We start from the raw sequence: 57,671 nt of genomic DNA on the forward strand, positions 1-57,671 counted from the left end.
TGCAAATTGTGGTTCAAGCACTCATCAGAAGGGTGTTTGCTCACAAGCCACGTCCTTTAGGGCGTGGTGGTTGACTAACAGCCGGCTGATGGGGATGCTCTTGGACGAAAGCGAGCGCGTCGACCTTCAGCCCCGTGAGCTCGGTCAAGCAGGAGTTGAGTTGCTGTTCAATTCGCGTAAGCACCACCAGCTGGTGGACTTCAAGATATACGATTGATGGGGACGCAAATACCCATAAGATAGGGAGCACGGTGAAGGCCGCGCTCCCTTTTTATCTTCCCGGGGCTTTTCCTTGCTTAACCCGGTGTAAATCGCTACACTAGTTGAGTCATGAACAAGTAAGAGATGGGGGAATCAATTCATGGAAAAAGTTTACATTGTGGCGGCGCAGCGGACACCGATCGGCAAGTTCAACGGGTCATTGGCGACCCTGACGGCCGTTCAGCTGGGCACGACGGTAATTAAGGACGTGCTGGCTAAATCCGGCTTAGCAGCGGGCCAGGTTGACCAGGTCCTGATGGGAAACGTCATCCAGGCCGGCAGCGGGCAGAACCCGGCGCGCCAGGCGTCCATGGCGGCTGGCTTGGGGCAGGCCGTTCCCGCCATCACAATTAATGATGTCTGTGCTTCTGGCCTCTCAAGCATCAACCTGGCCGCTAGTTTGATTCAGTCCGGTCAGGCTCAAGTAATCATTGCCGGGGGGATGGAGAGCATGACCAACGCCCCTTATGTTCTGAAGAAGGCCCGTGGCGGCTACCGCTTTGGCGACGGCACCCTGATCGATGCCATGCAGGAGGATGCCCTAAAAGATGTTTACGGCGGCTACCCGATGGGAATCACCGCGGAAAACATCAACGAACGCTACCATGTTACCCGCCAGCAGCAGGATGATTTTGCCCTGGCCAGTCACCAAAAGGCGGTTCGGGCACAAGAGACAGCGGCCTTTGATCCTGAAATCACGCCGGTGCCGGTGATTGATCGGCACGGCAGTCACGTGGTCGATCAGGATGAGGCCCCGCGTCCCGACACCTCCATGGCGGCCCTGGCTAAGCTGAAGCCGGTCTTCAAGCAGGACGGCACCGTCACGGCCGGCAATGCCTCAGGGATCAACGACGGGGCCGCCGCAGTGGCTCTGGCTTCCGCAACGGCCGTTGAAGAGTACGGCCTGACCCCGCTAGCTGAGTGGGCCGGCGCTTCTTTGGTCGGGATCGATCCGGCGGTGATGGGGCTGGGTCCGTACTATGCCATCAAGAAGCTCTTTGAGACGACTGGGCTGAGCACCGCCGACGTGGACCTCTATGAAATCAACGAAGCCTTTGCCACCCAAGCCCTGGTTTGCCAGGACTGGCTTCACCTTGACCCCGCCAAGGTCAATACACGCGGGGGCGCGATCGCCCTGGGCCACCCGGTTGGCTGTTCCGGGGCCCGGATTCTGGTAACCCTGGTTCATGAGATGCAAGACCTAGATCGGCAAACGGGGATTGCGTCTCTGTGTGTCGGCGGCGGCATGGGAATTGCTGCATTGGTCCGGCGGGATGAATAGTTTTAAAAATTAATTAAAGTTTTTTGGCCGTGATAAATCCCGTTATCACGGCCTTTTCATTATTTTTCACTGCAACCGTTTGCATAAAATTTGCGCAAACGGTTGCACAATTAGCCCAATTCTGGTATATTATTAACGTGAAAGTTATGAAGCGCTTACAAACGTGTTTCATAAGAGAGCAATTATTGTTGTATAAATTAAGGAGTTGTTTGTAATGAGTCAAGAAAAGTCCGCCGGTGCCGGATTACCAGCGCTCTCGAAGTCAACCATTTGGATGATCAACTTCGGGTTCCTCGGTGTCCAAACCGCCTTTACCTTGCAAAGTTCACAAATGAGCCGGATCTTCCAAACCATTGGGGCCGACCCAAACAACCTGGGATGGTTCTTCATTCTGCCACCACTGGCTGGTTTAATTGTTCAACCAATTATTGGTTATTACTCAGACCGTACCTGGGCACCAAAGCTCGGTGGTCGCCGTCTGCCATACCTGTTACTCGGGATGATCGTGGCGGTTATTGTTATGCTGCTGCTGCCTAACTCTGGTAGTTTCGGCTTCGGCTATGGTTCACTGGCCGCCCTGTGGTTCGGTGCCATCACCGTTGCCCTCCTGGACCTGTCATCTAACGTCGCCATGCAGCCATTCAAGATGATGGTCGGTGACATGGTCAACGATGACCAGAAGAGTTACGCTTACGGGATTCAGAGTTTCTTATCAAACACTGGTGCCGTCCTGGCTGCCATCTTCCCATTCGTTCTGACCTGGTTCGGGGTTGCCAACATCGCCAAGAAGGGGGTCGTTCCAGACTCAGTTATTATTTCCTTCTACGTTGGTGCTGCCCTGTTGATTGTTACTAGTCTGTTCACGGTTTTCCGTGTTCACGAATACGACCCAGCAACCTACGCTATGTACCACGGTATTTCCGAAGAGGATAACACCGAGGGTGGTAACTGGTTCGAACTCCTGAAGCACGCGCCAAAGGCCTTCTGGACCGTTACCCTGGTTCAATTCTTCTGCTGGTTCGCCTTCCAATACCTGTGGACTTACTCCGCTGGTGCGATCGCCAAGAACGTTTGGAACACGACCAACGCTACTTCCGCTGGTTACCAGGCCGCTGGTAACTGGTACGGGGTTCTGGCTGCCGTTCAGTCAATCGCCGCTGTTGTATGGTCATACGTTCTGGCCAAGGTTCCTAACAAGTACCACAAGGCTGGTTATGCCGGCAGTCTGCTGCTCGGTGCTATCGGGTTCCTGTCAGTATTCTTCATCCACTCCCAAGGCGCTCTGATCTTCTCTTACATCCTGGTCGGAATCGCTTGGGCTGGTATGAACACTTACCCACTGACCATTGTTACGAACGCCCTTTCTGGTAAGCACATGGGTACTTACCTGGGTCTATTCAACGGTTCAATTTGTCTTCCACAAATCGTGGCTTCCCTGCTGAGTTTCGCACTGTTCCCACTGCTTGGTAGTTCCCAAGTTAACATGTTCATCGTTGCCGGGATCGTTATGGCCTGCGGTGCATTGTCAGTCGGTGCAATCAAGGAAACTTACGCTGAATAATTTAATTTAACTGATAAGAAGATTTATAATAAGGGCGTAGTTGATACACCCTTATTTCGTATGAAAGGAATTGAGAAAGCAATGAAACGGACATTTGATATCGCTCCATGGCATGTCGCTACCAAGACATGGGATCCTGAAGACAAGCGTCTCCAAGAATCAATGACTAGTTTGGCAAACGAAAACCTCGGGATGCGGGGCTTCTTTGAAGAAGGCTACTCCGGTGACCATATGCAGGGCCTCTACCTCGGTGGTGTTTGGTTCCCTGACAAGACCCGTGTTGGTTGGTGGAAGAATGGTTACCCGAAGTACTTCGGTAAGATGATCAACGCCGTCAACTTCATGAAGCTGGTCATCAAGGTCAACGGCGAACAGCTGGACCTGGCTAAGCAAACGCCAAAGGACTTCAAGCTGGACCTCGACATGAAGCGTGGGGTACTGGAACGTGAATTCACCGTTGAAATCGGTGGAACGACGATGTACTTCAACTTCGAACGGTTCGTCAGCGCTACCCAAAAGGAATTAGTTGGCCAACGCCTTCACATCAAAAACCGCGGCAACAGCGATGCCAAGGTTGAAATCACCAGCATGATCGATGCCGATGTTTACAACGAAGACTCCAACTACGACGAACAATTCTGGAACGTCCTCAACAAGAGCGCTGAGGGTGAACACGCCGAATTGACTTCCATGACCAAGAAGAACGACTTCGGGACGCCACAATTTATTGTTGGCATGAAGACCACCACCAAGACCAACTTGGACCACACTGGTGACGGCACTAGCGACAAGACCGCCTACAACACCTTTGCAGGCACGGTTGCTGCTGGTAAGGAAGTTGACTTCGAAAAGCGGAGTCTGACGGTTACTTCCCGGGACTTCGACACTGAAGAAGCAATTGAAAAGCACCTCGATGAATTAAGCGCTAAGCTCGACAACGAGAGCTTCGACGACTTACTAGACCCACACGTTCAAGAATGGGCTGAACGTTGGAACAAGTCCGATGTTGAAATCGATGGTGACGAAGGGGCTCAACAAGGGATTCGTTTCAACCTCTTCCAACTCTTCTCAACTTACTACGGTAACGATTACCGGCTGAATATTTCACCAAAGGGCTTCACTGGTGAAAAGTACGGTGGTGCTACTTACTGGGACACCGAAGCTTACTGTATCCCAGTTTACCTCGGGGTTGCTAACCCAGAGATTGCTCGTAACCTGCTGATGTACCGTTACAAGCAACTCGACGGGGCCTTCATCAACGCCAAGGAACAGGGCCTGAAGGGTGCATTGTTCCCAATGGTTACCTTCAACGGGATTGAATGCCACAACGAATGGGAAATCACCTTCGAAGAAATTCACCGTAACGGGGATATTGCTTACGCTATCTACCTCTACACGAAGTACACCGGCGACAAGTCTTATGTTCTGAACGAAGGGGCCGAAGTCTTGACCGAAATTTCACGGTTCTGGGCTGACCGGGTTCACTACTCACAACGTAAGAACAAGTACATGCTGCACGGCGTAACTGGTCCTGATGAATACGACAACAACGTTAACAACGACTGGTACACTAACCTGCTCTGCCGTTGGACGCTGAAGTACACCCTTGAAATTCTCAAGGAAGTTGACGACAAGGTTGCCAAGAAGCTCAACGTCTCCGAAGACGAAAAGCGGCAATGGCAAGCAATCGTGGACAACATGTACTTGCCATACGACAAGGAACGTGACATCTTCCCAGAAAACGATGGCTTCATGGACAAGGATCTCAAGCCAGTTGCTGATATTCCAAGTGACCAACTGCCAATCAACCAACACTGGTCATGGGATAAGATCCTGCGGTCACCATACGTTAAGCAGGGTGACGTTATCCAGGGTCTCTGGGACTTCATCGACGACTTTACGAAGGAACAGAAGAAGCACAACTTCGACTTCTACGAACAATACACTGTTCACGAATCAAGTCTTTCTGCTTCTGTTTACTCCATCATCGCCGCTGACCTCGGTTACGAAGATAAGGCCGTTGAAATGTACGAACGGTCCGCTCGGCTTGACTTGGACAACTACAACAACGATACCGTCGATGGTCTGCACATCACTTCCATGACTGGTTCATGGCTGGATATCGTTCAAGGGTTCGCTGGCATGCGGGTTCGTGATGGTCAACTCCACTACGCACCATTCCTGCCAAAAAAGTGGGACTCCTACCAATTCCGTCAGATGTTCCGTGGCCGGATCCTGAAGGTTAAGGTTGACAAGCACGGTACGAAGATCGACTTGGTATCCGGTGACCCAATCACCATCGACCTTGCCGGTAAGAAGCTCGAATTAAAGTAATTACGGGGGCAGACAGAGAATGAAGTTTGAAGATCTTAAAGGTTTTGCTTTTGACCTTGACGGTGTGATTGCCGACACGGCGCGTTTCCACGGCCAGGCATGGCACCAACTTGCCGATAAGGTGGGTACTGAATGGACGCCTGAATTGGCGGACAGCTTGAAAGGGGTCAGCCGGATGGACTCCCTGGAGCTGATCCTGAAGGCTGGCGGTCACGAAAATGACTATAGCCAAGATGAAAAGGTCGCTCTGGCAACAGAGAAGAATGACAACTACATCAAGCTGGTTGAAACCCTGACGCCAGCAGACATCCTGCCCGGGATGAAGAACCTGCTGGATGAATTGAAGGCCAACAATTACCACATTGTGCTGGCTTCCGCTTCCAAGAACGCACCAAAGGTTCTCAAGTACCTGCAAATCACGGACTACTTCGAAGGGATCGTTGACCCGGCTAAGCTGACGCACGGTAAGCCGGATCCAGAGATCTACAGTGAAGCAGCTAAACTGATGAACCTGCCTGCTAACCAGGTTGCTGGTCTGGAAGATGCCCAGGCCGGGATCGAATCGATCAACCGGGCCGGTGAAACATCAATCGGCTTTGGCTCATCACTGCAGGATGCCGATGTAAAGTTCGCTCACACTGGTGACGTTTCATTGGCAGCCATTAAGGAACAAATGGACAACTAACAATAACAAGTGACTCTCATACTACAACCGATCAATCTTTGGTCATTTGTTTCTTAAATAGAAAACGCTCACGGCAGAAGATACTGTGGGCGTTTTTTTTACTAATCACTGGCGCGGCTGGTGAAATTATTGCTGATTAAGACTACAATTGAGGTATCATCAAAAGGAGTGAGGCTTTTATGGTTGAATTAAAGAATATTAACTCGCTGATGCGGTTAAACAACGGGGTCACGATCCCTTGCGTCGGTTACGGTACCTTCAAGACCCCAGCCGACGTGGCCGAACAGGCGGTGACTGATGCCATCGAGGTTGGCTACCGGCTGATCGATACAGCGGCGGTCTATGGCAACGAGGAGGCCGTTGGGAAGGGGATTCGCAATTCCGGAATCGACCGGCACCGGCTCTTCGTCACCAGCAAGCTCTGGAATACGGAGCGGGGCTATGAATCGACCAAGAAGGCGTTGGACGAGACCCTGCAGAAGATGCAACTGGACTACCTGGACCTTTACCTGATCCACTGGCCAGCCAACCAGAAGCAGTTTGGCGACCGGGCCGCTGAGATCAACGCCGAAACCTGGCGGGCCATGGAAGAAGCCTACCATGAGGGCAAGATCCGGGCACTGGGTCTGAGCAACTTCATGCCGCACCACGTCATCGACTTGATGAAGACGGCGGAGATTGCCCCGGCGGTTGACCAGATTGAGATTCACCCCGGCTGGCCGCATGCTCAAGAGATTAAGTACCTGCAAGCCCACAACATTCTGGTGGAAGCCTGGGGACCACTGGGCGGCCAGGGGGCTAAGGTCCTGACCAATCCAACGATGAAGAAGCTGGCCAAAAAGTATGACAAGACGACGGCCCAGATCAGTCTGCGGTGGATCCTGCAACAGGGTGTCCTGCCGTTGCCAAAGTCGGTTCATCCTGACCGGATGGTGGCGAACACGAAGCTGTTTGACTTTGAACTGAGCGACGAGGACATGAAGACAATCAGTGAACTGCCAAACCTCGGCGGCCAGTGCAAGGACCCGGACGAGGTTGACTTCTAACCTAAACAGAAAAAGGGACTGCGGTCGAGTGCAGTCCCTTATTTTGTTTCCAGCATTTTTTTCATCCCAGGGAAACAAGTATAATGTCCTTATATACTCTATCTATTGGAAAGAAGCAAGCTCATGAAACAGATCCTAGCGACAATCAAACGGGAAACCCGGCACTTCAATCAGTACTGGTGGGTCTACCTGACTCTTTTCTTCAGTGTGGACCTGGTGATTCAGCTGGTGGTTATTCCGGCCTTCCGCCTGGTAACCACCTATGTCCTCCAGGCTGGTGCGATCCCATTTGTCTCCTACCAAAACATTGTGACCATCATCACCCAGCACCCGCTGGTTGTTGTGGCCCTCCTGCTGGAACTGGCGCTCCTCCTCCTGGTAATTTACTGGCAGTTTGCCGTCATTCTCCTCGGGGTGCGGGACATCCAGGCGGGGACGATCAGTGTGCGGCATTTGCTGCGTGAGAGCGGGCAGGCCCTGCGTCAGTTGCGGCCGGCATCGTTGCTGGTCCTGTTGGGCTACTTTGTCCTGGTGATCCCGTTTGCCAACCTGGTCTTTCGGACGCCGCTGCTGTCCAAAATCCAGATTCCGGCTTTTATTCTCGACTTCATGCCCCGGAACGCCTTCCTGCTGACGGGCCTGCTCGTCTTCTACACCCTGTTGATTGTGCTGGGGGTGCGTTACCTGCTCGCTCTGCCATTGATGGTGTACCGAGGGCAGCGGCCGCAAGTTGCCCTGGTTAATAGCTGGCACCAGACCAGCCACGGACAGTGGTGGCCGCTCGTGGCCCGGATCCTGGTGATCAGCCTGGTTGCGGGCCTGGTCATGGTTATCTTCTATGGCTTGCTGGTGGGGCTGCAATTTGTCCTGGATTTATTACCCGGGAAATTATCGCTGGTAATGGCGGTGGTCAATTTAACCCTGGTCCAGCTAGGCAGTGAATGCCTGGCCATCTGGATCGGGGTGGTGACCATCATGACCCTGGTCCGGCCCCTTGGTGATGCGATTCCGGCCACCCCGGCAGCCTTTCGGGTCAGTCGGGGGATCAAACGCACGCTGGTAGTTGCGGGCAGCCTGATCGTCCTGGTGACGGCAGTCAGTGGCGGCTTCTACCTGACGGGGAACAACCGTCGTCCCGTGACGATTTCCCACCGGGGAGTGGCCGAAAAGAATGGGGTCCAGAATACAATTCCGGCGCTGGAAGGAACCCACCGCCTTTATCCGGACTACGTTGAAATGGACGTTCACGAGACGAAGGACCATCAGTTTGTCGTTATGCACGATGAGAACCTCAAAGAACTGGCGGGGGTCAACAAAGCGCCGTATCAGCTGACCCTCAGCCAACTGACCCACCTGACGGTTCACGAGAACGGCTACCGGGCCAAAATTGCCAGCTTTGATGACTACCTGAAGGTGGCTGACCGCCTCCACCAAAAACTCCTGGTGGAAGTCAAGACCACCCCGCATGATTCCAAGGGGATGCTGACCCGGTTTAGCAACCGCTATGCGAAGACGCTGGAACGCCATGGCGATCAGGTCCAGTCCCTGGATTACCGGGTGGTGACTGGAATGCGCAGGCGGGCGTCGCACCTGCCGGTGATCTACATCCAGCCCTATAACTTCACCTACCCGAATATTGCGGCGGACGGCTACTCGATGGAGTATTCAACCCTGACGGACGACTTCATCAGCCTGGCTCACCTTCAGCACAAGCTGGTCTATTCCTGGACGGTGGACGAGCGGCCTGTGATGATGCAGGCAATGTATGACAACGTTGACGGGGTCATCACTAATAATCTACAGGACCTCAACGCGGCAATCCGCTCCTATGACAGTCGGCGGTCCTACGCGCGCCGGCTCCTCAACTACATCATGGTTGTTCCGGGGAGCCAGGAATTTGAACCATAGTCGAACATAAAAGGGAGCGAGGCAGAAGTCGTTTACGACTTCGTTTTCGAGCCCCCGCGAGCACAAATAGAGGTCCAGAGTTCGGCTTTTGCCGGGCTTTGGACCTCATTTGTGTACCGCGCTGTTCGCTTTTGACTATATAGAAGGACTTATGTCACAGGCCCTTTGCTATTAGTAGTCACCGTTTAGAATTGAGTTTTTAACAATCACGTAGTCAACCCGGCGGATGGCCTCGAGGTCGCGGCCCCCGGCATAGGAGATGGAGGATTGCAGGTCTTCCTGCATCTCACGAAGGGTGTCCTTGATCGAACCCCGGAATGGCACCAGCATCTGCTTGCCTTCAACGTTTCGGTAGGCCCCCTTCTGGACTTCGGAAGCGGAACCCCAGTACTGCTTGTAGCGCTTGCCGTCGATTGTGATGATATGGCCCGGTGATTCCAGGTGGCCGGCCAGCATTGACCCGATCATGACCATCGAGGCGCCAAAGCGGACGGATTTAGCGATATCACCGTTGTGGCGGATCCCGCCGTCAGCGATGATTGGCTTCCGTGCGGCCTTGGCACACAGGCGGATGGCGGCCAGTTGCCAGCCCCCGGTTCCGAAGCCGGTCTTGAGTTTGGTAATGCAGGCCTTGCCAGGGCCCACCCCGACCTTGGTAGCATCGGCCCCGGCGTTCTCAAGATCCCGGACCGCCTCGGGGGTGGCGACGTTACCCGCCGTGACAAAACTCATCGGCAGGTTCTTCTTGATGTATTGGATCATCTTGATAACAAAATCCGAATGACCATGAGCAACATCGATTGTGATGTACTCTGGATCCAAATGTTCGGCTTTTAGTTGATCGATGAAGTCGTATTCGGCATCCTTGATCCCCACCGAAATGGAGGCAAACAGGCCACGCTCGTGCATCCGCTTGACGAAGCCGGCCCGGTCTTCCGGCTCGAACCGGTGCATTACGTAGTAGTAGCCGTTTTGCGCCAGCCATACGGCCAGATCTTCGTTGATGACGCTCTCCATGTTGGCGGGAACGACCGGAATCTTGAACGTCCGGGGGCCGAATTTCACACTGGTATCGGCTTCCCGGCGACTCTTGATCACACACTTGTTAGGGATTAGTTGAATATCATCATAATCGAACGTTTCCACAAGAATAGCTCCTTTTTGTCATAAAATTACCGTATGTTATTATGCGCTTCTCCCCAGCCCGCGTCAACTAAAAGGTGGATCATTGTTTGTAATCGTCAAAAAATAGTTCGGAAAAGTTGTTGACGGCCGGGCTGATTTCCGGTAGGATAAATAAGTAAAAGCGTTTTTTACGAAAATAAACGATGAGGTGAATAAGAAATGTCATCAGTTGTAATTGTTGGTAGTCAATGGGGCGATGAAGGAAAGGGGAAGATGACCGATTACCTCAGCCAGGACGCGGACGTTGTCGTTCGTTCCCAGGGTGGTAACAATGCCGGTCACACCATTGCCTTCGACGGCAAGAAGTTTGCTCTGCGCCTGGTTCCTTCGGGGATTTTTGGCAAGGACAAGCTGGCCGTTATTGGGAACGGTGTGGTTATCAACCCGCCGGCCCTCTTGAAGGAGCTCCACTATCTACAAGACAATGGCATCGACGTTTCTGGTCTCCGGATTTCCAGCCGGTCTCACGTGACCTTCCCATACCACATTCTGCTTGACAAGTGCCAAGAAGAAGCCAAGGGTGATCACAAGGTTGGTACTACCAAGAACGGAATCGGCCCAACCTACATGGACAAGGTTTCCCGGGTCGGAATTCGGATGTGCGACCTTTTGGAAAAGGACACCTTCAAGGTTAAATTGCAACGCAACCTGGCCGAGAAGAACGAACTGTTTACCAAGCTCTACCATGTTGATCCGATTAACTTCGATGACATTTTCGAAAGCTACTATGAATATGGTCAGGAATTGAAGAAGTACGTTACCGACACGTCCCGGATCGTCAACGATGCCTTAGACCAGGGTAAGAAGGTCCTCTTTGAAGGGGCTCAAGGGGTCATGCTGGACGTTGACCAGGGAACTTACCCATACGTTACGGCATCTAACCCAATTGCCGGGGGTGTCTGCACCGGGGTCGGTGTGGGTCCTAACAAGATCAACACCGTTGTCGGGATCTGCAAGGCCTACTCCACCCGTGTCGGTGCTGGTCCATTCCCAACGGAACTGACTGACGAGATCGGTGACCAGATTCGGGAAACCGGTCACGAATACGGGACCGTTACCGGGCGGCCACGCCGGGTTGGCTGGTTCGACAGTGTTGCTATGCGACACGCTCGCCGGGTTTCCGGTCTGTCCTGCCTCAGCTTGAACCTGTTGGACGTTCTGACGGGCTTGAAGACCGTTAAGATCTGTACTTCCTACAAGCTTGACGGCAAGCAGATTGACTACTACCCAGCAAGTCTGAAGGAACTGGACCGTTGCGAACCAGTTTACGAAGAATTGCCGGGCTGGGATGAAGACATCACCGGGGTCAAGAAGTTTGAAGACCTGCCAATCAATGCCCAGAACTATCTGAAGCGGGTCAGTGAATTATCTGATACGCCGCTGTCAACAGTTTCTGTCGGTGCGGACCGGATTCAGACGATTATCATCAAGAACCCATGGGAACTCTAATTAAATAAAGACCGATATAAAAAGGCGGGGTGTCTGTGACACCCCGCCTTTTTGGCGGTACAATTAAGGAAAACGGAAGTAGGGTGAATGATATGGCATTAACGATAACCACGGTGCGGCAGTACCTTGACTGGCCGCTGGGGCAGACAATCAACCAAGAGGACCTTAAGCAGCAGCTGGGGGTCCACGCGACGGGCAACGATGGTGCGGACCTGACGGATAAGGTTCTCTTCAACCTCACCCAGGTCAACATCGACCAGCAGGGGGAGTACCCGGTGGTCCTGAGCGTGATGGATGCCACCGGTCAGACTGCCCAGACAAGCGTGACGCTGGATGTGCGGCCGTTGCGGTCCCAGTCGGCCGCCCAAGTCCAACAGCCAAGTCAGACGACAAATCCAGCAGTCCCAAGGAAGCGGCGCGGCTGGCTTTGGGGCCTGATCGCGGTGATCGTGATCATCTGCCTGTTGTGGGGGTGGTCTAGTCACCGGCACCAGCAGCAGAACCAGGCGGCCAATAACGCCCAGCAGAGCAGTCAGATCGCTGACAACTCAAGTAGCGTGGCTAAACTGAGCGGTGATAACCGGAAGCTGGCAAACCAAGTGGCCGAACTCCGGGGTGCCGTCAAGCAGTACCAGCACGATAAGGACCAGGAGGCCTTGAACCAGCGGCTGGATAAGATTGAGAACCAGAACCAGCAATTGAACAGCCAGGTGGGCGACAATACCAAGAACCGGCTGAACCAGGTTACCAACGTGGTTGAACAGGTTCGTCAGGATCCGGATAACGGGGTGCAGATTGTCAATGACCTGAAGAACGAGAGCGGCTTTAAGGACATTTGGAATAATATTAACAGCATGGTCCAAGGCTGGATGGACAAGTTCGCGGAGTAGCGATGATTGACAGGGTCGGCTCTGACCCGTAAAATAAATATAATTACCTTTAAGTGGTTCAGCGAGGCCATCAAGGGACGGTAGAAAGTCAACGGCTCTTCTTTAATGGTAATTAAGGAAGAGCTTTTTATTGAAAATAGAAGAGGAGTGGCAAAAATGGCACATGAAGTTGTTGATGGTTCAAGCATGCAACGGGCACTGACCCGAATTACATACGAGATTATTGAACAGAACAAGGGGGTCGAAAACCTGGTCTTTGTCGGCATCAAGACCCGGGGTGTCTACCTCGCTAAGCGACTGGCCAAGCGGCTCAATCAGTTGGAAAACGTCAGTGTGCCGGTGGCGGCCTTGGACGTTTCCCTGTACCGCGATGACCGTCATGTGCCGGATCACCACCGCGAGCCCACGGTGAAGACCGACCAACTGGATGTCGACATTACTGACAAGCACGTTATCCTGGTTGACGACGTGCTCTTCACCGGGCGGACGGTGCGGGCCGCGCTGGATGCTCTGATGGATATGGGCCGGCCGAAGCGGATCTCCCTGGCGGTCTTAGTCGACCGGGGTCACCGGGAATTGCCAATCCGGCCGGATTTTGTCGGTAAGAACATCCCGACGGCCATGAATGAGACGGTTCACGTGGCGGTTGAGGAGTACGATGGCCACGAAGATGTCACGATTGAGCATAATTAATTGCGGTAATAGAAAACGACGCTGGTTTTGACATGTCAGAGCCAGCGTCGTTTTTGCATTTATTGATATTATTCTTTCCAATACCGGGCCCTGGTCAGCAGCTCGCGGGAACGCTGGTCGGCCGGATGGTAGCCCTTGTTGAAAAGGTGCTTGAAGTACATCATGTTGTAGAAAAAGCCGAATGCGATTGATGGCCATGGAAACTCCAGCAGCCAGTTCAGACCGAAGAACATTGCCACGAGGACATAGTCGAGGTCCAAGACAATCATTAGGATAAAGTTATAGTAGTCTCCCCGGAAGAGTGCCGGAAGCGGCCCAAACCAGAGGGTCGTCCACGAGAAGCCAACCTTGGCAATGCGGAGGTCTCCCTGGTCGTTAACAATCTTGGCGTAGTTTGGCGGCAAGGGGAGATTGTTGAGGTTAAACGGGTTTTGGTCATTGTCGTTGTTATTACCAAATGGGTTTTGCATGTCTCTTCCACTTCTTTCTATATAGTAATGATGATAACACACTCGCCTTCATCCTCCCACATTGTCGAGTCGTCAGTAGCGATAAAAGTATGATAAACTCAGTTTGTGAAACAAGAAAAGGGGAATGTCTAATGCTATTTTTCTTAAATGACGGCATTCAGGAAAACAAGTCGGGGATCGAGCACGCCCAGATGAAGCGGCTCCAATTGTTCAAGCAGTTTAAGCAACCGGCGAAGATCGTTACGCGGCAGTACTCGAACGAACTGCACCTGGTGACGAAGCACGCCGGGATCGCCGACGAAGACTTCGTAAACCTGTTTGATTACTTCCAGAATGCCCGGATTGTCCCGCCAAAAGACGTGACGATTAGGGATATTCAGATCGACCCGCACTGGCGGCGGCAAGCAGACGGCATCAACTACTCCTATTCGAAAGACGGCCACCGGATCCTGTATGTGCGGCGGCGCAATGATGCCAAGAAGCGCATCATCAACCTGCAGTACTTCGATCACTTCGGTAAGCTCTTGAACGTCAAGTGGTATGATGTGCGGGGCTTTATTTCCGTAGAGCAAGTATATGATTGGCAGGGTAATATTACAACTGAGAACTACTTTGCTCCGGATGGCAAGCTGGTCCTGCAGCTGGCCCACATGAAGGACAAACGGGGGCGGAAGGCTGATACCTACCACCTGTTTAACTATCAGGGCCGCGACTTTCAGTTTGCCGGTCTGGATGAGCTGACCAGCTTCTTCTTGGATCAGCTGGTCACTGATCAGAAAATCTGCGGCGCGGGACCGGTGGGCCTGATTGTCGACCGGGTTTACGAGACCGGCTGGTCAGTCCTCCACATGAAACAGCGGGTCCCCCGTTACATGCAGTTGCATAACGACCACGTCAATAATAATGACGATATCTTACATTCGACCCTGAACTACAACTACGAGTGGGGATTACACCATATTAAGGACTGGGACGGGGTAATCGCCCTGACCCCGCAGCAGCAGGATGATTTGAAGGCCCGCTTTGCTAAGTACGGCGTCCCAATTTTCCGTATTCCGGGGCCGATTGTCCCTAACGCCGTTCTTAATAAGCCCCACGTGCCGTTTGCCAAGCGGACGAAGAATCAGGTGGTGATGGTGGCCCGGCTGTCGCCCGAGAAGCAGCAGGACCAGCTCTTGAAGGCTTGGCCACAGGTACTGGCGAGCGTTCCGGAGGCTAAGTTGGACTTCTGGGGATACGCCAACAATCACTTCGACCAGCAGCTGAAGAAGATCGTCGCTGCAGAGAAAATCGGCCATTCGGTAACCTTCCATGGTTACACAACTGATGTCAATGTCGTCTACGAGGATGCCCAGCTGCTGATCCTGCCCAGCCGAGTGGAAGGCCTGCCGCTTTCCCTGGTTGAAGCCCAATCGCACGGCCTGCCGATCATCGCCAATGACATCAAGTACGGGCCGGCTGACGTGGTCATCGCCGGGCAGGATGGCCTGTTGACCAAGAATGGTGATATTGATGGTCTGGCGCGGGCAATTATATCCCTGCTGACCGATCAGGAACGGCTGGCTCAGATGAGCGCGCACGCCTATGCGGACAGTCGGCGCTATTCGGCAGCCAACGTAATGAAACGGTGGCAGGAAATCATTGATGACGTGAATGAAAGGGAGGCTCAGAAATAGTGTTTTTCTTTGTGAATCAATACTTACTGAGTAGCAATTCAAGCGTTGAGCACGCGGAAATCAAGCGGCTGAAGCTCTTCGCCAAGAACGGTGTGGCGGCCAAGCTGGTCACCCGTGATTTTTCCCCGGTCCTTCACCATACCCTACCGCGCTTCGGTCTCAAGGACAGTCAGCTGGTAAACATGTATGACTTCTTTGCCGGGGCCACGGACTACCAGGGGCAGCCGCTGCACACTGCGGACCTCCACCTGCCCTTTGACTACCAGGTGGGTACGGGGAACAACTCCCGGGAGATCAAGGACGGTCAGCGGCTGGTCGCTGAGGTCTTCTTTGCCGGGGGCACGGTCGGCGAGGTCAGCCGGGTTGACTGGTACGATCCGGCCGGCAACCTCACCCTGCGCGAGCGTTACGACCTGCGGGGCTACAAAGCCGTCGACGAATTCTTCGGCCAGGATGGGCAGCTGTACTTTGAGCGCTACTACCGGCCGGACGGCACCATGTACCTGGAGCGTTACTATGTGCAGTCTGTTCAAAACACTCCGATCAACTCCCTGAATGTCCTGCGGGGCTACGAGGGGAAGGACTACTATTTCGATAGCCTTGACGACCTCTTCGTCTTCTTCCTCAACGAGTTGAACAGGACGACGGAGGAGACGAACACTTTCATCGCCGACCGGCCGGCCATGGCGATCCAGCCGGTATTGCAGGTGGCAGGGAAAGCTAGGAAGTACCTGTGGCTGCCGATTAACCACGTCGACGATGGGCAAAACTTGCTGAATGGCCCGGTCAATGGGATGCTCCAGGGACCGTTCACCAGTGAATTAAAGAAGTGGGACGGCATTATTGTAATGACTGAGCAGCAGGCCCATAACCTGCGCAATCGGCTTGGCAAGCATGCGCCTGTTATGGCGATTAACGGGACGCCTGTCAGCCAGCCTACCGATCGGATTACGATGGCTGGCCGGACGTCGGGCCAGCTGGTCTATGTGGGCCGGCTGGGCGAAGACAAGCAGATCAGCCAGTTGCTGACGATGTTTGCCGCCATCCACCGGCAGGTGCCGACGAGCCGGTTGACCTTGTACGGGTATGGGGCGGTTGACGATGTTAAACGCTATAAGGACCAGGTCGAGCAGGCCGGCCTTGAAGATTGGGTCACTTTTGCTGGCTACCAGGTTGACCTGCAGCCAGCCTATGACCAGGCCCAGCTCTTTGTCGATGCCAGCCGCATCGATGCCCAGCCCCTGGCGATGGGGGAAGCCCTCGGTCATGGAGTGCCGGTGGTCAGCTATGATTACCTGTACGGCCCGGCCAGCATGGTCGCGTCAGGGGTCAACGGCGAATTGATCCCATTGAATGACCAGCAGCGGTTCGTGGATAACGTCGTGGGCTTGCTCCAGGACCCGCAAGCGCTGCAGAAATTAAGCACGGGCGCCTACACTCACCTCGACGCAATCAGTGACACGACAACTTGGCGGCAGTGGTCCCCGGTGGTTGAAGATAATTAATACTTACGATGGGGCTGGCAGAAGATGGTACTTTTTTGCTCTGGACGAATCAAAAGAGGTTTTAGCGATGAAGAATAATCATTGGTGGAAGAACGCGGTGGTCTATCAGATCTACCCGAAGAGTTTCCAGGATAGCAATAACGACGGGATCGGTGACCTGCAGGGAATTATCAGCCGGCTGGATTACTTGCAGAAGCTGGGGGTCGACATCCTCTGGCTCAACCCGATCTACGAGTCACCCCAGGTGGACAACGGCTACGACATCAGCAACTACCGGGCAATCAACCCGATGCTGGGAACAATGGCCGATTTTGACCAGCTCCTGGCCGCGGTGCACCAGCGGGGGATGAAGCTGGTCATGGATCTGGTCGTCAATCACACCTCCGACCAGCACCACTGGTTTGTCGAAGCGAAGAAGAGCAAGGACAACCCCTATCGTGACTTCTATATCTGGCGGGATGGCCAGGGCGGTCACGCTCCGAACAACTGGGGATCATACTTCTCCGGTCCGGCCTGGAAGTATGACCCGACGACCGACCAGTACTATCTCCACCTCTTCGCTCCGGAGCAGCCGGACCTCAACTGGGAAAATCCCCGGGTTCGGCAGGCAGTCTACCAGATGATGAACTGGTGGACTGACAAGGGAGTCGATGGTTTTCGGATGGACGTCATCAACCTGATCTCCAAACCCGCTGGCCTGCCTGATGGTCTGCAGACCGCCGACGAGAAGTACGCTACCGTCGAGGGCTTTGTGCCCAACGGTCCCCGTGTGCATGAGTTCCTGCGGGAGATGAACAGGAACGTCATGAGCAAGCACAAGATGATCACGGTGGGCGAGACACCTAATGTCACCCCGGCCGATGCCAAGCGGTACGCGGACCTGCACAACCAGGAGCTCAACATGGTCTTCCAGTTTGAGCACATGAACCTAGACGCCAACCCCAATCCGGCCCTGGGCAAGTGGTACGATCAGAAGCCGAAGCTGGTGGATCTCCGTGCCAACCTGACCAAGTGGCAGACGGAACTGGCCGGAACAGCCTGGAACTCACTCTACTGGAACAACCACGACCAGCCCCGGGTGGTTTCCCGTTTCGGTGATGATTCGACCGAAGACTACCGGGTCAAGTCGGCCAAGATGCTGGCGACGATGACCCACTTTATGCAGGGGACGCCCTACATCTACGAGGGGGAAGAGATTGGGATGACCAACGCCGGTTTCACCAAGCTGAGTGACTACGTAGACCTGGAGTCGATCAACGCCTATCATCAGCTGGTAGATGATCAGGGCTTGGTTGATCCGGCGACGATGCTGAAGTACCTGGCAATGCACTCGCGGGACAATGCCCGGACGCCAATGCAGTGGGATGACAGTACCAACGCTGGTTTCTCTGCCCACCGGCCATGGGAGAAGGTTACGGCTAATTACCGGCAGGTCAACGTGGCAAAGGCCCTGGCTGATCCAGACTCGATCTTTTACTATTACCAGCGGCTGATCAAATTTCGCCACACCATGCCGGTGATCACCGACGGGACCTATGCCCTGGTTCCCGGCAACGAAGACGATCCGGCCATCTTTGCCTATACTCGGCGGGACAAGGCCACGACCCTGCTGGTCATCCTGAACTACACTGACCAGGCAATGGAGCGGCACTACGCGGTTCCCAAGACGGCCAAACTCCTGATCAGCAACTACGCCGATGACCAGGGCGCCACTCTGCGGCCTTATGAGGCGAAAGTTTACCAATACTAGAACTTAATAAGGGATCATGACAAGCGTGCGTGTTCGTCATGATCCCTTTTGTGATATTTGGTTTGCGTTCTATTCCCAGTAGCTCTCAAATCTGCGTGAGGCCCCGGTCGTAGCGTCGGTCGCCGGGACTACTGAATCAGTGGTCGTGGCTGCCGGTGCCGGTTGTTCCTTTTGGAAGGTGAACTGGGGCCGCTCAGCACTCGCCGCCAGGTCGACCGTTGTCACCATGCCGGAGAAGAACCACTCGTCATCAAGGTTGATATGGTAATTAATTCCGTCCTTGGTGACAGTCAGGACGGCCGCGGTGAGGTCATCTTCTTTGGCAAATCCCTGGTCGGGGGTGTGCTGGACGTGGTGGGGCTGGACTGTTGTGCCGAAGAACCTGACACCGTCCCCGGCCTGGAGTTCCAGATGTTTCTTAAACCAGTGGCTGGCGGTGTCTGTGATAATCAGTTTCATGTGCGCCATCTCCTTTGGTTCCACCATACTATACCTGGTGGACAGGAACAACGAATGTGCCTGAGTACAAAAGCCCCGGGCGGAACCGATCGGTAGGTGCCCGGGGACGATGTTATTTTTTACTTCCGTAGCGATAACTTTACAACCGCCTCGCAGCGGGCAGTCTGTGGCATCATATCGATTGGCTGGATGTAGTCAACGTGGTAGACGCTGGTCAGCCGGCGGAGGTTGCGGGCTAGTGAAGCCATGCCGCAGGAAACGTAGGCGAACTTCCGCGGCTTCGTCTTGAGGATTGCCTTGATCAGGTTATCATCCAGGCCAGCCCGCGGCGGATCAACGACCAGGGCGTCAAAGGAAAGACCCTCATTTTGCCACTTCGGCAGGATCTCTTCCGCCTTGCCAACCTCGTAGTGGGCGTTGGTAATCCCGTTGAGGCGGGCATTTTCGTTGGCGTCGGCCACTGCCTCGGGGATGATCTCCATCCCCCGCACGTTCTTGACCCGAGCAGCCAGGGACAGGCCGATAGTGCCGATCCCGGCATAGGCATCGATCAGGGTGTCATCGGGGGCGAGCTCCAGGGCCTTGGCCGCCTCCTCGTACAGAACTTCAGTTTGGGCCGGGTTCAGCTGGAGGAAGGAGCGGGCAGAGAGCTTGAAGTCCAGGCCCATCAGGCTCTCGGTGATCGTTTCTGCCCCGGCCAGGTGAATTGTCTGGTCCCCCCAGACGAGCGGGGTGTCACCCGGGTTGACGTTCTGCATGACCGAGACTACCTCAGGAAGCAGTTCCTTGATGGCAGCGAGGAGCTGGTGCTTATGGATCAGCTTGGGGGTGTTGGTGATGATCGTCAGCTGCAGTTCACCGGTGGTCCAGGATTCCCGGACGACCAGGGTCTTGATGATTCCACTGTTGTGTTCCTCATCGTAGACGGGGATATTGAGTTCTTCGATCAGCTTGACCATCGTCCGAATGACGTGCATCGTCTGCGGCATTTGAACGGCACACTCCTGCATATCGACCAGGTTGTGGCTGTCGGGCTTGTACAATCCGGCGGCCACGTGCCCATCCACCATCCGCACCTGGAACTGGGCCTTATTGCGGTAGCCATACTGGGCCGGGGCGGCGATGGTCGGCCGAACGTCGTAGTTGTGGTAGCCATAGGGCTTGAACTTGCTCAGACTGTCGAGCACCACCTGCCGTTTAAACTTCAGCTGTTCTGGGTAGGCGAGGTTCTCAAGTTCGAAGCCCCCGGCCACGTCAGCGTACGGGTCGCGTGGAGTGACCCGGTGCTTGCTGGCCCGGCGCAGACGGTAGATCTTGGCCTCAAGGAAGCGGGGCATGATCCTAGTGACCTCGGCCACCACGATCTCTCCCGGCAGAGCCCCGGGGACGAAGCAGACCTTGTGTTTGAAGTAGCCGATCCCGTGGCCGTTAACGCCCAGCCGCCGGATCGTCAGGGGGAAGCGTTCCCCCACACTGACTGTAACATCTTGTTTAGCGTGTTTTTGTACCATTGTTATTGCTCCGATCTATCTTGGTGTTCCTTATTTTAGCATACTCACCGGGCCGTGCTGGTCACCTGCCCGTTCAATTAGCTTACTTTTATAACCAAAACGTTGAAAATGATTCAACTATTTAAAAGATTACTAATAATCAGTTTTTATCCTTACCAAAATATTGTAAAATAAAAATGTGAAATGTTGCATAAAATAATGAAGGAAGTGACACCTTTGAAGATTGCTGCAATTGCCGGATCAAACGCCAATCATTCCTACAACCGGATGCTGCTGGAATTTATTGCCAAGCAGTACCAGGATACCGATGAGGTTGATGTGATTGATATTCGTGATGTTCCGATGTTTAACGAAAACTACAAGGGGCGCGCACCCAAGGTTATCGCAGACCTCGACCAGCGAATTGGTTCTGCCGATGCCGTCATCATTGCCAGCCCCGAATACAACCACTCCATTACCTCGGCCCTGAAGAGTGTTATTGAGTGGCTCTCCTATGAAGTTCACCCGCTGGAGGACAAGCCCGTCATGATCGTCGGGGCTTCAACCCACGAGCAGGGTTCCTCCCGTTCCCAGGTTCAGCTGCGGGATATCTTGATCTCACCTGGGGTCAATGCCCAGGTATACCAAGGAAGCGAGTTCTTCATGAGTGACGTTGCCAACGTGATCGATGAGGACGGCGACATCACCGATGAGATGTCGATCAAGTTCCTTGATAAGTGTATCGACGACTTTAAGATCTACGCCTGGTCGATTAACCGGATGGTTGAAGAGCGGGCCGCTGAAGCTGCAAAGAAGGAGGCGGCAAAGGACTAATGAAGAAGATTCTTGCACTAGTTGGGACCAACGCCAACTTTTCTTACAATCGCCTGTTGCTTAAGTTAATGAAGAAGCACTTCAAGCAGATGGCCGACATCGAGATCTACGAGATCAGCAAGCTGCCCGCCTTCAGTGTCGATGTTCCTCTCGAGGAGCAGACCGAGGTTTGGAAGCTCAAGCAGAAGGTCAAGGCCGCTGATGGGGTGATCTTCTCCACCCCGGAATACGACCACGGGATTCCGGCGGCCCTGAAGAGTGCCGTGGAGTGGCTTTCCTACCACACAAAGGTGCTGAAGAAGAAGCCCGTTATGGTAGTGGGGGTTTCCTACGGCCGGCAAGCATCTGCCCGTTCTCAAGTTCAGATGCGGCAGATCCTGATCTCACCAGACTGTGATGCCAACCTGATGCCGGGTAACGAAGTCCTGATCGGTGGGGCCACCCACGTCTTCTCCAAGGATGGCCGCCTGATCAACGCCGAGATGCGGGACAACTTGGAAGAGTGCTTTACCCACTTTATTGAATACATTCAACTTTTTGAAAATGCGGACGAGGAGGAAGTCAAAATGCCAATCAAGCAGCCACGGATCAGCGAGGCTTACATCAAGTTCCCGACTGGTCGTTTATCGCTGAAGGAAGTTCAACAGATCTTCAGCACCATTCCATTTGAAATTGACCTGATTGATAGTACCGACCACTTTGCCTGGTACTCAGATAAGCCCAACCGGGAACACGTTCGTGACGTGGCTTCCCTGGGTGAACCCGTAACGGAGTGCCACCCGCCAAAGGCCGTTCCGGCAGTGATGGCCATCATCAACAGCTTCCGTGACGGCAAGCGTGACGTGGTTACCCGGCCACTCTGGATGAACGGTCACCGTTCCCTGATCCAATACTATGCTCTGCGGGACATCGATGGCCACTACCTGGGAACCATCGAATTCACCGGTAGCGTTGAGTACATCCTGAACCTCTTCGAAAAGGGCGCCTGGGATAAGGGCGGCACGGACGCCTCCACCGGGGCTTCCCAGCACGAAGACACTGCCGAAGCTAGCGACGATAACGAAGTAGCTGATGCTTCAACCGGCGCTTCAGAGTCCAGCGATGACAGTACGGAAACTACTACAGCAGCCAGCGAACCAGCAGGGACTGAAGAGACCGACGCGGACACTGGTGCTTCCGAATCCGGCAGCGTCGATGCCGACGACGAGGCTGCTGACGCCACCACTGGTGCTTCCGAAGAAGAATAGTCATCATGGATGATCAATTGATTGACCAAAAGCATACGCTGACCCACCATGCCTTGGGGACGCGGATTGTGCTGACGGTCTACGGTGACGCTGCCGCCGCCGTCCTCCAGCCCTCGATGGACCTGATTGATGGGTACGAGGACCGGCTGACGGTTAACCGCGACCAGTCGGAGCTGATGGACGTCAACCATGCAGCGGGGATCAAGCCGGTGGCGATCTCGCCGACCAGCTATGCCCTGGTTAAGCTGGCCGTGAAGTACAGTCGGCAGGACTTTGGCTTTAACGCCCTGATCGGCCCCCTGGTCAAGCTTTGGAAGATCGGGTTTAAGGGGGCCAACGTCCCAGCTGAAGCTGACCTCAAGGATCGGCTGAAGCTGACCGACCCCTGGCAGGTGAAGCTCGATGATCAGGCCCGCACGGTCTACCTTGAGCAGGCTGGGATGGAACTGGACCTTGGCGGGATCGCCAAGGGCTACATCGCTGACCGGATCAAGGATTTCTGGCGCCAACAGGGGGTTACCGCGGGGATCATCAACCTTGGTGGTAACCTGCTCTTCGTCGGTCCGTCACCCCGTCGCGATGATGGCCAGTGGGTGATTGGGGTGCAAGATCCCCAGCTTCACCGCGGTGAAAATATGGAGGTTGTTCGTCAGGCGGCCTGCTCTGCAGTGACGTCAGGAATCTACGAACGGTTCCTGATCAAGGACGGCCGCCGTTATCACCACCTGATCGACCCGCGGACGGGGTACCCGCTCGATACTGACCTGAGCAGCGTGACCGTCTTTACCGACCAGTCGGTGATGGGCGAGATCGAAGCCAAGCGGCTCTTCTTCAATGGTCAGCCGATCCCCGGATGGTTGGACCGGCCAGGCAACCACGGGGCCGTTTTCATCCACAACGATGAGTCGGTTGAAAACGTTGGAGTATAGGTTATTTTAAGAATGTAAAAAAAGGGCCGTGACATAAGCCCCGCTACATAGATAAAAAGCGAACAGCGCGGTACACAAATAGAGGTCCAGAGCCCGGCAAAGCCGAATTCTGGACCTCTATTTGTGCTCGCGGGGGTGTCGAAGTCGTAAACGACTTCTGTCACACTCCCTTTTTTAGTTGGAATCTTATTGCCAGTCGAGCGCCAGTCCTTGCTGTTGCAGGGCCGCACTCAATTTATCCCGCGTAGTATCGTGATTATCGAGCTTGGCACCGGCGATCTGCTTGGTGAAGGAATCGATCCGGCGGTTGGCGTCCCGCAGGTCATAGTACTGGGTGACCTCTTGATCGTAGTCCTTGAGGTCGTTGGCGGAGAAGTCGCGCTGGTAATCATTTTCCATTACCAGTGTGTCGAGAGGCAGGCGTGGCTTCAGCTGCGGGTCCTGGTCCGGAATGCCGACCTGCAGGCCCAGCAGGGGGAAGGTCATCTTCGGCAGGTCGAGGACCCGGATCAGTTCTATGGGGTCATTCTTGACGGAACCGAGGATCACCCCGCCCAGCCCCATACTCTCGGCAGCGACCAGGGTATTCTGGACGGCCAAGACGGTATCCTCGACGGCCTGCTAGAAGATGTCGGTAGTGTGCAGACGGCCATCGTCCTTGCCTGCGGCCTGGCGGATCTTCTGGTTGCGGTAGAGGTCGACCAGGAAGATCAGCAGTTCACCGTTTTGACCGATGTAGGGCTGCTTGCCCAGCTGGCGAACTGCGGCTCGCTTTTTCTCATCGGTAATGTGCAGGATACTGAATTGCTGCATGAACATACTGGAGGAGGTGTGGCGAGCGGCCTCGTACAGGGTGGTCAGTTGCTCCTTGCTGAGTGCTTGCGGCGTAAAGGCCCGGATAGAGCGGTGGTTAAGCTGATGATCAATTGTTGAATTATGAATCATAATAGGTTCTCCTTACTTTTTGTTAGTGACATTATAACATAAATCAATTGCAGTTGGCAGTTGCCAAAAGGGACCAGATGTAATATGATAATGGCAATAAGAAACACGGATGCATTTCAAGTAGACCACACAGAGAAGCCGCGGGTGGTGTGAGCGGCCGGTCGAAACTCCGGTGCAGAAAATGACGTGGGCGGGTAATGCCGCACGGCCGATGACCGTTATCCATCACGAGGGTGGTAGAAATACCAAACTTGGGTGGTACCGCGGAACTAAGAGCCATTTCGTCCCAAAATTTAGGACGGAGTGGCTCTTTTTATTGGAGGTAATGACATGTTAGATATTAAGAAGATTCGCAAAGACCCAGAATTCTTCAAGCAAAAGCTGGCAACCCGTGGTGTCAAGGCCGAAGAGATCGATGAAGTATTGGCCCTGGACCAAAGGCGGCGTGATCTTTTGCAACAGACTGAAACCATGAAGGCTCAGCGCAACGCTGCTTCCAAGAAGATCGGTGAGGCCAAGCGGAACGGCGAATCCGCCGACGAAGCTATCAAGCAAACCCGGGAGCTCGGTGACAAGATCAAGGAACTGGACCAAGAAGTCGAAGCAAACGACAAGGAACTCCATGATAAGATGGCCCACCTGCCAAACATTCCGCACGATGGGGTACCAGTCAGCCTGACCGAAGATGGCGCTGTGGAACTGCGGAAGGTCGGCAAGATCCGTGACTTTGATTTCGAGCCCAAGCACCACTGGGACGTTGGTGAAAACCTGGGAATTTTGGACTTTGACCGGGCACGCAAGGTTTCTGGTGCGCGGTTCGTTTACTACCTCGGTCTGGGTGCCCAGCTGGAACGGGCCGTCTACAACTTCATGCTGGATGAACACATGAAGGATGGCTACACCGAAGTACTGCCGCCTTACATCGTAAACGCTGATTCCATGTACGGAACTGGTCAGTTCCCGAAGTTCAAGGAAGGGGTTTACCAGGTTAACGGCGAAGACATGACGTTGATTCCAACCGCCGAAGTGCCATTGACCAACTACTACCGGGGCGAAGTCATTCCGGAAAAGGAACTGCCAGTCTACGTTACCGCCCTCACCCCATGCTTCCGTTCTGAAGCCGGGGCCGCTGGTCGGGACACTCGTGGCCTGATCCGGATGCACCAGTTCAACAAGGTCGAAATGGTTAAGTACACCAAGCCAGAGGACTCTTGGGATGAATTGGAGAAGATGACGGGCAACGCCGAGAACATCTTGAAGAAGCTCGGGATTCCATACCACGTCATCACCCTGACGACCAGTGACATGAGCTTCACTGCTTCTGAAACCCACGATATTGAGCTCTGGATGCCTGCCCAGAACAAGTACCGGGAGGTATCATCCTGCTCCAACTGCCTGGACTTTCAAGCACGGCGGATGCACACCCAATACCGGGATGAAGACGGCAAGCTGCATTACGTTCACACCCTGAACGGTTCTGGCCTGGCGGTTGGTCGGACGGTTGCCGCTATTTTGGAAAACTACCAAAACGAAGATGGCTCTGTCACGATTCCAGAAGTGCTGGTTCCATACATGCACGGGGTAACCAAGATTACCAAAGAAAACGCGGTCCCATTCCGTAACAAGCTGAATAAGTAAATTACTAAAAGAGGCCGGAGAATAAAGTTTCTCCGGTCTCTTTTTTAATGTTCCCGTGTCTTTTCTGCGAGGTGCACCAGGTTGGTGACGAAATTGTGGGTCTTGGCCTCGTAGTGGTACTTGCGCCCCAGCTTAACAAAGTAACCATTGATGTAGTCGACTTCGACTGGTCGATTGTGACTCATGTCCTGGTACATTGATGGGTAGTGGTGGGGGTTTCCAACCTTGGAAACGTAATTAACGCTTTCCAGCTCTTCTGCCCGGCTATTGACAAGTTGGACACCGGCCCGCTCACAGACGTCATATGCCTCATCGATTAGTTGCCGAGATAACTCGTCCGCCTTTTCGAACGAAGCATATTCACCCATTGTGATTTCAAACATGGTGCAAAGGGTATTGACAACGGAGTTAAAGACTACCTTGGCCATCAATGTCCCCATGAAGTTATCTTTCAGGGATGGGTTGAAATTGGCCTTTTTCAGCTCCGCCATCAACTGCTTGGTCTTTTCGTCCGGCTTTTCCATATAATTTGCCCAGTTGGTCGTGCCCATTCCTGGCTGACCAACGAACTCTACCTCGCCCGGTCCTGTCAGGATCGTTGCTACGAGGGCGGTCCCGGCAACTAATTTTTCCTTAGGGAAGTACTGGAGAAGCTTCTCCACGTGGCCCATCCCGTTCATCGCCGTCAGGGCGTATTGATCCTTGAAGAAGTGCTTGCACCGCTGCAGCATTTCATCTAACTGCATCTGCTTTAATTCAAAGAAGACGAAATCCGCGTCCGTCGCCGTGTATTCTTCGGGCGTGTAAACGTTGACCGGTACCAGGTGCTTATTTTGGTGTTCCCGGGTAACGTAAACGCCACCCTGTTTCTTCATCTGCTCATAATGCGGTTGCCAGCCTTCCACAAAGTCGACTTCGTTCCCAGCTTCTTGCAACAATACCCCAAAACGAAGGCCCATGGCGCCTGCTCCTACTACTGTAAATTTCATAATCCTTACTTCCTTTCTATCTTTACACCAAAGTGCTGAAAATAAAAACGCCCTCAGATTGATCGCTCAACCTAAGGACGCAGCTGCGTGGTACCACCCTAATTCGCTAATAGCTCACACTACTAGCCTTAAAATGTTCAGTCTTATTAACTAAACACCGTAGCGATAATGGGCTACTCCCACTGCAGACTACTTAATTTCATCTCAGCACTCAGAGTGATTTTCATTAATGGGAAGGTATCCTTTTCCATCAGCCAAGGACTCGCTGCAACCACACCATTAACTACTCGTCTCGTCAACGTGTTTTAATTTATTTTTAATTGAGCTTTAATTTAACGTAACGAGCGGTGATTGTCAATACATTTTTATTTTTCTTTATTTAGCAACTTCCTGGCTTTGAATTGTTAATTTACTATCGCTATTTACTTAATATTAAAAATTAGGATGCTTTATTATCGATGATAAAAATGAGAAGATCTTAGGCGTGATTAGTCTTCCGAGTCACTTTGAAGAGTGGCCTGAAGAATTAGTTGAAAGATAGACAACATGATTGGTTGTTTGTAATTTGAACAAAACATGGTACGGTGTTGTCACTCCTAAAAATGAGAATTTTCTTATAAAAAGGGTGGACCTAAGCGTTGGTGGTTAATTTAATTAAGCTAGATAATGGTTGTTCTTTTTTATTTCATTAATTTAAGCGCTGCCAGCTTGGATAAACACATAGTTGACTTAAAAGTATTCAATTATTTTTATCGAGATGATAAAGTATTAGCAACGTTAAAATTTGATTAAAAAGGAGTCGGTTACGATGCGGAGAATAAGTTGGAAAAAGATATTTGCCTGCTGGCTTGCGGTTTGCGCAGTTGCAGTTGGGTGGCTGCTGGTCGAACCTCAGCCTGTCTCCGCTGCTGAGCCGACGTACACGATTGCGACGAACAACACCTTCGAGCCGTTTGAAATTCAAGACAGCAAGGGCGGTTATTCCGGCAAGAACCCGGGGATTGAAATCGAAATGCTTCGGGAAATTGCCAAACACGAGCACTTCAAGTACCGGCTCAAACCGATGAGCTTCAACGGTGACCTCCAAGCCCTGGAAGGCGGTCAGGTGGACGCCGTGATGGCCGGGATGAGTGTCACTGATGAGCGGAAGCAGAAGTTTGACTTCTCCGTTCCGTACTACACGGATGGGGTCGAGATGGCGGTAGCCAAGGATAGCAATATCAAATCCCTGAAGCAGTTGAAAGGCAAAACCGTTTCTGCTAAGTCCGGAACCAGTTCCGCCCTTTTCCTGAAGAATAACCAGCAGAAGTACGGCTATAAGATCAAGTACTTCGATTCCTCCAACACGATGTGGAACGACGTCAAGATCGGCAATACCGCCGCGACCTTCGATGATGGTCCGGTCCTCGAATACGGGATTAAGACCGGCGTACCACTGAAGATTGTGACGAAGAAGCCAATCGATGCCCAGCCGGTGGCCATCGGTTTCCAGAAGGGCAAGAATCTGGCAATGCAAAAGAAGGTCAATGCCGGGATCAGATGGATGAAGAAGACCGGCCGGATGCAGAAGATCATCGACAAGTACACCAAAGGCAACAAGACCGCCAAGAGTGCTACCGCTGACCGGACAATTCTCGGCCTGCTGCGGGCCAACCGGGAAGCCTTGTTGCGGGGCCTCTGGATGACCGTTGAACTGACGGTTGTCGGGATCGTCTGTGCCATGATCTTCGGCCTGGTTCTCGGGGTTCTTGGGATTATGCAGAACAAGTTTGCCCAAGCAGTATCCAGCGTGATCATCTACATCTTCCGGGGCCTGCCAATGATCGTTTTAGCCTTTTTCATCTACATGGGAGTGCCAAATGTTATTGGCCACAAGGTGCCACTCTTCGTCGCCGGGGTCATCACCCTGATGCTGGACGAAGGGGCCTACATCGGGGCGATCGTCAAGGGTGGTTTTGAAGCCGTCGATCCGGGCCAGTGGGAAGCAGCCCGGAGTCTGGGGCTGCCTTACCACAAGACCCTGACTAAGGTTATCGCACCGCAAGGACTGAAGATCATGGTGCCATCACTGGTCAACCAGTTCATCATGACTCTAAAGGATACCTCGATTCTATCCGCAATTGGGGTCATGGAACTGACCGAAACCGGGACCGTCATCATTTCGCAGAACATGGAAGGGTTCAAGATGTGGCTGATCATCGGGACCATCTACATCATCATCATCACCCTGTTGACTTGGTTATCAAACTACATTCAGAAGAGGATGGCTTAATATGGATAAACGATACAAAGTACAAGTTAAAGACCTGCATAAGAGCTACGGCAGCAACGAAGTTCTCCAGGGGATCGACTTGAATGTGGCCCCGAGCGAGGTGGTCTGCATGATCGGCCCGTCCGGTTCCGGAAAGAGTACCTTCTTGCGCTGCCTTAACCGGCTGGAGGTGCCAAACGGCGGGCACGTCTACGTCGACGGCTACGACATCGCCGACCCGAAGGTTAACATTAATAAAGTCCGGGAAAACATCGGGATGGTGTTCCAACACTTCAACCTTTTCCCGAACATGTCCGTGTTGGATAACATCACCCTGGCCCCAGTTCAGCTGGGCAAGGCCACTAAGGAAGCGGCCGAAGAGGAGGCCCTGCGTTATCTCGACCTGGTTGGGCTGAGGGAAAAGGCCAATGTTAACCCGCAGACGCTTTCCGGGGGGCAGAAACAACGGGTAGCGATTGCCCGGGCCCTGGCGATGAAGCCGGACGTGATGCTCTTCGATGAACCGACAAGTGCCCTTGACCCTGAGATGGTCGGTGATGTCTTAGAGGTTATGAAACAGCTGGCTAAGCAGGGAATGACCATGATTGTGGTCACCCACGAGATGGGCTTTGCCAAGCAGGTAGCCGACCGAGTGATTTTCTTCCATGATGGCAAAATCAGGGAACAGGGAACGCCGGAGGAAATCTTCGACCATCCACAGCACCCGGACACCAGGAACTTCCTGGACAAGGTGCTGAATGTCTAAATGCTGTTCACCCTGTATTCACGGGGTAACCGAATTATTTTTGCTATTTTGATCTTATCGTTTGACATTTATGCTGAAATCAGTATAATGGTCAGTAACTTCAAAGGCTGGGATCCAGAGAACCCGTCAGCTGCTGAAAGGCGGGTCCAGCCACATGGCATGATCGATGAAATAGGGTGGTTCCTCTATCGACTCAGAGGTAGTTCCCGGCTGGGGGCTATGAAGATGGGTGGAACCGCGTTGCAAAAACGTCCCTGGTACAAAGGTGTACCAGGGGCGTTTTTCGTGTCATGCTTAATTTTATGTATCCAAGGAGGGAATTTTATGGACGAACAACAGCAACAGAAACTGAAGCGCTCACTGAAGAGTCGCCACGTCACCATGATTGCCATCGGTGGGGCGATTGGGACCGGACTATTCCTCGGTTCCGGGTCTGCGATTCACAAGGCCGGCCCATCGATTATTCTCTCATACTTAATAGTAGGGATCTTCTGCTTCTTCATGATGCGGGCCCTCGGTGAACTGATTTTGGCCGACATCAGCAAGCACTCCTTCATCGATTCCGTGAAGGAGTACTTGGGTGACCGGATGGAGTTTGTGGCCGGGTGGATGTACTGGGCCTGCTGGCTGACTCTGGCAATGGCGGACCTGACGGCGACGGGAATCTACCTTCGTTACTGGTTCCCAAGCCTGCCGCAGTGGGTGGGACCGCTGGTCATCGTGGTCCTGCTGATGCTGGTCAACATGGTCAACGTCGGTTTATTTGGTGAACTGGAAAGCTGGTTCTCAATGATCAAGGTGATCGCCATCTTAGCCCTGATTGCGGTTGGGGTGATCATGCTTGTCCTCCACAGTTCCGTCTCCGGCCGGCCGGTCACCCTGACCAACCTGGTCAGTCACGGCGGCTTCTTTCCCACCGGTCCAATGGGCTTTTTGATGTCCTTCCAAATGGTTGTCTTTGCCTTCGTCGGCATTGAGATGGTCGGGTTGACCGCTGGGGAGACCAAGGACCCGCAGAAGGATATCCCCAAGGCGATTAACACCCTGCCAGTGCGGATCGGCCTCTTCTACATCGGGTCGATGATTGCTATGATGGCGATCTACCCATGGTATCAGATCAAGACCAGCTCCAGTCCCTTCGTGCAGGTCTTTGCGGCCATCAGGGTTCCCGGGGCAGCGGGGATCTTGAACTTCGTGGTTCTGACGGCGGCCATGTCAGCTACCAACAGCGCCATCTTCAGTACCAGCCGGTCCCTGTACTCACTGGCCCGGGGTGGCAATGCCCCGCAACGGTTCGGTGAACTGAGTGCCAAGGCTGTGCCAAACAACGCCCTGACCTTCTCATCACTGATCCTCTTTATCACGGTAATCCTCAACTACATCATGCCGGCGAGCGTGTTCGACATGATCGCCAGCATTTCGACGATCACCTTCATCTTTACCTGGCTGATCATCCTCTGGGCGCACATCAAGTACCGCCAGCAACACCCGACCGGGGTCTCCTACTTCAAGATGCCCGGCTTCCCCCTGACCAGTTGGCTGACAATCATCTTCTTCGGTGCCGTGCTGGTGATTCTGCTGTTTATCGACAGCACCCGCCTGCCGCTGATTATCACGGTTGCCATTTTTGCCCTGCTGGCCGTTAGTTACGGTTTCTTACCGAAAAATAAAGATTAAATTTTGACCAAATATGGTGTTCAAATTACCCAAAAAGAGTTCGAAAATTGTGTGACAAACGGTAAAAAAGACCCTAAATGTCTAGTTTGTGAAACCGTGACCAATTGCGTAGTGGCGCGGCTTAATTGAACTTTTGAGAGCGATCTACTATACTAAGGGTGTGGAAAGAGATCGGCCCTTTGATACGAACATCTTCTCATAATAAACTACTTTGAAGCTAGTTAATTAAAATGACTTTACATGATAATTAACAACACCCCACTCCAGACGAAACACATTAGTTTCCTTGAAAAGTATGTTAGCTAAAAATTAGTGGCCATATCTACAACCTAAATGATAATAAGCTATAAGGGTTCTTCACAAAAGGCGAAAGAACTGCAGATAGAGACACAATAACGGATCTTGATACAATTAACAGTGACCGATCCTTTCCATGCGGAAGCGCGGAGACATTAAATTGTCTCCGTTTTTTGGTTTTAAAACAAGAAGGTGGCGACGGGCGATTGCCGCCCAATCGCCACTCTTTAATTTCCCGGGAAATCTTATTCCGGATCAGCTAATGATTTACCGCTGGTGGTATGCTTGAAACCATCAAAGGCTTGTTCAATTGTCCGGTATTCCGCGTCGGTCAAGGTGATATCCAGGGCATGGGCGTTGGCCTTGACCTGTTCAGCGCGCTTGGCTCCCGGAATAACTACGGAAATCAGCGGGTTTTGCATGTACCATGCCAGAACGACCTGGGCAACGGTTGCCTGGTGGGTCTTGGCAATTGGCCGGACAACATCCACCGCTTTAAGGACCTTGCTGAAGCGCGGCTCAGTGAAGTCGGCAATCTGGCTGCGGATATCGTCAGCTGGGAAGTCGATCTTGTGGTCATACTTGCCCGTCAGCAGGCCAGAAGCCAATGGGAAGTAAGGAACAAAGCTGATCTGGTGATCATGCAGGTAGTCCAGCATGCCTTCAGTCAGGTGATCCTGGTGGAGGAGACTGAACTCATCCTCCACGACATCGACGTAGCCATCCACGTTGGCCTCCTTGATTTGGTCCAGGCTAAAGTTCGAGATCCCGATTGCCCGGATTTTACCGGCTTCCTTCAGTTTCTGGAGGGCGCCGACTGCTTCAACCTTCGGGGTATCGTGGTCGGGGAAGTGAATGTAGAAAATATCAATGTAGTCGGTTCCCAGGCGCTTCAGACTCTTGTTGACCTGGTCCGTCAGGAATTCTGGCCGGTTGTCGATAACTTGTTTGCCGCTGGAGAAGTCCTGCGCCCCCTTAGTCGCCAGGATAATCTTGTCGCGATCATACTCCTTCATTACTTCGCCGACCAGTTCTTCGGAGTGGCCCAATCCATAAACGTAGGCTGTATCAAGCAGGTTGATTCCATTATCCAGGGCCACCCGGACAAGTGCTCGGCCGTCATCGTCCTTGAGGTTGGGGAAGAGGTTATAACCACCCACGGCGTTGGTTCCAAGACCAAGTGGGGTTGCTAGAACATCGGAGTGGCCAATTTTAACAAAACTTGATTTTTTCATATCGTCGTGTCCTCCTTATTTTGATAAAGCGCTTTCTGACGTTGGTTATATTATATCTTTTTTTATGCAATAAATGAACGAAATTTCTATTTCTAAATGTAATATTGATCATTTCTTAAAAAACAAGTATAATTATGGTTCCTTGGCAGGGGTGGAGAAATAGTTACTGAAAAGCACACTGTTTCTCTATTCTTTTGTTACTATTTGTTAGCGCTTCCAAGAAATTAAAAATCTTTGTGAAATAAATTTTTTACTGGCTTTGACTGGTGAATATATAGAGAGTAAAACGTTACAGCGCTTTACTAAACGTTGTAAACGTCATCATTTCACAAAGAACGTAATAATTTGTGCTTTACAGGGACGAAAATTTAAGATATTCTAAAAATGTCTTAAGTTAGCTCACTGAACAAAGCAATTATTCTTTTCGATTTGAACAGTCGGGCTAGCAAACGCATGTATTTTATATTAAGGGGTGTAAATATGTATCTCGCAATCAATATTATCGGTCTGATTGTCTTTCTGGCTATTGGTTGGCTGTTCTCAAAGAACCGCAAGGCCATTAACTGGAAGACAGTTGGGATCATGATTGTCATTAACCTTATCCTGGCGTGGTTCCTGACGGGGTCTGCCGCAGGTCGTGCCGGTGTTAAGGCTGCAGCCGACGGTTTCGTTTGGATCGTTGACGTATCTGCAAAGGGTACGGTCTTCGCATTAGGTAACTGGTACAATCCAAAGCATTTGAACTTCATCTGTTCTGCATTGATGCCAATCCTGATGATTGTTCCACTGTTCGACATCTTGACCTACATTGGGTTCCTACCATGGATCATCAAGTGGATCGGACGTGGACTCTCATACATCACTGGTCAGCCTAAGTTCGAATCTTTCTTCGCTGTTGAAATGATGTTCTTAGGTAACACTGAAGTGCTGGCCGTTTCTGGTATGCAGATTCGGAAGATGAGCAAGGAACGTAACCTGACCTTGGCCATGATGTCGATGTCATGTGTTACGGCTTCAATTCTTGGATCCTATATTCTGATGATGCCTGGTCAGTACATCCTGACCGCTGTTCCAATCAACATCATGAACGCATTGATTGCGACGAGTATGTTGAACCCTGTTCAGGTTGCCCCTGAAGATGATACGATCGAAAAGGTTGGTAACACTGATAACGGTAAGAAGGAACCATTCTTCAGCTTCTTGGGTGACTCTATCCTGGGCGCTGGTAAGCTGATTCTGATCATTATCGCTAACGTTGTTGCCTTCGTTGCATTGGCTGCCCTGATCGACAAGATCTTGGGTCTGTTCTGGAAGCCACTGTCACTGGAAAGTATCCTTGGTGTCTGCATGTTCCCATTCTCCTGGCTGCTCGGTCTGCCAGTTCACCAAGCATGGGACTTGGCACAAGACATGGGTATGAAGTTAGTTACTAACGAATTCGTTGTTATGGGTAAGGTTACTGGTTCCATCAACCACTACCCAGAACACTTGAAGGCTGTTCTGACGGTCTTCGTTACCTCCTTCGCCAACTTCGGTACTTTAGGTATGATTATCGGTGCCTTCAAGGGCTTGGCTAACAAGGAAGATAACGACTACATCGCTTCCAACATTGGTTACTTGCTGCTGTCTGGTATTTTGGTATCACTCTTGTCAGCTGCCTTTGTCGGCCTGTTCGTTTGGTAAAACTAAAAAGCAGCTTGTGAGGGCTGCTTTTTTTAGCCCAAGATCCGTAAACGCTTGCATTTCTCAAGGAGGAATAAAATATGACTACTAAGATTATTATGGACACTGACCCAGGAATTGATGACGCTGCTGCATTGACAATGGCAATCAATGACCCATCGATTGACTTGAAGCTGGTAACGGCGGTTGCCGGAAACGTCACGGTTGATAAGACTACGGCCAATGCCTTAAAGATTATTCACTTCTTTGATAAGGATATTCCAGTGGCCGCCGGGGCCGAACAGCCGCTGATCAAGCCGTTCGAGGACGCTGCCCGGATCCATGGCGAATCTGGGATGCCCGGCTATGACTTCGGCGACGATTACGGTCAGCCAATTAAGAAGACGGCGGTTGAGGCCCTGCATGATGCCATCATGGCCGAAGACGAGGTTATCCTGGTACCAACCGGTTCCTACACCAACATCGCCCTTCTGTTCAGCGAATATCCTGAAGTGAAGAGCCACATTAAGAAGATCGTAGCAATGGGTGGCTCCATGTCCGGCGGTAACATGACCAGTGCCGCAGAATTCAACGTCTTCACCGACCCGGATGCTGCCCGGATCATGTACAACGCTGGTATTCCGATCGTCATGGTGGGCCTGGATGTTACCCTGAAGGCCCTTTTGACCAAGGACACGATTGAGAAGCTTGGCCAAATGAACAAGACCGGTGAAATGCTCCACGCCCTGATTACCCACTACAACGACGGGACTGATGAGGGTCGCCCAATGCACGACGTTAACACTATCTTCTACCTGATCCACCCAGAAGCATTTACGACCAAGAAGATGTGGGTTGATGTTCAGACTGAAGGCCCAGCCATTGGGGCAACGGTTGGTGACATTCGTGGTGCCTACCATGATGGCAAGACCAACGCGGAGGTTTGCCTGGACATTGATGCTGAATACTTCAACAAGTGGTTCTTAGAAGAAGTCAGCAAGATGAAGTAAGACTAAATAGCCTCAGATTAGTACGAAGTGAGCGTGCCAGAAGCCATTATCGGCTTTTGACACGCTTTTTCTGTTGACGATATTTTCATTTATTTCCCGGGAAATATTGGCTCGGCTGGTGAGGGCTGGCGGTTGAAAGTAGGGCACTTTTACGGTACAGTAGTAGGGTAACGTGAAACAATTTGCTGTTTCACGAAAGGAGAAGCTAATGAATCCAGAACAATTTCAACAGGCGTTAGCGGATCACGGAATCACGCTGACCGCCAAGCAATTAGAACAATTTGCAATTTACTATCGGATGCTGGTCGATAGCAATAAGCACGTTAACCTGACCCGGATTACTGAAGAAAACGAGGTCTACCTGAAGCACTTTTACGACTCCATCACGGGGGCCTTGGCCGAGCCGCGTTTGCAGACCGCCAGCCTGACCCTGTGTGATATTGGCGCTGGGGCCGGTTTTCCATCGCTGCCGTTGAAAATCGCCTTTCCGCAGCTTAAGGTCACGATCGTTGACTCGCTTAATAAGCGGATCGCCTTTCTTGAGGAACTGGTCGCCAAGCTGGGATTGACTGATGTGGAGCTGGTTCACGATCGGGCGGAAACGTTCAGTGCCAAGAAAAGTGCCCACCGGGAGCGGTTTGACGCGGTAACAGCCCGTGCGGTAGCCCGGCTGTCTGTTCTGAGCGAGCTATGCCTGCCCGCTGCTCAAGTCGGCGGTGAGTTTATCGCCTATAAGGCCCTGGCGGCACCAGAGGAACTGCAGGATGCCGCTAAGGCCATTGCCAAGCTTGGCGGCCAGGTTCGGCAGACGGTCAAGCTGACTCTTCCGGGGACGGATGACGAACGTAACATCATTCTGATTGATAAGGTGGCGCCAACGCCAACAAAATACCCACGGCGACCGGGATTGCCGAATAAGAAACCAATTCAATAGTGTCAGGGGGAGAGAGTATGGCATTTTCACTATTCAATTTTGGCAAAAGTGATACAAATAATAAGAATAAAGTTGTCGACATTAAATTGGACCAGATCATTCCCAACCGTTATCAGCCACGAAAGGTCTTTAACCAGGATGAGATCCGTGAACTAGCCCACACGATTGATGAACACGGCCTGCTTCAGCCAATTGTCCTTCGGGAATACGAACCGGCAAAGTACGAGATCATTGCTGGTGAGCGGCGCTACCGGGCAATGAAGATGCTGGGCTGGGAGACTACTCCGGCGATCCTCAGGAAGATGACGGATGAGGAGTCCGCTTCCCTGGCACTGATCGAGAACCTCCAACGGGCCCAACTGAGTTCCGTGGAGGAAGCACAGGCCTATCGCCAACTGATGGACCTTAACCATCTGACCCAGGCGGCCCTCGCCAAGGGAATGGGGAAGAGCCAGTCCTTTGTGGCCAATAAACTTCGGTTGCTCAAGCTGATCACGCCTGTCCAGACGGCCATCCTTGATCACCGGATCTCTGAGCGTCATGGCCGGGCCTTGCTGGATCTGGATGAAAAACAGCAGCGGACCATGCTGATGCGGATTGTCAACGAGCGCTTAACGGTGCGGCAGACGGAAGACGAGGTTGCCAAAGTTCTGGGACGGCCACTGCCATCAGAAGTTGCTAAGCAAAAGAAGCTGGCCAAGGAGCAGACAACTCAGTCGGCCGGGCTGGCTGATGAAACGGCCAAGAAGAAGCCCGCTAAGAAGACCAAAAGAAAAGCTGCCAAGAAGAAGGCCCAGTCGAGCGCCAAGGCTACGGACGGGCGCCTGGCCTTGAACACGATCAAGAAGTCAATCAAGATGGCCACCGAAAACGGCTTTAAGGTTACAACTCACGAAAAAGAAACGGGCAAGGCCTACCAGCTGACCATCGAGATTCCAAAAGAGCAGTAAGGGGGCAATATGATGGGCGTAGTAATTGCGTTGGCAAACCAAAAGGGCGGGGTTGGCAAGACCACGACCAGTGTGAATCTGGGGGCCTGCCTGGCCGACCTTGGGAAAAAGGTATTGCTGATTGATCTTGATCCCCAGGGCAACGCCACCAGCGGTCTGGGGATCGAAAAGCGGCAGATTGAGAAGAGTGTCTACGACGTGCTGATCGATGAGGACACGATGCTCAAGGACGTCATCAAGCCCTCCAGCCACCCGGGATTAGACATTGCCCCGACGACGATTGCCCTCTCAGGGGCGGAGGTGGAACTGACCAACCTGATGGCCCGGGAGACCCGGCTGAAGGACTCCTTCGGGACGGTTTGGGACGAATACGACTTCATCCTGATCGACTGTCCGCCATCGTTGGGCCTGCTGACGATTAACGCCTTCACGGCCGCTGACTCGGTCCTCATTCCGGTTCAGAGTGAGTACTATGCACTGGAGGGACTGAGCCAGTTGCAGAACACGATCAGCTTAGTCAAGCGCCACTTCAATCCGCAGATGAAGGTCGAGGGTGTCCTGCTGACAATGTATGATAAGCGGACCAACCTCAGCCAGCAGGTCAATGCGGAGGTGCGCAAGGCCTTTGGCGACCGTGTTTACAAAACAGTGATCCCACGAAACGTTCGTTTATCGGAGGCCCCAAGTCATGGATTGGCAATTGTCGACTATGACAAACGGTCGACGGGGGCCCATGTATATGAACAACTAGCAAAGGAAGTGTTGGCAAAACATGGCAAAGCGTAAAACAGGCGCCCTAGGTCGCGGGATCGCGGCCCTCTTTGAAGAAAATACCATCGCACCTCAAGATGAGGGGGAGCAGGTCCAGGACATTAAGCTGACGGCTATCCGGGCGAACCCTTACCAGCCGCGGCGGACCTTTGACCAGGCAGCGTTGAAGGAGTTGGCGGCTTCGATTGAGAAGTCGGGGGTTTTTCAGCCGATTATTCTGCGCCAGCCTGACCCGCAGCTGGAGCGCTACGAACTGGTAGCTGGTGAACGGCGCTTCCGGGCATCCAAGCTTGCCAAGCAGTCGACGATTCCAGCGATCGTGCGGACAATGAGCGATGAGCAGATGATGGAGATCGCTGTCTTGGAAAACCTGCAGCGGGAGGACCTGATGCCCCTGGAAGAGGCCCAGGCCTACCAGACGCTGATGGAGAAGCTGTCACTGACCCAGGCCCAGGTTGCTGCCAAGCTTGGCAAGAGCCGGCCGTACATCGCTAACTACCTGCGCCTGCTGGGGCTGCCTGCACCGATCAAGGAAGCCTTAAACGCCGGCAAGCTGTCGATGGGCCAGGCCCGCACTATCTTGGGCTTGAAGAACAAGCGCCAGTTGACCCAGCTGGCTAACCGGGCGGTGAAACAGAATCTGACGGTCCGGCAGCTGGAGAAGATCGTTGCGCAGATGAACGGAACCGTTAAGGAAAAGGACCAGCACAAGCGGCAACGCAAGCCGGTCTACATTCGGGAAGCCGAGGACCAGCTCCAGAGCAAGTTCGGCACTAAGGTAGCGGTTTCCCAAAGCCGGAAACGGGGAAGCGGCAAGATCGAGATTCCGTACAGCTCAAACGATGATCTGACCAGGATTTTAGAACTGCTTGATATTTCACTCGATTAGGAGGGATGACAATGGCAAGTTATGATAAGGGCGATATCGTGATGATGAAGAAGGCCCACCCGTGCGGCAGCAACCGCTGGGTGATCACCCGGGTTGGGGCCGACATCAAGATTCAATGCCAGGGTTGTGGCCACGTTGTGATGATGACCCGGCAGAAGTTCGACAAGGGCCTCAAGAAGGTCATTGAAAAAGCCCATCCGGCGGAATAAATCCGAATAAAGTGGTCACAAATCAAGCAAGATAGCTTAAAATAAAAAAGATTAACGAAAAAGGAAAGTGAATTATTCATGTCATTAACTGCAGGAATTGTCGGCTTGCCAAACGTTGGTAAGTCAACGCTGTTTAACGCAATTACCAAGGCGGGGGCCGAGATGGCCAACTACCCATTTGCCACGATCGATCCAAACGTGGGGATGGTGGAAGTTCCCGATAAGCGTCTTGACCGGATCCAGGAACTGATCCCCGCTAAGAAGATCGTTCCAACGACCTTTGAGTTCACCGACATCGCCGGGATCGTCAAGGGGGCCAGCAAGGGTGAAGGGCTTGGTAACAAGTTCTTGGAAAACATTCGGCAGACCGACGCCATCGTGCACGTTGTCCGGGCCTTTGATGATGACGATATTACGACCGTTTCCGGGAAGGTGGACCCGATCGAGGATATCGACACGATTAACCTGGAATTGGTGATGGCCGATCTCGACGCCGTCAACAAGCGCCTGGGCAAGGTTCAACGGGCTGCTAAGGGCCGGGACAAGGACGCCCTGGCAGAACTGGCCGTTTTGAACAAGATCAAGCCGGTATTGGAAGACGGCAAGAGCGTTCGGTCCATTGACTTCTCCGATGACGAGAAGAAGATCGTCAAGGGCCTCTTCCTGCTGACCAGCAAGCCGGTGCTCTATGTTGCCAACATCTCTGAAGATGACATGGCAGATCCTGACAACAGCAAGTACATGGCTGCTATTAAGGAACACGTCAAGGGTGACGGTGAGGTCATCGGTGTCGCTGCGGCGGCCGAAGAACAGATCGCCGAGATGGACGATGCTGACAAGGCCGACTTCCTGGAAATGGAAGGGGTCACGGAACCCGGACTGAACCGCTTGATTCGGGCGGCTTACAAGCTGCTGGGTCTGGAAACCTTCTTCACCGCTGGTGGTCCGGAAACCCGTGCCTGGACCTTCAAGAAGGGGACCAAGGCACCCCAGGCTGCCGGGATTATTCACTCCGACTTTGAACGGGGCTTTATCCGGGCCGAAGTAATGAGCTTTGACGACCTTGATAAACTTGGTTCTGCAGCGGCAGTCAAGGAAGCCGGGAAGCTGCGGCTTGAAGGTAAGGACTACGTAATGCAAGATGGCGACATTGTTGAATTCCGCTTCAACGTCTAATGCACCACAGAGAGGAGTTTATTCGTGAGCGAAGAACAAGAACATAATCAAGCGCGGAATGCAGCGGCGGGTCAACGGCAAAAAGAGCATGCCAAGGCCCAGCGGCAAGCACAGGGGAACGCGTTTGAACAGTATCATTTGACCCGTAAAAACGAAGAATTTATGTACCAGCTGAACAAGCAGCTGGACCGGCAGGGTGTGGAAAGCGACAAGAAGCCGGAAATGCTGCAGGAGACGGCCCAACAGCTGGCAGCCGGCCAAAAGAAGGGGAAGACGGCCAAGGTCCTCTTCGGTACGCCGACTGAGTATGCCAAGGAACTGAAGAACCCAAAGAAGACGCCCGAGCACATGACAAAGCGGTCGATCTGGCTCTTGGCCATTGATAATGCCCTGATCTTCTTGAGTATCTTTACCTTCATGTTCGGTCTGATGTTCTGGCTGTCACCATTGGCCATGCACAGTAAGCGGGCCGGAAGCAGTGGGATCACGGCTATCCTGCTGGTTGCCATCCTCGGTGGGGTGCTGTTTGGCTACGTGGCCATGCAGCTGCAACCGACGAAGAACAAGGACGGCAAGTGGGTTCAGACCAAGCCAATGTGGTTCCGGGTACTGACGGTGGCCTTCGGACTGGTGGCCTGGCTGGCAGTCTACATGCTGGCATCAATGTTGCCGAACGTGGTTAACCCCCGGCTCAACCAGTGGGGGTACCTGGCAATTGCCGTGGTTACCTTTGTCGGCGATATTTACTACCGGCGTCGTTACCACATCACCGGCGGCTTCTACGGCAACCGGCGGCGTTAATTCGATTTATAAAAAGATGCGGAGAAATTTTCTCCGCATCTTTTTTTAGTGCTTAAATTCATGGTTGAGCAATTAAATATTAATGATTTATGACGATTTTGATGAATTTGTCTTAACTAATTTAGTAAACAACCAAATTGATCAAATGTTCAAAAAATATATGGACAAATGTGCGAGAGACTGTTAAACTATAAACGTAGTCAAATGAAAACGCATACATATTTTCAAAGGAGATTTCAATTATGAAGTTAACACAAGCACAACTAGCCAAGTACATGGACCACACGATGCTTAAGCCGGAAGCCACGGCTGAGATGATTGACAAGACCGTTGCCGAGGCGCGGAAGTACAACACCGCTTCTGTCTGCATCAACCCGTACTGGGTTAAGCGGGTTCATGAGGGCCTTGCCGGGACCGACATTAACACTTGTACTGTCATCGGCTTCCCTCTGGGGGCAACCTCAACGGCTAGCAAGGTCTTTGAAACCAAGCAGGCTATTGAAGATGGCGCCGATGAGATCGACATGGTGATCAACATCGGTGAGCTGAAGGGCGGCAATGACCAGGCGGTTGAGGACGATATCCGCGCCGTTGCCGAAGCGACCCACGAAAAGGGCAAGCTCCTGAAGGTGATCATTGAAAACTGCCTGCTGACGGATGAAGAGAAGACCCGGGCATGCAAGCTGACCGTTAAGGGTGGTGCTGACTTCGTTAAGACTTCGACGGGCTTCTCAACTTCTGGTGCCAAGGCCGAAGACGTCAAGCTGATGCGTCAAGCCGTTGGCCCCGACTTCAAGATCAAGGCTGCCGGTGGAATCCACAGCCTGGCAGAGGCTTACGATATGATCGAAGCTGGTGCCAACCGGCTAGGGGTTTCCGCATCCGTTAAGATCCTGGAAGAAGCTGCTGAGCAAGACTAAGCAGGCCACAATTTTTAGCTAACAAAGTTATCAAGATGGAGGGGTTAGTATGTCATATAAACGTGTATTTGTAATTGTGATGGACTCAGTTGGTACTGGTGCGGCCCACGATGCCGATAAGTTTGACGACCTTGGTTCAGATACCCTTGGCCACGTTGGCGAATTCTACAAGGGCGACCTGAAATTGCCTAACCTGGGCAAGATGGGGATTAGCAACCTCCGTGATATGCCAATTGAAGGGGTGCCGGTCGCTGACCCTGCCATCGGGGACTACGGCAAGATGGAAGAAATCTCCGCCGGTAAGGACAGTATGGATGGTCACTGGGAAATGATGGGCCTGCCGGTTACCAAGCCGCTGTCCACCTTCCCGAACGGCTTCCCACAGGAAATCGTCGACAAGCTGGAGAAATTCTCTGGCCGCAAGGTGATCGTCAACAAGCCATACTCCGGAACTGAGGTTATCCATGACTATGGTGAGCGGCAGATGAAGACCGGGGAACTGATCCTCTATACTTCCGGCGACTCCGTAATGCAGATTGCGGCCCACGAAGATGTTATTCCAGTCAAGGAATTGTACAAGATCTGTGAATACGCCCGGACACTGGTTAACGGTCCTGAATACACTGTGGGGCGGATCATCGCCCGGCCATACGTTGGCCCTGACAAGGACCACTTCACCCGGACGGCCAACCGGCACGACTTCAGCCTGAAGCCAATCGGCAAGACCGACATGGACCGGCTCCGTGAGGCCGGCTACGAAGTCATCGGTGTTGGTAAGATCAACGACATCTTCTCCGGTCAGGGAATCGACCGGGGCTACCACAACGAGAGCAACATGGACGGGATGGACCACGTTGACGAAGTGATGAAGCAGGACTTCACCGGCTTCTGCTTCACCAACCTGGTGGACTTCGATGCCATGTATGGCCACCGGCGTAATCCAAAGGGCTTCGGTCAGGCCCTGATGGACTTTGATGAGCGCTTAGGGACGGTTCTCAAGGAAATGAAGCCGGACGACCTGCTGATGATCACCGCCGACCACGGTAACGACCCGGGTTTCCGGGGGACTGATCACACGCGTGAAAACGTGCCATTGCTGGTCTACTCTCCATCGATGAACAAGTTGAACCAATCCCTGGGTCTGCGGAAGACCTTCTCTGACTTAGGGGCCACGATTCTGGAAAACTTCAACGTGGACTCTGTGCGGGGAACCAGTTTCTACAAGGAAATCAGCAACGACTAACCGCGGTCAAACGAGAGGAGCGATTGCGATGCGGATGGTTGACATCATCGACACCAAGCGAAACGGCGGCACCCTGACCGATGAAAAGTTGCAGTTCTTCGTGGACGGGGTGGTTGACGGCAGCATTCCGGACTATCAGATCAGTGCTCTGCTGATGGCAATCTACTTCCAGGGGATGACCAGCAGTGAGCAGACCAGCCTGACCATGAAAATGATGCATTCGGGGGAACGCCTCGACCTGCACCAGATTCCGGGCATCAAGGTTGATAAGCACTCTACCGGCGGGGTCGGTGACAAGGTCAGTCTGCCGCTGGCCGCAATGGTCGCCGCTACGGGGATCCCGGTACCCATGATCTCGGGCCGGGGCCTCGGTCACACCGGGGGCACCCTGGATAAACTGGAGGCGATTCCGGGCTTTCGCGTGGAACTGAGCGAACAGGAATTCATCGATCAGGTCGCTAAGGAGAAGTTGGCAATCGTTGGGGCCACCGGGGAATTCGCCCCGGCCGATAAGAAGATCTATGGCCTGCGGGACGTCACGGACACGGTGGACTCCATTCCATTGATTGCCAGTTCGATCATGAGCAAGAAGATCGCCTCGGGGACTGATGCCCTGGTGATTGACGTCAAGACCGGGGCGGGGGCCTTCATGAAGACCCTTGACCAGTCCCGGGCCCTTGCACACGCCCTGGTTGATATTGGCAAACAAGCCGGCCTGCAATGCATGGCCGTGATTTCTGACATGAATCAGCCGCTGGGTAACAAGATCGGGAACGCCCTGGAAATTGAGGAATCCATTGACGTCCTAAAGGGGAAGGGACCAGCGGACCTGACCGAATTAGTTCTGACCCTCGGCAGCTACATGGTAGTGATGGGCGGCAAAGCTGAAACCATGGATCAAGCGCGGCAATTGCTGGAGCAGACGATCGCTGACGGCACGGCCTATGACCGCTTCAAGGCGATGGTGGTGGCCCAGGGCGGTGATCCACGGGTGATGGATGACTACCAGGTCATGCCCCAGGCTAAGTACCAGATTCCGTACCGGGCTAAACGCACCGGCGTGATAACCAAGCTGACGGCCGATGAGATTGGCACCGCCAGCATGCTCCTTGGCGGCGGCCGCCAGAAGGCTGATGACCAGCTGGACTACAGCGTGGGGATCGAACTCCACCACAAGCTCGGCGATCATGTCAAAGCAGGTGAACCGTTGCTGACGATCTACAGCAACCGCCAGGAGATCAAGAATGTTGAGCAGCTTTTAGACGAGAGTATCGAAATCGGTGACCACGGCGAGCAGCCGCCACTGATTCATGAAATCATTGAATAACTTGAGGAGGAACAAAAATGAGTACACATATTGGCGCCAAGATGGGCGATTACGCAGACGTAGTATTACTTCCGGGCGACCCGCTGCGGGCAAAGTACATTGCGGAAAACTTCCTGGACAACGTTAAGCAGGTTAACTCCGTCCGGAACGCCTTCGGCTACACCGGTGAATACAAGGGCCACCGGGTATCCGTTCAGGGTTCTGGAATGGGGATCCCATCGATGTCCATCTACATTAACGAACTGGTGCAATTCTTTGGTGTTAAGACGATCATCCGGGTTGGTTCCTGTGGGGCCATCGCGCCTGATGTTCACCTGCGGGATGTCATCCTGGCTCAAGGTTCCTCCACGGACTCCGCGGTAACGATGAACACCTTTGGCCCGGGCTTCCACTATGCACCGCTGGCTGACTTCAAGCTGCTGGACACGGCCTACCACGTTGCCGAGAAGCTGGGGATCGATACGAAGGTTGGCGACATCTTTGCGGCCGATCGTTTCTACAATGACGAGCTGGACATGAAGAAGCTCCGTGATTACGGGATCCTCGGGACGGAGATGGAGTCGGCCGGTCTGTACCTGCTGGCGGCTAAGCTGCACTTCCGGGCCCTCTCTGTCCTGACCGTCAGTGACCTGATCTTCGGTGACGAGAAGACCACGGCGGAGGAACGGGAGAAGACGTTCAACGATATGATTAATATTTCACTGGAGACGGCAATTGCGGACAAGTGATATTCTAGTTTGAATATTCTTGACCAATCAGTTAGAATTTAACGAAACAGAAAACAAGGGCCTGGCACGGAAATTCTGTGACGGTTCCCTTGTTTTTGTGTATAAGGGAGGACAGAAAATGGATGGTGAAAACAAGCGTATTGCCCTGGCACTCAAGGTGGCGACCCTCTACTACCGGGACGGCTTTAACCAGCAGGAGATTGCCAGTGAACTGAGCATCTCCCGGGCGACCGTTTCCCGCCTGCTGCAATATGGTCGTGACAAGGGGTTGGTGACAATTCAGATTCACAACCCCCTTGCACCGCTTCACCAGTTGCAGACGGACCTGCTGGCCAAGTATCCAAGCCTCAAGCAGTTAATCATTGTGCCGGGGAAAGACAACCCCTTGGAAGAAGTCGGGATTGCCGGGGCGCGGTACATTGAAAAAATCGTCAAGAGCGACGAAATCATTGGCCTGGGCTGGGGGCGGACGGTTTATCAGGTGGCCCTCCACATTACCCCCAAGGATGTCTCCGGAATCAAGGTTGTCCAGATGAAGGGGTCGATGGCCAATACCGAGACCCGGAACTACGCCTTTGAGACGGTCAACACCTTTGCCAGCGCCTTCAATACCCTGCCGCAGTACCTGCCGGTGCCGGTCATCTTTGACCATGCCCAAACCAAGGAACTGGTGGCTAACGATACCCACATCAAGTACATCCTCAAGCTGGGACAGCAGGCCGATATTGCGATGTTTACGGTCGGAACGGTTCGTGATTCCGCCATGCTTTTCAAGCTGGGTTACTTCACTAAGGAGGAGCAGAAGGTTCTCCAGCAGGAGGCGGTCGGTGACATCTTTTCCCGCTTCATCGACGCTAAAGGTCAGATCGTGAATCGGGATATTAACGAACGGACGATTGGGATCCGTCTCGATGAACTGAAGAAGAAAAAACACAGTATTCTGGTGGCGGCTAATGTCGCTAAAGTTCCGGCAATTCACGGGACCTTGGTGGCGGGATATGCCAATACCCTGGTGATTGACCAGGAAAGTGCGAACGATCTCCTGGGATTTTCTCGCTAATTTTAACTTTTTGCTATTGACCTCAGCGCTAATTCCTAGTAGAGTTGACCTAATCAAAAACTAAGGAGCGTGTTTGATCGATGTCAAATTGGGACACAAAGTTTGCCAAAAAGGGTTTAACATTTGATGATGTTTTGCTGATTCCAGCAGAAAGTCATGTTTTGCCAAACGAAGTTGATTTAAGTACTCAGCTAGCTGATAATCTGAAACTCCACATTCCGTTGATTAGTGCCGGAATGGATACTGTGACGGAAGGACCAATGGCGATTGCCATGGCCCTGCAAGGTGGCCTTGGGGTTGTCCACAAGAACATGTCGATCCAAGCCCAGGCGAGCGAAGTTGCCAACGTCAAGAGCGTGGTAGTTCCCACTAGTGCTACCAAGGCGGCCGTTGATGACCAGAACCGCCTGCTTTGTGCCGCTGCGGTTGGGGTCACCAGTGATACCTTTGAACGGGCTGAAGCACTCTTGAAGGCAGGTGCCGACGCTATCGTTATCGATACCGCCCATGGTCACTCTGCCGGGGTTCTGCGCAAGATCAAGGAAATTCGTGACCACTTCCCAGATGTTACCCTGATCGCCGGGAACGTTGCTACTGGTGAAGCCACGGCGGCTCTCTTTGATTCCGGGGTTGACGTTGTTAAGGTCGGCATTGGCCCTGGCTCCATCTGCACGACCCGGGTGGTTGCCGGGGTTGGTGTTCCTCAGATCACTGCAATCTACGACGCTGCTACGGTTGCTCGTGAATACGGCAAGCCGATCATTGCCGATGGTGGGATCAAGTACTCTGGTGACGTTGTTAAGGCCCTTGCTGCTGGTGGGAACGCCGTAATGCTTGGGAGCATGCTTTCTGGGACAACCGAAGCTCCTGGTGAAGTCTTTGAAGACCAGGGCAAGAAGTACAAGGCCTACCGGGGGATGGGTTCCGTCGGCGCCATGGCCCAGGCCCACGGTTCCTCCGACCGTTACTTCCAAGGCGGGGTCAACGAGGCCAACAAGCTAGTTCCAGAAGGGATTGAAGCCCGGGTTGAATACAAGGGTGACGTTTCCGACATTGTCTTCCAAATCGACGGTGGTCTCCGTTCTGGAATGGGTTATGTCGGTGCCCCTGACATTCCAACCCTGATCAATAACGCTCAATTTGTTCAGATCACCAATGCCGGTCTGCGGGAATCACACCCTCACGATGTGCAAATCACCAAGGCCGCACCAAACTACAAGTAATTTTCAATTCAATTTGTGATCAGCTGGCGAGGATTCCGTCCTCGTCAGCTTTTTTATTGTGTTCCGGTTCGCAGAAACTGGTACAATAAAGAGGAGATTAACCATTGATAATTAAGTGTGCGGGGAGGGAAAATAGTGAATTATCAAATACTTCTACTATGCGTGGCGATCGTATGCCTGTTGCTTTTCTTGATGCAGTGGTTTCGCCAGGCATGGCATATTCTGCATGGGGGCACGCAGCCGTTGACCTGGAATCACCCGGCGCTGAACTGGTGCCTGCTGATTGTTGCCGTGCTGGCGGTTGCGGGCATGGGAGTCGTCCACACAAAGACAGAAGCAGCCACCAGCCAAGTTGCCAAGACGTCCTCGTCAAAGGTACGGCGGGCAGCCAGTAGCAGTTCTCAACCTGCACAATCCAAGGCGGCCAATACTAATCGCCAGGGGACCCAACAGCAGGGAGACCTGCCTGCTCCTGACCATCAGGCCCTCAAGCTGGATCAAAATGGGCATGCCGTTTTGAATAATTTTGCTGTGCCAGCGAAAAACCAGCTGCAGATTATCGATGCCGGAAACGGCAATGTCCTGCAGACGTTCCCTGGCCAGGCCGCCGCGGGAACGGTCAACTACACCTTTACGAAGGAAGGCAACTATTACCTGATCTTGACGGATGGTCAGCAGACGAAAACCATTGCCGTCAGCGTCAGCCGCTAAGATTTCCTTAAGGTCGGTTTTTGGTGGCGGTTGAATCGATGTAAATTGATTATAATTAATAGATATGTAAGCTGGTAAAGAAGGAGTGGCCGCATAATGAAGATTTTAGTTGTCGATGATGATAAGGAAATTGTTCAATTACTGGAAATTTACATCCGGAACGAAGGATATGAGCCGGTAGCGGCTTACAACGGCAAGGAGGCTTTGACCAAGCTGAACACCAACCCGGATATCGGTCTGGTGATCCTGGACCTGATGATGCCTGAGATGGACGGGATGGAAGTCATCAAGCAGGTACGCAAGGACTCCGACATTCCAATCCTCGTACTGTCTGCCAAGACGACCGACATGGACAAGATCCAGGGCCTGATCAGCGGGGCGGACGATTACGTAACCAAGCCGTTCAACCCGCTGGAGGTCATGGCCCGGGTCAAGTCACTGTTGCGGCGGAGTCAGGGCGAGGTTACCAATGACCAGCCGGATGTGCTCAACGTCGGGCCCCTGATCATCAACAAGGACTCCCACGAGGTCAAAACGATCAAGGGCGACACAATTCAGCTGACGGCCCTTGAATTCGGGATTCTGTACCTACTGGCCAGTCACCCGAACCGGGTCTTCTCCGCTGATGATATCTTCGAGCGGGTTTGGCAACAGGAGAGCGTGGTCTCTGCCAAGACGGTGATGGTCCACGTCAGCCACCTGCGGGATAAGATCGAAGAAGCCACGAATGGCGAAAAGGTGATTCAGACAGTCTGGGGCGTTGGCTACAAGATTGAGAACCATTAGCATTGAGGGGGTTCGAGCGTGAAGCTAACGGGACGCGAAAAAAGTTCACTAATTTTTGAAGGGGTCATCACGGTCGTCCTGCTGATCCTCTTGAACATGGCGATCCTCACCATCATTCAGGATGTTATCCAATCCAACCCCGGCGTCAACAACGGGATCTTTATGATCAAGCAGTCGTTGCGGATCGGCCCGATGCAGGCCCAGATCTGGAGCTACCAGCGGATCCTGATCATCTTCCTGCTGCTGATCGACGTTTGGGTCGTCTGGTGGCGCTTGCGGCGGCGTTATCACCTCTACCTGATGAACCACATCATTGGGGAGCTCCACTACATCGCCCAGGGCCACCTTGACCACCGGATTCCCTTCCGCCTCAAGGGCAGCGAACAGCACGTGATTACCAGTGTTAACGCGCTGGTTGACAGTGCCGTCCAGTCAATGGATGATGAGCGCAAGATTGAAAAGTCCAAGGATGAGCTGATCACCAACGTCAGTCATGACCTGCGGACCCCCCTGACCAGCATCATCGGCTACCTTGGCTTGATCGAGGACAAGCAGTACCAAAACGAAGAGGACATCCTCAAGTACACCCACATCGCCTATTCCAAGGCCAAGCAGATGAAGAATCTGGTGGATGACCTCTTTGAATACACCAAGGTTCAGCAGCATGGGGCCCCCGTCAACATCATGCGAGTTGATCTTGATCAGTTGCTAGAACAGCTGACGGCCAGTTTTGCCCTGGAGGCCGAACGGCGGAGGATTGAGATCAGCTCCAAGGTGGTGCCCAACCCGCTGATGATTGAGGCGGATCCGGAGAAGTTAGGCCGGGTCTTCAATAACCTGGTTGCCAACGCCTTCAAGTACGGCAATGGAGCCAGCTACATTCGGATTACGGCCCACCAGGAGCAATCCAACGTGGTCGTCAAGGTTGCTAACGACGGGACGCCGATTCCAAAGGAGGCCCAGGATCACCTCTTCGAACGCTTCTACCGGGCCGAGGCATCGCGATCCCGGGCGACCGGCGGAACCGGTTTAGGCCTGGCAATCGTCAAGAGCATTGTGGACCTGCACCATGGTCAGGTCACGGTGACCTCCGATGAGCACGAGACGGCCTTTATCGTCACCTTGCCCCTCAAACAGGAACAATTAAAAAAATAATTTAACAAGAATGAAGAATTTCGCCGTAAATTCTTCATTCTTGTTATTTCGCTATATTCATTAAAAATGGAGTGTGTTAAACTGAAAGAGCATTGTGTCGCCTCAATTTTATAAATAGATGACGATAATTGGAGGAAATTCTGTGGCTAAAGCGCAAATAAATCCAGAAAAAGCACGATGGCTAGAAGTCTTAGGCATTGCAATGCCGCTCTGCCTTAGCTATATTCCAATCGGATTAGCTTGTGGAATTTTATTACACGCAGCGGGCTTTAACTTTATAATGACCCTTGTGGTGTCGATCGTGGTTTTCTCTGGCGGTGCTCAGTTTATTCTGGCTTCGTTATTGACGATTCACGCACCGTTAATGTCAATTTTCGTGACCCTGTTCTTCTTGGAGCTGCGGTATGCACTCCTGGGGTCGAGTCTTTCTAAGTACATCAAAAACGAATCACAACACTTCATCTGGCTCTTTGCCGTCTCGATGAACGATGAAAACTATGCAGTGAACTACCTTAAGTTCGCAACCGATAAGAAGTGGACCCCCAAGGACGGGTTGTTAGTGGAACACTACTCCCTGATTTCCTGGTCCGTGGCCAACATGGTCGGGGGCCTGATCGGCAGTACCGTTTCGATTGACCTGGAAGTGGTGGACTTTGCTCTGACGGCCCTGTTCTTGTACATGGTTGTGATGCAGGTTCGGAACCACCTGACCCTCTTGATCTGCCTGTTCTCGGCAGTGCTGGCCGTGTTCTTCCTGGTGCTTACCAGGAGCACGCTGGGGATCGTGATTGCGACCCTGATCGCCTCCTTCACTGGATTCCTGATTGAAAACACGGTTCGCAAGCACAGCAAGGATCCGGACGGCAACTGGTTCTTGACTAAGATCTTCCGGCCAATGGCCACCCGAATTACGGTGGAAGACCAGCAGGAACGGCGTGAAATGAAGAAAGTTAAGCAGCAGTTGGATGAGGATCGGCAGGAAAAGGTCCCGTCCGAACACAATGATTAGTGGAGACTAGGTATGGAACAACTATTTAGTAATTTGCCTTTATTAATTTCCGATACTGGTAACAATAAGACCTTGTATCATATCATTGTCATTATTTTTGCAGCATTTGCGGCATTTATTCCACGTTATTTCCCAATTCTGTTCTTCTCCACCCGGAAGATCCCCGAGTGGTTCAACGAATGGATGAAGTATGTTCCCGTCAGCCTCTTCACCGCGCTGATCGTGAAGAACATCTTTGTGACAACGGCGGGCTACCACTTCGTCCCGTTTGGCCACGTTGACCAGATTGTGGCGGCCGTCATCGTGATGGTCATTGCCTACTTCACCCGCTCGATGTCGATCTCGGTCATCAGCGGGCTGGTCGCAGTTTGGCTGTTGAACATGGTCATATAATTCAGGTGCGCACCGCCTCGTTGGTCGAGGCTGGTGCGCTTTTTCTTTAAGACTCCTAGGCGGAAAATGTGAGAAAATTTTTAAAGGGTGTTGACAAGCCCATAGAAAGCGTCTAGTATAATGGACAATCGAAATACCTTTAACTTAGTCCAGCGAGGCTAGGAAGGATTTAATTGAGCGTTAGAATATCGCGGCCTTCTTAGTGCACCACTGAGGAGGCCGTTTTTATGCAGAATTTCCCGGGCCGCTTCAGGGTGCCAGAAGGAGATTTCGCCCACTTAATCAAATAGGTATTTTTGAAAGAACTGAGCCATTTAATTGTCTCCCGTGAGAGCAGAATCGGTGCAGTGTTTTCAGCCTATCTTAAACATAAGCAAAAACACACGAAAAGCAGCGTGACCGCAAACCAGGGGACTGGATCGGTTGACGCTGCTTTTATCACTTATGCAAAGAAAAAGGAGATCTATTTGATGATTAGTACTGAACGAATTCAACCAAACGTTGTTACTGTTGCCGACATGGACGCTGAGGATGCCCTGGACCTGATCAATGAGGCCGAGGAATACAAGCACGGCAAGAAGGCGGAACTCACCCGGCCAGCCTACGCCGCTAACCTCTTCTTCGAAAACTCCACCCGGACCAAGACCAGCTTCCAGATGGCCGAAATGAAGCTGGGCATGCACGTTATGCAGTTCGAAGCGGGCACCAGTTCTGTCAAGAAGGGGGAGAGCCTCTACGATACTGTTAAGACGATGGAATCCATCGGGGTTGATGTTGCCGTTATCCGCCACCCCGAAAATGAATACTACAAGAACTTGATTAAGCACCCTGGTCTGAAGATCGGGATTGCCAACGGTGGGGACGGCAGTGGCCAACACCCATCCCAATGCCTGCTCGACATGATGACGATTCACGAAGAATTCGGCAACTTCAAGGATCTTAAGGTACTGATCATCGGTGACCTGTCCCACTCCCGGGTGGCCCACTCCAACGCCATGATGCTCAACCGGTTGGGCGCTAAGGTTTACTTCGCTGGCCCGCAGGAATGGTACGATGACGAACTCGCCCAATACGGGACCTTCGGCGACTTCGACGAATTGCTTCCTAAGATGGACGTGGTCAACCTGCTCCGGGTCCAGAATGAACGGCTGTCCGGCGCGGAAAACGGCGCATTCGACGCTGAAAAGTACCACCAGCAATACGGCCTGACCAAGGAACGCTACAACAAGATGAAGAAGGGCGCCATCATCATGCACCCGGCACCGGTTAACCGGGGCGTCGAAATCGACAGCGACCTGGTTGAAGCACCAAATTCCCGGATCTTCCGTCAGATGCAAAACGGGGTCTTCGTCCGGATGGCCATCCTGAGCCGGATCCTGCGCTACAAGGGCATTATGTAAGACGGGGGCGGCACCATGAGTCAAACCCTACTGAAGAATGGCCGGCGCCTGGTCGGTGAACAATTGGTGACCTGCGATATCCTGATCGAGGACGGCAAGGTTGCCGCAATCGGGACTGACCTCCATGCCGGTGAGGGTGCCCGGGTGATTGACCTGGAAAACAACCTGGTCACCCCTGGCTTGGTCGACATCCATGTTCACCTCCGTGAGCCGGGTTACACCAACAAGGAAACGATCGCCACGGGCAGCCGGGCTGCGGCCCACGGCGGCTTCACCACGATCGCCGCAATGGCGAACCTGAAACCCACCTGTGACACGCCTGAACGCTTCCACGCCCAGGAGGCCCGCAACGCCAAGGACGGTGCGATCAAGATCATCCAGTACTCGCCCGTTACCAAGGACCGGGCGGGGAAGGAACCGGTTGACGTCGCTGCCCAGTACGCAGCGGGAGCCCGTCTCTTCAGTGATGACGGGGCCGGCATCCAGGACGCCAGCGTTGTCTACCGGGCCATGCAGCAGCTGGCCAAGTACGACCTGCCGCTGTGTGACCACGCCCAGGACAACCAACTGGCCAACGGCGGGGTCATCAACGACGGCCCGGTTGCCAAGAAGATGGGCCTACCGGGGATGCCGAAGATCAGTGAGACGGCACAGATTGCTAGAAATATCGTGATCGCCCAGGCGACCGGTGCTCATTACCATGTCTGCCACGTTTCGACCAAGGAGAGTATCGAACTGGTCCGCCACGCCAAGCAGCTGGGGATCAACGTCACCTGTGAGGTTACGCCGCACCACCTCCTGCTGGCCGATGCAGACATTCCGGATGACGACGCGGAATACAAGATGAACCCGCCGCTGCGGAGTCGGGAGGACCAGGAAGCCTGCCTGGCCGGCCTGCTCGACGGTACCATCGACTGCATTGCAACTGACCACGCCCCGCACACGGACGCGGAGAAGCACCAGGGCTTCTTGGCATCGCCGAACGGGATCGTCGGCAGCGAGACCGCCTTTGCCCTGCTCTACACCCGCTACGTTAAGAACGGGATCTTCACTTTGGGCCAGCTGATTGACTGGCTGAGCGGGGCCCCGTGTCGGGTGTTCAAGTTGACCACCGCCGGCCAGCTCCAGGTCGGGGATCCTGCAGACATCGCGGTCTTTGATATTGACCATCAGACGACGATCAAGGAGGACCAGTTCTTCTCCAAGGGCCACAACACCCCATTCGTCGGTGACCAGGTCTATGGGGCAACTGTAAAAACATTTGTTGATGGTAAGCTGGTTTACGATCGGGAGGATGCAGAATGAACGATGAACAACGATTGGCAGTCGAACTGCCGGGCCTGTCCCTGAAGAACCCCGTAATCGCCGCCAGCGGCACCTGTGGGTACGGGCAAGAAATTGCTGGCAACTACGACCTCAACCGGCTGGGCTCACTGGTGATGAAGTCAACCACCCTGCACCCCCGTTCGGGCAATCCGCGACCCCGGGTCTGCCACACGAGTGCCGGCTGGTTAAACGCCAACGGCCTGCAAAACGTCGGCGTCCAGCGGGTCGTGGACGAGAAGATTCCCTGGCTGCAGGTCAACTACCCGAAGCTGCCGGTAATTGCCAGTGTGGCCGGCTTCTCCAACGACGAGTACGTGGAAGTAACTGATAAGCTGACGGTCGGCGGCGGGGTCAACGCCCTGGAACTGAACGTCTCCTGCCCGAACGTCAAGCACGGCGGCCTGGCGATGGGCACTGATCCGGATACGCTGGAGCAGCTGGTCAAGCAGGTCGTTGCCGCGGCTCACGGGGTCCCGGTCTACGTCAAGCTGACCCCGAACGTGACTAACATTGTGCCCCTGGCCCAGGCGGCTGAACGGGGCGGGGCCAATGGGCTGGTGATGATCAACACCCTGACCGGTTTGAGCATCAACCTGAAGACCCGCCGGCCAGTCCTGGCCAACGTGACGGGCGGGCTGTCCGGTCCGGCCCTGAAACCGATGGCGCTCCGGATGATCCACCAGGTTCGCAGCATTTCCAAGATTCCAATTATCGGTGTGGGCGGAATCGAAAGTGCTGAGGATGTCCTGGAATTCATGATGGCCGGGGCTAACGCGGTTGAAGTTGGGGCGGCTAGTTTTCACGACACGCTGGCCCTGCCAAAGATCGCAGCGGAACTGCCGATGACGATGGATAAGTACGGGATTGAGAAGCTAACAGACCTATGGGAGGTAAAGTTTTGAAACGCTATGTACCAATGGTCGCAATTGATGTTGCCACAAAGGAAGAAGCAGTCAAATTGTTTGACGAGCTCGATGTGACGCCCAAACCGATTGTTAAAATCGGGATGGAGATGTACTACGGGCTGGGTCAGGAGATCGTGCGGGAAGCCCAGAAACGCGGCTTCAAGATCTTTCTCGACCTGAAGCTCTACGACATCCCCAACACGGTTCACCGAGCCATGGCCGCAATCGGCCGCCTCGGCATCGACTTCACCACCATCCACGCGGCGGGGGGAACCGAGATGCTGACGGCGGGACTAGCCGGCCTGGAAGAAGGCGCTGTTCAGGCGGGGGTCCAACCCGCCAAGCTCCTGGCGATCACCCAGCTGACCTCGATTGATGATGAAATTCTGCATGATCAACAGCACGTTGACCTTTCCCTGATCGAGTCGGTCCAAAACTATGCCCAGCTAGCGGAAAGTGTCGGCCTGGCCGGGGTGATCTGCTCGGCCCATGAACTTCCGGCCATTCGCCAGGTAACTCGGCCGGACTTCCTGTGCATTACGCCCGGCATTCGACCATCGCTGGCAGTCCATGACGACCAAAAGCGGGTGGTCACCCCAGCCCAAGCGCGGGAACTCGGGAGTAACGGGATTGTCGTGGGGCGGCCAATCACCCAGAGCGCTGATCCAGTGGCGGCATACCAACAGATTCAACAAGCATTTTTAGCAAATGAGGAGGAAAAATAATTATGACTTATTCACAAAGAGTTGCTAAGGCATTATTAGACATTCACGCGGTTACCCTGAGCCCCGACAAGCCCTACACGTGGGCAAGTGGTTTGAAGTCGCCAATTTACACGGACAACCGCCTGACGATCTCCTACCCAGATGTGCGCCAGGCCATCTACAACGGGATGGAAGAACAGATCAACCTCCACTTTGCGGATGCGGACGTCATCGCCGGGACTGCCACGGCCGGGATTCCTCATGCTGCCTGGGTTGCCCAGGAGATGGGCCTGCCGCTGGTTTACGTTCGGTCTAAGCCGAAGGACCACGGTCAGGGCCACCAAGTCGAAGGGGTTCTCAAACCCGGTCAAAAGGTCGTGGTGATCGACGACCTGATCTCCACTGGCGGTAGTGTCCTCAATGCAGTCCGGGCAATCAATAACACCGGTGCCCAAGTCATCGGCGTGGTCGCCGTCTTCACCTACCAGCTCCAGGCGGCTGAACAGAACTTCCTGGCCAACGACCTGAAGTACTATGCCGTTACCGACTACACCACCCTAATCAAGGAAGCCCAGGCCACCGACCAGATCAGCGCTGACCATCTGAAGTCTCTCCAACAGTGGCGCGAAGATCCCATGAAGTGGAGCAAGAAACACAGTCTCAACACAGTGGGCTAATCGTCACATTCAGTCAATAGATTTCCACATATAAGTAAACGCGCCATCACCAGCTTTTAAGCCGTGATGGCGCGTTTTTCGCTACCAATAGAGAAAACCGTGCCGGACCTCGGTGGAGGTTGGCACGGGTTATTTCTACCTGAATTAGGATTTACTTAGTCATGTAGTCCCGGGTCATCGGCAGGTTCTTGCCAGAAGCACCCTTAGTGATCAGGTATTGGATCACGTCGATGTTACCGGACTCGAATGA

The 57,671-nt window shown here is 53.2% G+C and carries 51 protein-coding genes, 2 pseudogenes and 1 other annotated feature (1 of these 54 running past the window's edge); of the genes and pseudogenes, 45 read left to right on the forward strand and 8 right to left on the reverse strand.

Annotated elements, in window-relative coordinates:
• From QOS10_RS01565 to QOS10_RS01595, 7 genes and pseudogenes are all read left to right on the forward strand, one after another.
• Positions 1 to 217: pseudogene (locus QOS10_RS01565) on the forward strand (hypothetical protein); the annotation flags it as partial.
• Positions 218 to 361: 144 nt separating this feature from the next.
• Positions 362 to 1,543 (forward strand): acetyl-CoA C-acetyltransferase, encoded by a 1,182-nt coding sequence (locus tag QOS10_RS01570; RefSeq protein WP_283593273.1) that lies wholly within the window; start codon positions 362 to 364, stop codon positions 1,541 to 1,543.
• 214 nt (positions 1,544 to 1,757) lie between these two features.
• Positions 1,758 to 3,104 (forward strand): SLC45 family MFS transporter, encoded by a 1,347-nt coding sequence (locus tag QOS10_RS01575; RefSeq protein WP_283593274.1) that lies wholly within the window; start codon positions 1,758 to 1,760, stop codon positions 3,102 to 3,104.
• A gap of 81 nt (positions 3,105 to 3,185) precedes the next feature.
• Positions 3,186 to 5,438: a glycoside hydrolase family 65 protein gene (locus tag QOS10_RS01580; protein ID WP_283593275.1), complete on the forward strand. Its 2,253-nt coding sequence runs from the start codon at positions 3,186 to 3,188 to the stop codon at positions 5,436 to 5,438.
• Positions 5,439 to 5,457: 19 nt separating this feature from the next.
• Complete coding sequence (pgmB, locus tag QOS10_RS01585) at positions 5,458 to 6,123, forward strand: beta-phosphoglucomutase (protein ID WP_283593276.1); 666 nt, start codon at positions 5,458 to 5,460, stop codon at positions 6,121 to 6,123.
• Positions 6,124 to 6,302: 179 nt separating this feature from the next.
• Positions 6,303 to 7,169, forward strand: a complete 867-nt coding sequence (locus QOS10_RS01590; RefSeq protein ID WP_283593277.1) for an aldo/keto reductase — start codon at positions 6,303 to 6,305, stop codon at positions 7,167 to 7,169.
• 123 nt (positions 7,170 to 7,292) lie between these two features.
• A complete protein-coding gene (locus QOS10_RS01595) occupies positions 7,293 to 9,077 on the forward strand; it encodes a glycerophosphodiester phosphodiesterase (protein ID WP_283593278.1) in 1,785 nt (594 codons plus the stop codon).
• A 171-nt stretch (positions 9,078 to 9,248) separates the two neighbouring features.
• Here the strand turns inward: QOS10_RS01595 and QOS10_RS01600 are convergent, their stop codons facing one another.
• Positions 9,249 to 10,223, reverse strand: a complete 975-nt coding sequence (locus QOS10_RS01600; protein WP_283593279.1) for a GMP reductase — start codon at positions 10,221 to 10,223, stop codon at positions 9,249 to 9,251.
• 198 nt (positions 10,224 to 10,421) lie between these two features.
• On the opposite strand from QOS10_RS01600, the gene QOS10_RS01605 reads away from it, so the two are divergent.
• The 3 genes from QOS10_RS01605 to pyrR all read left to right on the forward strand — a co-directional run bounded on the left by QOS10_RS01605 (position 10,422) and on the right by pyrR (position 13,294).
• Positions 10,422 to 11,711 carry an adenylosuccinate synthase gene (locus QOS10_RS01605; protein WP_283593280.1) on the forward strand — a complete coding sequence of 430 codons (1,290 nt, stop codon included), beginning with the start codon at positions 10,422 to 10,424 and terminating at the stop codon, positions 11,709 to 11,711.
• A gap of 92 nt (positions 11,712 to 11,803) precedes the next feature.
• Entirely contained in the window at positions 11,804 to 12,601 is a 798-nt protein-coding gene (locus QOS10_RS01610) for a hypothetical protein (RefSeq protein WP_283593281.1), read from the forward strand.
• A 156-nt stretch (positions 12,602 to 12,757) separates the two neighbouring features.
• The gene (gene pyrR / locus QOS10_RS01615) at positions 12,758 to 13,294 is read left to right on the forward strand and encodes a bifunctional pyr operon transcriptional regulator/uracil phosphoribosyltransferase PyrR (protein ID WP_283593282.1); all 537 of its coding nucleotides are present in this window, start codon (positions 12,758 to 12,760) and stop codon (positions 13,292 to 13,294) included.
• Between the two features lie 68 nt (positions 13,295 to 13,362).
• On the opposite strand, the gene QOS10_RS01620 is transcribed toward pyrR, so the two are convergent.
• On the reverse strand, positions 13,363 to 13,764 hold the full coding sequence (locus QOS10_RS01620) for a hypothetical protein (RefSeq protein WP_283593283.1): 402 nt from the start codon (positions 13,762 to 13,764) through the stop codon (positions 13,363 to 13,365).
• Between the two features lie 131 nt (positions 13,765 to 13,895).
• On the opposite strand from QOS10_RS01620, the gene QOS10_RS01625 reads away from it, so the two are divergent.
• The 3 genes from QOS10_RS01625 (at position 13,896) to QOS10_RS01635 (ending at position 18,695) form a co-directional block, all read left to right on the forward strand.
• A complete protein-coding gene (locus QOS10_RS01625) occupies positions 13,896 to 15,440 on the forward strand; it encodes a glycosyltransferase (RefSeq protein WP_283593284.1) in 1,545 nt (514 codons plus the stop codon).
• Positions 15,440 to 16,945 carry a glycosyltransferase gene (locus QOS10_RS01630; RefSeq protein WP_326520592.1) on the forward strand — a complete coding sequence of 502 codons (1,506 nt, stop codon included), beginning with the start codon at positions 15,440 to 15,442 and terminating at the stop codon, positions 16,943 to 16,945. Before QOS10_RS01625 ends, QOS10_RS01630 begins: the two co-directional genes overlap by 1 nt.
• Before the next feature lie 67 nt (positions 16,946 to 17,012).
• A complete protein-coding gene (locus tag QOS10_RS01635) occupies positions 17,013 to 18,695 on the forward strand; it encodes a glycoside hydrolase family 13 protein (RefSeq protein ID WP_283593287.1) in 1,683 nt (560 codons plus the stop codon).
• A 69-nt stretch (positions 18,696 to 18,764) separates the two neighbouring features.
• Here the strand turns inward: QOS10_RS01635 and QOS10_RS01640 are convergent, their stop codons facing one another.
• Together QOS10_RS01640 and rlmD are read right to left on the reverse strand one after the other, a co-directional pair.
• Complete coding sequence (locus tag QOS10_RS01640) at positions 18,765 to 19,154, reverse strand: HesB/YadR/YfhF family protein (protein ID WP_283593288.1); 390 nt, start codon at positions 19,152 to 19,154, stop codon at positions 18,765 to 18,767.
• 119 nt (positions 19,155 to 19,273) lie between these two features.
• Positions 19,274 to 20,665: a 23S rRNA (uracil(1939)-C(5))-methyltransferase RlmD gene (gene rlmD, locus QOS10_RS01645; RefSeq protein ID WP_408621434.1), complete on the reverse strand. Its 1,392-nt coding sequence runs from the start codon at positions 20,663 to 20,665 to the stop codon at positions 19,274 to 19,276.
• Between the two features lie 216 nt (positions 20,666 to 20,881).
• On the opposite strand from rlmD, the gene QOS10_RS01650 reads away from it, so the two are divergent.
• The 3 genes from QOS10_RS01650 to QOS10_RS01660 are packed head-to-tail and all read left to right on the forward strand — an operon-like array spanning position 20,882 to position 23,654.
• On the forward strand, positions 20,882 to 21,478 hold the full coding sequence (locus QOS10_RS01650; protein ID WP_283593289.1) for an NADPH-dependent FMN reductase: 597 nt from the start codon (positions 20,882 to 20,884) through the stop codon (positions 21,476 to 21,478).
• Positions 21,478 to 22,725 carry an NAD(P)H-dependent oxidoreductase gene (locus tag QOS10_RS01655; protein WP_283593290.1) on the forward strand — a complete coding sequence of 416 codons (1,248 nt, stop codon included), beginning with the start codon at positions 21,478 to 21,480 and terminating at the stop codon, positions 22,723 to 22,725. The genes QOS10_RS01650 and QOS10_RS01655 overlap by 1 nt, the downstream gene beginning before the upstream one ends.
• A 5-nt stretch (positions 22,726 to 22,730) precedes the next feature.
• Positions 22,731 to 23,654, forward strand: a complete 924-nt coding sequence (locus QOS10_RS01660) for an FAD:protein FMN transferase (RefSeq protein WP_283593291.1) — start codon at positions 22,731 to 22,733, stop codon at positions 23,652 to 23,654.
• Positions 23,655 to 23,840: 186 nt separating this feature from the next.
• On the opposite strand, the pseudogene QOS10_RS01665 reads toward QOS10_RS01660, so the two are convergent.
• Positions 23,841 to 24,599: pseudogene (locus QOS10_RS01665) on the reverse strand (NADPH-dependent oxidoreductase).
• A gap of 330 nt (positions 24,600 to 24,929) precedes the next feature.
• Here QOS10_RS01665 and serS point away from each other — a divergent pair.
• On the forward strand, positions 24,930 to 26,237 hold the full coding sequence (gene serS, locus QOS10_RS01670) for a serine--tRNA ligase (protein WP_283593292.1): 1,308 nt from the start codon (positions 24,930 to 24,932) through the stop codon (positions 26,235 to 26,237).
• A 44-nt stretch (positions 26,238 to 26,281) separates the two neighbouring features.
• Here serS and QOS10_RS01675 read toward each other — a convergent pair whose 3' ends face one another.
• Positions 26,282 to 27,226: a ketopantoate reductase family protein gene (locus QOS10_RS01675; RefSeq protein WP_283593293.1), complete on the reverse strand. Its 945-nt coding sequence runs from the start codon at positions 27,224 to 27,226 to the stop codon at positions 26,282 to 26,284.
• Between the two features lie 70 nt (positions 27,227 to 27,296).
• Positions 27,297 to 27,534 (reverse strand) — a binding site (T-box leader).
• A gap of 500 nt (positions 27,535 to 28,034) precedes the next feature.
• On the opposite strand from QOS10_RS01675, the gene QOS10_RS01680 reads away from it, so the two are divergent.
• The 3 genes from QOS10_RS01680 to QOS10_RS01690 all read left to right on the forward strand — a co-directional run bounded on the left by QOS10_RS01680 (position 28,035) and on the right by QOS10_RS01690 (position 31,920).
• Positions 28,035 to 29,498: an ABC transporter substrate-binding protein/permease gene (locus QOS10_RS01680; RefSeq protein WP_283593294.1), complete on the forward strand. Its 1,464-nt coding sequence runs from the start codon at positions 28,035 to 28,037 to the stop codon at positions 29,496 to 29,498.
• 1 nt (position 29,499) lies between these two features.
• Positions 29,500 to 30,243: an amino acid ABC transporter ATP-binding protein gene (locus QOS10_RS01685; protein ID WP_283593295.1), complete on the forward strand. Its 744-nt coding sequence runs from the start codon at positions 29,500 to 29,502 to the stop codon at positions 30,241 to 30,243.
• Between the two features lie 324 nt (positions 30,244 to 30,567).
• A complete protein-coding gene (locus tag QOS10_RS01690; protein ID WP_283593296.1) occupies positions 30,568 to 31,920 on the forward strand; it encodes an amino acid permease in 1,353 nt (450 codons plus the stop codon).
• A 542-nt stretch (positions 31,921 to 32,462) separates the two neighbouring features.
• Here QOS10_RS01690 and QOS10_RS01695 read toward each other — a convergent pair.
• On the reverse strand, positions 32,463 to 33,452 hold the full coding sequence (locus QOS10_RS01695; RefSeq protein ID WP_283593297.1) for an aldo/keto reductase: 990 nt from the start codon (positions 33,450 to 33,452) through the stop codon (positions 32,463 to 32,465).
• A 480-nt stretch (positions 33,453 to 33,932) separates the two neighbouring features.
• On the opposite strand from QOS10_RS01695, the gene QOS10_RS01700 reads away from it, so the two are divergent.
• From QOS10_RS01700 to pyrE, 25 genes are all read left to right on the forward strand, one after another.
• Entirely contained in the window at positions 33,933 to 35,135 is a 1,203-nt protein-coding gene (locus QOS10_RS01700; protein ID WP_283593298.1) for a NupC/NupG family nucleoside CNT transporter, read from the forward strand.
• A gap of 80 nt (positions 35,136 to 35,215) precedes the next feature.
• Positions 35,216 to 36,124 (forward strand): ribonucleoside hydrolase RihC, encoded by a 909-nt coding sequence (gene rihC / locus QOS10_RS01705; protein WP_283593299.1) that lies wholly within the window; start codon positions 35,216 to 35,218, stop codon positions 36,122 to 36,124.
• Positions 36,125 to 36,332: 208 nt separating this feature from the next.
• Entirely contained in the window at positions 36,333 to 37,058 is a 726-nt protein-coding gene (gene rsmG, locus QOS10_RS01710) for a 16S rRNA (guanine(527)-N(7))-methyltransferase RsmG (protein ID WP_283593300.1), read from the forward strand.
• Between the two features lie 17 nt (positions 37,059 to 37,075).
• Positions 37,076 to 38,008, forward strand: a complete 933-nt coding sequence (locus QOS10_RS01715; RefSeq protein ID WP_283593301.1) for a nucleoid occlusion protein — start codon at positions 37,076 to 37,078, stop codon at positions 38,006 to 38,008.
• A gap of 12 nt (positions 38,009 to 38,020) precedes the next feature.
• Positions 38,021 to 38,794: a ParA family protein gene (locus tag QOS10_RS01720; protein WP_283593302.1), complete on the forward strand. Its 774-nt coding sequence runs from the start codon at positions 38,021 to 38,023 to the stop codon at positions 38,792 to 38,794.
• Positions 38,781 to 39,668: a ParB/RepB/Spo0J family partition protein gene (locus QOS10_RS01725; RefSeq protein ID WP_283593303.1), complete on the forward strand. Its 888-nt coding sequence runs from the start codon at positions 38,781 to 38,783 to the stop codon at positions 39,666 to 39,668. Before QOS10_RS01720 ends, QOS10_RS01725 begins: the two co-directional genes overlap by 14 nt.
• 11 nt (positions 39,669 to 39,679) lie before the next feature.
• Positions 39,680 to 39,877: a DUF951 domain-containing protein gene (locus QOS10_RS01730; RefSeq protein ID WP_283593304.1), complete on the forward strand. Its 198-nt coding sequence runs from the start codon at positions 39,680 to 39,682 to the stop codon at positions 39,875 to 39,877.
• A gap of 78 nt (positions 39,878 to 39,955) precedes the next feature.
• Positions 39,956 to 41,053 (forward strand): redox-regulated ATPase YchF, encoded by a 1,098-nt coding sequence (gene ychF, locus QOS10_RS01735; RefSeq protein ID WP_283593305.1) that lies wholly within the window; start codon positions 39,956 to 39,958, stop codon positions 41,051 to 41,053.
• Positions 41,054 to 41,077: 24 nt separating this feature from the next.
• The gene (locus QOS10_RS01740) at positions 41,078 to 41,854 is read left to right on the forward strand and encodes a DUF1129 domain-containing protein (RefSeq protein WP_283593306.1); all 777 of its coding nucleotides are present in this window, start codon (positions 41,078 to 41,080) and stop codon (positions 41,852 to 41,854) included.
• 242 nt (positions 41,855 to 42,096) lie between these two features.
• A complete protein-coding gene (gene deoC / locus QOS10_RS01745) occupies positions 42,097 to 42,774 on the forward strand; it encodes a deoxyribose-phosphate aldolase (RefSeq protein WP_283593307.1) in 678 nt (225 codons plus the stop codon).
• A 49-nt stretch (positions 42,775 to 42,823) separates the two neighbouring features.
• The gene (locus QOS10_RS01750; RefSeq protein WP_283593308.1) at positions 42,824 to 44,017 is read left to right on the forward strand and encodes a phosphopentomutase; all 1,194 of its coding nucleotides are present in this window, start codon (positions 42,824 to 42,826) and stop codon (positions 44,015 to 44,017) included.
• A 28-nt stretch (positions 44,018 to 44,045) separates the two neighbouring features.
• Positions 44,046 to 45,344, forward strand: a complete 1,299-nt coding sequence (locus QOS10_RS01755) for a pyrimidine-nucleoside phosphorylase (protein WP_283593309.1) — start codon at positions 44,046 to 44,048, stop codon at positions 45,342 to 45,344.
• 17 nt (positions 45,345 to 45,361) lie between these two features.
• Entirely contained in the window at positions 45,362 to 46,072 is a 711-nt protein-coding gene (gene deoD / locus QOS10_RS01760) for a purine-nucleoside phosphorylase (protein WP_283593310.1), read from the forward strand.
• 118 nt (positions 46,073 to 46,190) lie between these two features.
• A complete protein-coding gene (locus tag QOS10_RS01765) occupies positions 46,191 to 47,132 on the forward strand; it encodes a sugar-binding transcriptional regulator (RefSeq protein ID WP_283593311.1) in 942 nt (313 codons plus the stop codon).
• An 80-nt stretch (positions 47,133 to 47,212) separates the two neighbouring features.
• Positions 47,213 to 48,355 carry an IMP dehydrogenase gene (gene guaB / locus QOS10_RS01770; protein WP_283593312.1) on the forward strand — a complete coding sequence of 381 codons (1,143 nt, stop codon included), beginning with the start codon at positions 47,213 to 47,215 and terminating at the stop codon, positions 48,353 to 48,355.
• A gap of 135 nt (positions 48,356 to 48,490) precedes the next feature.
• Complete coding sequence (locus QOS10_RS01775) at positions 48,491 to 49,066, forward strand: hypothetical protein (RefSeq protein ID WP_283593313.1); 576 nt, start codon at positions 48,491 to 48,493, stop codon at positions 49,064 to 49,066.
• 96 nt (positions 49,067 to 49,162) lie between these two features.
• The gene (locus tag QOS10_RS01780; RefSeq protein ID WP_283593314.1) at positions 49,163 to 49,852 is read left to right on the forward strand and encodes a response regulator transcription factor; all 690 of its coding nucleotides are present in this window, start codon (positions 49,163 to 49,165) and stop codon (positions 49,850 to 49,852) included.
• 18 nt (positions 49,853 to 49,870) lie between these two features.
• The gene (locus QOS10_RS01785; protein WP_283593315.1) at positions 49,871 to 51,007 is read left to right on the forward strand and encodes a sensor histidine kinase; all 1,137 of its coding nucleotides are present in this window, start codon (positions 49,871 to 49,873) and stop codon (positions 51,005 to 51,007) included.
• A 142-nt stretch (positions 51,008 to 51,149) separates the two neighbouring features.
• The gene (locus QOS10_RS01790) at positions 51,150 to 52,016 is read left to right on the forward strand and encodes an AzlC family ABC transporter permease (RefSeq protein WP_283593316.1); all 867 of its coding nucleotides are present in this window, start codon (positions 51,150 to 51,152) and stop codon (positions 52,014 to 52,016) included.
• Between the two features lie 12 nt (positions 52,017 to 52,028).
• Positions 52,029 to 52,409, forward strand: a complete 381-nt coding sequence (locus tag QOS10_RS01795) for an AzlD domain-containing protein (RefSeq protein WP_283593318.1) — start codon at positions 52,029 to 52,031, stop codon at positions 52,407 to 52,409.
• A gap of 470 nt (positions 52,410 to 52,879) precedes the next feature.
• Entirely contained in the window at positions 52,880 to 53,809 is a 930-nt protein-coding gene (locus QOS10_RS01800; RefSeq protein ID WP_283593319.1) for an aspartate carbamoyltransferase catalytic subunit, read from the forward strand.
• Between the two features lie 15 nt (positions 53,810 to 53,824).
• On the forward strand, positions 53,825 to 55,114 hold the full coding sequence (locus tag QOS10_RS01805) for a dihydroorotase (protein ID WP_283593320.1): 1,290 nt from the start codon (positions 53,825 to 53,827) through the stop codon (positions 55,112 to 55,114).
• The gene (locus QOS10_RS01810) at positions 55,111 to 56,037 is read left to right on the forward strand and encodes a dihydroorotate dehydrogenase (protein WP_283593321.1); all 927 of its coding nucleotides are present in this window, start codon (positions 55,111 to 55,113) and stop codon (positions 56,035 to 56,037) included. Before QOS10_RS01805 ends, QOS10_RS01810 begins: the two co-directional genes overlap by 4 nt.
• A complete protein-coding gene (gene pyrF / locus QOS10_RS01815) occupies positions 56,019 to 56,765 on the forward strand; it encodes an orotidine-5'-phosphate decarboxylase (RefSeq protein ID WP_283593322.1) in 747 nt (248 codons plus the stop codon). Before QOS10_RS01810 ends, pyrF begins: the two co-directional genes overlap by 19 nt.
• A 2-nt stretch (positions 56,766 to 56,767) precedes the next feature.
• The gene (gene pyrE / locus QOS10_RS01820; protein ID WP_283593323.1) at positions 56,768 to 57,421 is read left to right on the forward strand and encodes an orotate phosphoribosyltransferase; all 654 of its coding nucleotides are present in this window, start codon (positions 56,768 to 56,770) and stop codon (positions 57,419 to 57,421) included.
• A gap of 151 nt (positions 57,422 to 57,572) precedes the next feature.
• Here pyrE and QOS10_RS01825 read toward each other — a convergent pair whose 3' ends face one another.
• Positions 57,573 to 57,671, reverse strand: partial view of an SAM-dependent methyltransferase gene (locus QOS10_RS01825; RefSeq protein WP_283593324.1) — the final stretch only. 1,077 nt of this gene lie beyond the right edge of the window; the window shows 99 of its 1,176 coding nt (coding positions 1,078-1,176); the start codon falls outside the window, past its right edge — the gene reads right to left on this strand; its stop codon occupies positions 57,573 to 57,575.

The sequence above is a fragment of the Limosilactobacillus galli genome, from assembly GCF_947381495.1.
Classification (GTDB): Bacteria; Bacillota; Bacilli; order Lactobacillales; family Lactobacillaceae; genus Limosilactobacillus; species Limosilactobacillus galli.

Coding starts and splice junctions, on each gene's coding strand:
- QOS10_RS01805 (WP_283593320.1), top strand. CDS start 53,825: ATGAGTCAAACCCTACTGAAGAATGGCCGGCGCCTGGTCGGTGAACAA.
- QOS10_RS01730 (WP_283593304.1), top strand. CDS start 39,680: ATGGCAAGTTATGATAAGGGCGATATCGTGATGATGAAGAAGGCCCAC.
- QOS10_RS01580 (WP_283593275.1), top strand. CDS start 3,186: ATGAAACGGACATTTGATATCGCTCCATGGCATGTCGCTACCAAGACA.
- pyrR (WP_283593282.1), top strand. CDS start 12,758: ATGGCACATGAAGTTGTTGATGGTTCAAGCATGCAACGGGCACTGACC.
- QOS10_RS01715 (WP_283593301.1), top strand. CDS start 37,076: ATGGCATTTTCACTATTCAATTTTGGCAAAAGTGATACAAATAATAAG.
- QOS10_RS01800 (WP_283593319.1), top strand. CDS start 52,880: ATGATTAGTACTGAACGAATTCAACCAAACGTTGTTACTGTTGCCGAC.
- pyrE (WP_283593323.1), top strand. CDS start 56,768: ATGACTTATTCACAAAGAGTTGCTAAGGCATTATTAGACATTCACGCG.
- QOS10_RS01655 (WP_283593290.1), top strand. CDS start 21,478: ATGAAGAAGATTCTTGCACTAGTTGGGACCAACGCCAACTTTTCTTAC.
- QOS10_RS01795 (WP_283593318.1), top strand. CDS start 52,029: ATGGAACAACTATTTAGTAATTTGCCTTTATTAATTTCCGATACTGGT.
- QOS10_RS01575 (WP_283593274.1), top strand. CDS start 1,758: ATGAGTCAAGAAAAGTCCGCCGGTGCCGGATTACCAGCGCTCTCGAAG.
- QOS10_RS01780 (WP_283593314.1), top strand. CDS start 49,163: ATGAAGATTTTAGTTGTCGATGATGATAAGGAAATTGTTCAATTACTG.
- QOS10_RS01625 (WP_283593284.1), top strand. CDS start 13,896: ATGCTATTTTTCTTAAATGACGGCATTCAGGAAAACAAGTCGGGGATC.
- QOS10_RS01590 (WP_283593277.1), top strand. CDS start 6,303: ATGGTTGAATTAAAGAATATTAACTCGCTGATGCGGTTAAACAACGGG.
- deoC (WP_283593307.1), top strand. CDS start 42,097: ATGAAGTTAACACAAGCACAACTAGCCAAGTACATGGACCACACGATG.
- QOS10_RS01685 (WP_283593295.1), top strand. CDS start 29,500: ATGGATAAACGATACAAAGTACAAGTTAAAGACCTGCATAAGAGCTAC.
- QOS10_RS01765 (WP_283593311.1), top strand. CDS start 46,191: ATGGATGGTGAAAACAAGCGTATTGCCCTGGCACTCAAGGTGGCGACC.
- ychF (WP_283593305.1), top strand. CDS start 39,956: ATGTCATTAACTGCAGGAATTGTCGGCTTGCCAAACGTTGGTAAGTCA.
- QOS10_RS01635 (WP_283593287.1), top strand. CDS start 17,013: ATGAAGAATAATCATTGGTGGAAGAACGCGGTGGTCTATCAGATCTAC.
- QOS10_RS01700 (WP_283593298.1), top strand. CDS start 33,933: ATGTATCTCGCAATCAATATTATCGGTCTGATTGTCTTTCTGGCTATT.
- pgmB (WP_283593276.1), top strand. CDS start 5,458: ATGAAGTTTGAAGATCTTAAAGGTTTTGCTTTTGACCTTGACGGTGTG.
- serS (WP_283593292.1), top strand. CDS start 24,930: ATGTTAGATATTAAGAAGATTCGCAAAGACCCAGAATTCTTCAAGCAA.
- QOS10_RS01720 (WP_283593302.1), top strand. CDS start 38,021: ATGGGCGTAGTAATTGCGTTGGCAAACCAAAAGGGCGGGGTTGGCAAG.
- pyrF (WP_283593322.1), top strand. CDS start 56,019: ATGGGAGGTAAAGTTTTGAAACGCTATGTACCAATGGTCGCAATTGAT.
- QOS10_RS01725 (WP_283593303.1), top strand. CDS start 38,781: ATGGCAAAGCGTAAAACAGGCGCCCTAGGTCGCGGGATCGCGGCCCTC.
- QOS10_RS01660 (WP_283593291.1), top strand. CDS start 22,731: ATGGATGATCAATTGATTGACCAAAAGCATACGCTGACCCACCATGCC.
- deoD (WP_283593310.1), top strand. CDS start 45,362: ATGAGTACACATATTGGCGCCAAGATGGGCGATTACGCAGACGTAGTA.
- QOS10_RS01570 (WP_283593273.1), top strand. CDS start 362: ATGGAAAAAGTTTACATTGTGGCGGCGCAGCGGACACCGATCGGCAAG.
- QOS10_RS01750 (WP_283593308.1), top strand. CDS start 42,824: ATGTCATATAAACGTGTATTTGTAATTGTGATGGACTCAGTTGGTACT.
- QOS10_RS01810 (WP_283593321.1), top strand. CDS start 55,111: ATGAACGATGAACAACGATTGGCAGTCGAACTGCCGGGCCTGTCCCTG.
- QOS10_RS01620 (WP_283593283.1), bottom strand. CDS start 13,764: ATGCAAAACCCATTTGGTAATAACAACGACAATGACCAAAACCCGTTT.
- QOS10_RS01605 (WP_283593280.1), top strand. CDS start 10,422: ATGTCATCAGTTGTAATTGTTGGTAGTCAATGGGGCGATGAAGGAAAG.
- QOS10_RS01610 (WP_283593281.1), top strand. CDS start 11,804: ATGGCATTAACGATAACCACGGTGCGGCAGTACCTTGACTGGCCGCTG.
- QOS10_RS01690 (WP_283593296.1), top strand. CDS start 30,568: ATGGACGAACAACAGCAACAGAAACTGAAGCGCTCACTGAAGAGTCGC.
- QOS10_RS01680 (WP_283593294.1), top strand. CDS start 28,035: ATGCGGAGAATAAGTTGGAAAAAGATATTTGCCTGCTGGCTTGCGGTT.
- QOS10_RS01695 (WP_283593297.1), bottom strand. CDS start 33,452: ATGAAAAAATCAAGTTTTGTTAAAATTGGCCACTCCGATGTTCTAGCA.
- QOS10_RS01640 (WP_283593288.1), bottom strand. CDS start 19,154: ATGAAACTGATTATCACAGACACCGCCAGCCACTGGTTTAAGAAACAT.
- QOS10_RS01755 (WP_283593309.1), top strand. CDS start 44,046: ATGCGGATGGTTGACATCATCGACACCAAGCGAAACGGCGGCACCCTG.
- guaB (WP_283593312.1), top strand. CDS start 47,213: ATGTCAAATTGGGACACAAAGTTTGCCAAAAAGGGTTTAACATTTGAT.
- QOS10_RS01595 (WP_283593278.1), top strand. CDS start 7,293: ATGAAACAGATCCTAGCGACAATCAAACGGGAAACCCGGCACTTCAAT.
- QOS10_RS01675 (WP_283593293.1), bottom strand. CDS start 27,226: ATGAAATTTACAGTAGTAGGAGCAGGCGCCATGGGCCTTCGTTTTGGG.
- rsmG (WP_283593300.1), top strand. CDS start 36,333: ATGAATCCAGAACAATTTCAACAGGCGTTAGCGGATCACGGAATCACG.
- rihC (WP_283593299.1), top strand. CDS start 35,216: ATGACTACTAAGATTATTATGGACACTGACCCAGGAATTGATGACGCT.
- rlmD (WP_408621434.1), bottom strand. CDS start 20,665: ATGGTACAAAAACACGCTAAACAAGATGTTACAGTCAGTGTGGGGGAA.